At 49.9% G+C, this 57,671-nt stretch carries 48 protein-coding genes (2 of these 48 cut by a window edge); 17 read left to right on the forward strand and 31 right to left on the reverse strand.

All coding sequences use genetic code 11. The features are described from left to right. Window positions 1-721, reverse strand: the 5' portion of a protein-coding gene (locus tag VFA_RS17315) for a LysR substrate-binding domain-containing protein (protein WP_038152153.1). The gene continues 185 nt to the left of window position 1, outside the view; only the first 721 of its 906 coding nucleotides appear in the window; it begins with the start codon at window positions 719-721; its stop codon lies beyond the left edge, outside the window. Window positions 722-937: 216 nt separating this feature from the next. Here VFA_RS17315 and focA point away from each other — a divergent pair, with 216 nt between their 5' ends. Continuing rightward, window positions 938-2,389: a formate transporter FocA gene (focA, locus tag VFA_RS17320; protein WP_038152157.1), complete on the forward strand. Its 1,452-nt coding sequence runs from the start codon at window positions 938-940 to the stop codon at window positions 2,387-2,389. A gap of 90 nt (window positions 2,390-2,479) precedes the next feature. Here the strand turns inward: focA and VFA_RS17325 are convergent, their stop codons facing one another. The 3 genes from VFA_RS17325 to VFA_RS17335 form a co-directional block, all read right to left on the reverse strand. Then, on the reverse strand, window positions 2,480-3,049 hold the full coding sequence (locus VFA_RS17325; RefSeq protein ID WP_004728163.1) for a YceI family protein: 570 nt from the start codon (window positions 3,047-3,049) through the stop codon (window positions 2,480-2,482). Then, window positions 3,046-3,585: a cytochrome b gene (locus VFA_RS17330; RefSeq protein ID WP_004728164.1), complete on the reverse strand. Its 540-nt coding sequence runs from the start codon at window positions 3,583-3,585 to the stop codon at window positions 3,046-3,048. Before VFA_RS17330 ends, VFA_RS17325 begins: the two co-directional genes overlap by 4 nt. Window positions 3,586-3,747: 162 nt before the next feature. After that, a complete protein-coding gene (locus tag VFA_RS17335) occupies window positions 3,748-3,996 on the reverse strand; it encodes a DUF2164 domain-containing protein (RefSeq protein ID WP_004728165.1) in 249 nt (82 codons plus the stop codon). Window positions 3,997-4,193: 197 nt separating this feature from the next. Here VFA_RS17335 and VFA_RS17340 point away from each other — a divergent pair, with 197 nt between their 5' ends. From VFA_RS17340 to VFA_RS17350, 3 genes are all read left to right on the forward strand, one after another. Further along, a complete protein-coding gene (locus tag VFA_RS17340) occupies window positions 4,194-4,829 on the forward strand; it encodes a hypothetical protein (RefSeq protein ID WP_038152390.1) in 636 nt (211 codons plus the stop codon). 166 nt (window positions 4,830-4,995) lie between these two features. After that, window positions 4,996-5,784 (forward strand): lipase family protein, encoded by a 789-nt coding sequence (locus VFA_RS17345; RefSeq protein WP_004728167.1) that lies wholly within the window; start codon window positions 4,996-4,998, stop codon window positions 5,782-5,784. A 355-nt stretch (window positions 5,785-6,139) separates the two neighbouring features. Next, entirely contained in the window at window positions 6,140-6,949 is an 810-nt protein-coding gene (locus VFA_RS17350) for an EAL domain-containing protein (protein WP_004728168.1), read from the forward strand. 165 nt (window positions 6,950-7,114) lie between these two features. Here VFA_RS17350 and VFA_RS17355 read toward each other — a convergent pair whose 3' ends face one another. From VFA_RS17355 to VFA_RS17385, 7 genes are all read right to left on the reverse strand, one after another. Continuing rightward, window positions 7,115-9,067: a diguanylate cyclase gene (locus tag VFA_RS17355; protein WP_232281743.1), complete on the reverse strand. Its 1,953-nt coding sequence runs from the start codon at window positions 9,065-9,067 to the stop codon at window positions 7,115-7,117. A gap of 238 nt (window positions 9,068-9,305) precedes the next feature. After that, window positions 9,306-9,620 carry a cupin domain-containing protein gene (locus tag VFA_RS17360; protein ID WP_004728170.1) on the reverse strand — a complete coding sequence of 105 codons (315 nt, stop codon included), beginning with the start codon at window positions 9,618-9,620 and terminating at the stop codon, window positions 9,306-9,308. A gap of 155 nt (window positions 9,621-9,775) precedes the next feature. Next, a complete protein-coding gene (locus VFA_RS17365) occupies window positions 9,776-12,085 on the reverse strand; it encodes an FdhF/YdeP family oxidoreductase (RefSeq protein WP_004728172.1) in 2,310 nt (769 codons plus the stop codon). 10 nt (window positions 12,086-12,095) lie between these two features. Then, window positions 12,096-12,986 (reverse strand): formate dehydrogenase accessory sulfurtransferase FdhD, encoded by an 891-nt coding sequence (locus tag VFA_RS17370; RefSeq protein ID WP_004728173.1) that lies wholly within the window; start codon window positions 12,984-12,986, stop codon window positions 12,096-12,098. A gap of 325 nt (window positions 12,987-13,311) precedes the next feature. Beyond that, window positions 13,312-15,735 (reverse strand): sensor histidine kinase, encoded by a 2,424-nt coding sequence (locus VFA_RS17375; protein WP_004728174.1) that lies wholly within the window; start codon window positions 15,733-15,735, stop codon window positions 13,312-13,314. Window positions 15,736-15,770: 35 nt separating this feature from the next. Further along, on the reverse strand, window positions 15,771-16,883 hold the full coding sequence (locus tag VFA_RS17380; RefSeq protein ID WP_004728175.1) for a response regulator: 1,113 nt from the start codon (window positions 16,881-16,883) through the stop codon (window positions 15,771-15,773). Between the two features lie 270 nt (window positions 16,884-17,153). Further along, a complete protein-coding gene (locus tag VFA_RS17385; protein WP_004728176.1) occupies window positions 17,154-18,551 on the reverse strand; it encodes an SLC13 family permease in 1,398 nt (465 codons plus the stop codon). Window positions 18,552-18,642: 91 nt separating this feature from the next. Between VFA_RS17385 and VFA_RS17390 the strand changes: the two genes are divergently transcribed. After that, window positions 18,643-19,443 carry an AraC family transcriptional regulator gene (locus tag VFA_RS17390; protein ID WP_014257346.1) on the forward strand — a complete coding sequence of 267 codons (801 nt, stop codon included), beginning with the start codon at window positions 18,643-18,645 and terminating at the stop codon, window positions 19,441-19,443. Between the two features lie 119 nt (window positions 19,444-19,562). On the opposite strand, the gene VFA_RS17395 is transcribed toward VFA_RS17390, so the two are convergent. The 3 genes from VFA_RS17395 to VFA_RS17405 form a co-directional block, all read right to left on the reverse strand. Beyond that, a complete protein-coding gene (locus VFA_RS17395) occupies window positions 19,563-20,612 on the reverse strand; it encodes an NAD(P)-dependent alcohol dehydrogenase (RefSeq protein ID WP_004728178.1) in 1,050 nt (349 codons plus the stop codon). Between the two features lie 197 nt (window positions 20,613-20,809). Beyond that, window positions 20,810-21,550 carry an SDR family NAD(P)-dependent oxidoreductase gene (locus tag VFA_RS17400; RefSeq protein ID WP_004728179.1) on the reverse strand — a complete coding sequence of 247 codons (741 nt, stop codon included), beginning with the start codon at window positions 21,548-21,550 and terminating at the stop codon, window positions 20,810-20,812. A gap of 116 nt (window positions 21,551-21,666) precedes the next feature. Then, window positions 21,667-22,143, reverse strand: a complete 477-nt coding sequence (locus tag VFA_RS17405; protein ID WP_004728180.1) for a MarR family winged helix-turn-helix transcriptional regulator — start codon at window positions 22,141-22,143, stop codon at window positions 21,667-21,669. A 219-nt stretch (window positions 22,144-22,362) separates the two neighbouring features. Between VFA_RS17405 and ylqF the strand changes: the two genes are divergently transcribed. Further along, on the forward strand, window positions 22,363-23,307 hold the full coding sequence (gene ylqF, locus VFA_RS17410; RefSeq protein ID WP_038152161.1) for a ribosome biogenesis GTPase YlqF: 945 nt from the start codon (window positions 22,363-22,365) through the stop codon (window positions 23,305-23,307). 161 nt (window positions 23,308-23,468) lie between these two features. Here the strand turns inward: ylqF and VFA_RS17415 are convergent, their stop codons facing one another. Next, the gene (locus tag VFA_RS17415) at window positions 23,469-24,464 is read right to left on the reverse strand and encodes a CobW family GTP-binding protein (RefSeq protein WP_004728182.1); all 996 of its coding nucleotides are present in this window, start codon (window positions 24,462-24,464) and stop codon (window positions 23,469-23,471) included. A gap of 470 nt (window positions 24,465-24,934) precedes the next feature. Here VFA_RS17415 and clcA point away from each other — a divergent pair, with 470 nt between their 5' ends. The 3 genes from clcA (at window position 24,935) to cqsA (ending at window position 28,851) form a co-directional block, all read left to right on the forward strand. Beyond that, window positions 24,935-26,332, forward strand: coding sequence for a H(+)/Cl(-) exchange transporter ClcA (clcA, locus tag VFA_RS17420; protein ID WP_004728183.1), 1,398 nt, complete (start codon window positions 24,935-24,937; stop codon window positions 26,330-26,332). A 163-nt stretch (window positions 26,333-26,495) separates the two neighbouring features. Then, the gene (locus VFA_RS17425; RefSeq protein WP_455755251.1) at window positions 26,496-27,452 is read left to right on the forward strand and encodes a TDT family transporter; all 957 of its coding nucleotides are present in this window, start codon (window positions 26,496-26,498) and stop codon (window positions 27,450-27,452) included. A gap of 217 nt (window positions 27,453-27,669) precedes the next feature. After that, window positions 27,670-28,851 carry an alpha-hydroxyketone-type quorum-sensing autoinducer synthase gene (gene cqsA / locus VFA_RS17430; RefSeq protein WP_004728185.1) on the forward strand — a complete coding sequence of 394 codons (1,182 nt, stop codon included), beginning with the start codon at window positions 27,670-27,672 and terminating at the stop codon, window positions 28,849-28,851. 161 nt (window positions 28,852-29,012) lie between these two features. Here the strand turns inward: cqsA and VFA_RS17435 are convergent, their stop codons facing one another. The 4 genes from VFA_RS17435 to cra all read right to left on the reverse strand — a co-directional run bounded on the left by VFA_RS17435 (window position 29,013) and on the right by cra (window position 36,558). Next, complete coding sequence (locus tag VFA_RS17435; RefSeq protein ID WP_004728186.1) at window positions 29,013-31,064, reverse strand: ATP-binding response regulator; 2,052 nt, start codon at window positions 31,062-31,064, stop codon at window positions 29,013-29,015. A gap of 139 nt (window positions 31,065-31,203) precedes the next feature. After that, window positions 31,204-34,245, reverse strand: a complete 3,042-nt coding sequence (locus tag VFA_RS17440; protein ID WP_004728187.1) for an AAA family ATPase — start codon at window positions 34,243-34,245, stop codon at window positions 31,204-31,206. Window positions 34,246-34,248: 3 nt separating this feature from the next. Next, on the reverse strand, window positions 34,249-35,391 hold the full coding sequence (locus tag VFA_RS17445; protein WP_004728188.1) for an exonuclease SbcCD subunit D: 1,143 nt from the start codon (window positions 35,389-35,391) through the stop codon (window positions 34,249-34,251). A 186-nt stretch (window positions 35,392-35,577) separates the two neighbouring features. Beyond that, window positions 35,578-36,558, reverse strand: a complete 981-nt coding sequence (gene cra / locus VFA_RS17450; protein WP_004728189.1) for a catabolite repressor/activator — start codon at window positions 36,556-36,558, stop codon at window positions 35,578-35,580. 335 nt (window positions 36,559-36,893) lie between these two features. Between cra and fruB the strand changes: the two genes are divergently transcribed. The 3 genes from fruB to fruA are packed head-to-tail and all read left to right on the forward strand — an operon-like array spanning window position 36,894 to window position 40,752. Next, window positions 36,894-38,027, forward strand: a complete 1,134-nt coding sequence (gene fruB / locus VFA_RS17455) for a fused PTS fructose transporter subunit IIA/HPr protein (RefSeq protein WP_004728190.1) — start codon at window positions 36,894-36,896, stop codon at window positions 38,025-38,027. Window positions 38,028-38,037: 10 nt separating this feature from the next. Continuing rightward, entirely contained in the window at window positions 38,038-38,991 is a 954-nt protein-coding gene (gene pfkB, locus VFA_RS17460; protein WP_004728191.1) for a 1-phosphofructokinase, read from the forward strand. Between the two features lie 18 nt (window positions 38,992-39,009). Then, window positions 39,010-40,752 (forward strand): PTS fructose transporter subunit IIBC, encoded by a 1,743-nt coding sequence (gene fruA, locus VFA_RS17465; RefSeq protein ID WP_004728192.1) that lies wholly within the window; start codon window positions 39,010-39,012, stop codon window positions 40,750-40,752. A gap of 170 nt (window positions 40,753-40,922) precedes the next feature. On the opposite strand, the gene VFA_RS17470 is transcribed toward fruA, so the two are convergent. The 4 genes from VFA_RS17470 to nrdD all read right to left on the reverse strand — a co-directional run bounded on the left by VFA_RS17470 (window position 40,923) and on the right by nrdD (window position 45,447). Beyond that, window positions 40,923-41,573, reverse strand: coding sequence for an ATP-dependent zinc protease family protein (locus VFA_RS17470; RefSeq protein ID WP_004728193.1), 651 nt, complete (start codon window positions 41,571-41,573; stop codon window positions 40,923-40,925). Between the two features lie 30 nt (window positions 41,574-41,603). Further along, entirely contained in the window at window positions 41,604-42,785 is a 1,182-nt protein-coding gene (locus VFA_RS17475) for an amino acid aminotransferase (protein WP_004728194.1), read from the reverse strand. A gap of 72 nt (window positions 42,786-42,857) precedes the next feature. Beyond that, the gene (nrdG, locus tag VFA_RS17480; RefSeq protein ID WP_004728195.1) at window positions 42,858-43,325 is read right to left on the reverse strand and encodes an anaerobic ribonucleoside-triphosphate reductase-activating protein; all 468 of its coding nucleotides are present in this window, start codon (window positions 43,323-43,325) and stop codon (window positions 42,858-42,860) included. 1 nt (window position 43,326) lies between these two features. After that, window positions 43,327-45,447, reverse strand: coding sequence for an anaerobic ribonucleoside-triphosphate reductase (gene nrdD, locus VFA_RS17485; protein WP_004728196.1), 2,121 nt, complete (start codon window positions 45,445-45,447; stop codon window positions 43,327-43,329). Between the two features lie 293 nt (window positions 45,448-45,740). Between nrdD and VFA_RS17490 the strand changes: the two genes are divergently transcribed. Further along, a complete protein-coding gene (locus VFA_RS17490) occupies window positions 45,741-46,643 on the forward strand; it encodes an endonuclease/exonuclease/phosphatase family protein (RefSeq protein ID WP_332306320.1) in 903 nt (300 codons plus the stop codon). A 123-nt stretch (window positions 46,644-46,766) separates the two neighbouring features. On the opposite strand, the gene VFA_RS17495 is transcribed toward VFA_RS17490, so the two are convergent. The 5 genes from VFA_RS17495 to VFA_RS17515 form a co-directional block, all read right to left on the reverse strand. After that, a complete protein-coding gene (locus VFA_RS17495; RefSeq protein ID WP_004728198.1) occupies window positions 46,767-49,928 on the reverse strand; it encodes an efflux RND transporter permease subunit in 3,162 nt (1,053 codons plus the stop codon). A gap of 1 nt (window position 49,929) precedes the next feature. Then, window positions 49,930-50,934, reverse strand: coding sequence for an efflux RND transporter periplasmic adaptor subunit (locus VFA_RS17500; RefSeq protein WP_004728199.1), 1,005 nt, complete (start codon window positions 50,932-50,934; stop codon window positions 49,930-49,932). Window positions 50,935-51,081: 147 nt separating this feature from the next. Next, window positions 51,082-51,540 (reverse strand): YeeE/YedE family protein, encoded by a 459-nt coding sequence (locus VFA_RS17505; protein ID WP_004728200.1) that lies wholly within the window; start codon window positions 51,538-51,540, stop codon window positions 51,082-51,084. A gap of 21 nt (window positions 51,541-51,561) precedes the next feature. Continuing rightward, the gene (locus VFA_RS17510) at window positions 51,562-51,981 is read right to left on the reverse strand and encodes a YeeE/YedE family protein (protein ID WP_004728201.1); all 420 of its coding nucleotides are present in this window, start codon (window positions 51,979-51,981) and stop codon (window positions 51,562-51,564) included. Window positions 51,982-52,016: 35 nt separating this feature from the next. Then, window positions 52,017-52,319 carry an ArsR/SmtB family transcription factor gene (locus VFA_RS17515; RefSeq protein ID WP_004728202.1) on the reverse strand — a complete coding sequence of 101 codons (303 nt, stop codon included), beginning with the start codon at window positions 52,317-52,319 and terminating at the stop codon, window positions 52,017-52,019. Between the two features lie 154 nt (window positions 52,320-52,473). Between VFA_RS17515 and VFA_RS17520 the strand changes: the two genes are divergently transcribed. The 4 genes from VFA_RS17520 to VFA_RS17535 all read left to right on the forward strand — a co-directional run bounded on the left by VFA_RS17520 (window position 52,474) and on the right by VFA_RS17535 (window position 55,839). After that, a complete protein-coding gene (locus VFA_RS17520; protein ID WP_004728203.1) occupies window positions 52,474-52,659 on the forward strand; it encodes a YgaP family membrane protein in 186 nt (61 codons plus the stop codon). A 56-nt stretch (window positions 52,660-52,715) separates the two neighbouring features. Further along, the gene (locus tag VFA_RS17525) at window positions 52,716-54,419 is read left to right on the forward strand and encodes an FAD-dependent oxidoreductase (RefSeq protein ID WP_004728204.1); all 1,704 of its coding nucleotides are present in this window, start codon (window positions 52,716-52,718) and stop codon (window positions 54,417-54,419) included. Between the two features lie 314 nt (window positions 54,420-54,733). Then, window positions 54,734-55,231, forward strand: coding sequence for a GNAT family N-acetyltransferase (locus VFA_RS17530; protein WP_004728205.1), 498 nt, complete (start codon window positions 54,734-54,736; stop codon window positions 55,229-55,231). A gap of 122 nt (window positions 55,232-55,353) precedes the next feature. After that, entirely contained in the window at window positions 55,354-55,839 is a 486-nt protein-coding gene (locus VFA_RS17535; protein ID WP_172475451.1) for a GNAT family N-acetyltransferase, read from the forward strand. Window positions 55,840-55,869: 30 nt separating this feature from the next. Here VFA_RS17535 and VFA_RS17540 read toward each other — a convergent pair whose 3' ends face one another. The 3 genes from VFA_RS17540 to VFA_RS17550 form a co-directional block, all read right to left on the reverse strand. Continuing rightward, window positions 55,870-56,760, reverse strand: a complete 891-nt coding sequence (locus tag VFA_RS17540; protein ID WP_004728207.1) for an AraC family transcriptional regulator — start codon at window positions 56,758-56,760, stop codon at window positions 55,870-55,872. Then, complete coding sequence (locus tag VFA_RS17545) at window positions 56,747-57,436, reverse strand: flavodoxin family protein (RefSeq protein ID WP_050780282.1); 690 nt, start codon at window positions 57,434-57,436, stop codon at window positions 56,747-56,749. The genes VFA_RS17540 and VFA_RS17545 overlap by 14 nt, the downstream gene beginning before the upstream one ends. A 75-nt stretch (window positions 57,437-57,511) precedes the next feature. Then, window positions 57,512-57,671 carry the 3' end of an alpha/beta hydrolase gene (locus tag VFA_RS17550; protein ID WP_004728209.1) on the reverse strand. It continues 779 nt past the right edge of the window, so the window shows 160 of its 939 coding nt (coding positions 780-939); the start codon falls outside the window, past its right edge; its stop codon occupies window positions 57,512-57,514.

Consider the following 57,671-nt stretch of genomic DNA (forward strand, 5'->3'; position numbering starts at 1 on the left):
GGCAAGTCAGGTAAGACCCATTCGCTACCAACGTACGCAGTACAGGCACGTGCTCGTATTCACGCCACACATCCAAATCGGCAATCAATTTATGAATGGAGCTATCAAAGGTTTTGCGTGTGCCGGAGCCGTGTTCACGCAGCACCCATTTGGCTTGTTCTAATTGCGCCAAACTCACCACGTCACGCTTTGCAAACGGATGATGAGCCGATGCCACCACGGTCAAGTGATCGCGACACCACACTTCTTGGTGAATTCGGTTGTCGTCACAGCGACCTTCGATGATGCCCAAGTCATATTTGTAATCAAGGACGCCCTCAATCACCCCTTGGGTACTTTTGACACCAAGGTCGATTCGAATCTCTGGAAAGTCACTATCAATAATACTGATAAGGTCTGGAACAAGGTGTTCTGCGGGGGTTTGACTGGCGCCCAAACAGAGTTCACCACTGATGAGGTGCTGATCGTAAAAGCCCATTTCTATCTGTTGTGCATCCTGCAACAGCTTTTTGGCCTTTGGGCGCAGCCACATGCCCCAATGCGTTAACGCCATTTGCTTCCCCTGTCTTTCAAACAAAGGACGGCCAAGCATTTTTTCCAACTGGGCTAAAGACATGCTTGTCGCCGACTGGGTCAGAGCAAGCTTATCTGCTGCTGTACTGACGCTTCCACAATCGGCGACCGCATCAAAAACGGCTAATTGTTTTAGTGAATATCGCACTGCTTATCCTATGTGTTCTGTGAGTGAACAACTTGCTTATGAGCAAGCGGTTTCATTGTACTTGTTCATTTCGCTATATCAATACAATTGATAGGGATAAAAAAAATTATCAATTTTACCTGTGAATGTTCCGCTCGTAATCTGATCTCGAAACAGCACATAACGTGTTGTTTTCCATAAGGCGCTATTACATGAACATTCATTTGAGGAACAAATATGTCTGCAACAGGTGCTGAAAACCTAAACCATTTTTCGCCATACGAAATGATGGCAGAGGCGGAAAAGTTCGCACTCAGTAAGATAAAGAAGAACAGTAGCATGACGCTGAGTCTTGCCGTGATGGCAGGCGCGTTTATTGGTCTGGCTTTCTTATTTTATATCACCGTCACCACAGGCAGTGAATCTGCTGGCTGGGGACTGAGCCGCTTAGCGGGCGGGATTGCGTTCAGTATGGGATTGATACTGATTGTGATCTGCGGCGGTGAGCTGTTTACCAGTTCCGTCCTGTCGAGTATTTCCTGGGCTAACAAACAGATCAGCTTCGGCAAGATGCTCGCCATTTGGGGCAAAGTCTACATCGGCAACTTTATCGGTGCGATGTTTTTACTCGCTTTGGTCAGTGCGGCCGGTCTGTACCAGCTTGATCACGGCCAATGGGGACTGAATGCCCTCAACATTGCCCAACACAAACTGCACCACACCCTACTTCAAGCATTTGCGCTGGGCGTGCTGTGTAACCTACTCGTCTGTTTGGCGATTTGGCTGACCTTCAGTTCAGCCAACGCGATGACCAAAGCCGTCATGACCATTTTGCCGGTGGCGATGTTCGTCTCCAGTGGTTTTGAACACTGTGTCGCCAACATGTTTATGGTACCACTGGGCATTGCGATCCACGCATTCGCGCCAGAGTCGTTCTGGCAACAAACCGGCGTGACGGCTGCGCAATATGCGGATCTGAATGTCATGCAATTTATTACCGCCAATCTCATTCCAGTCACACTCGGCAACATCGTCGGCGGTGCCGTACTCGTTGGACTGGCGAATTGGGCCATCTATCGTCGTCCCCAATTAAAAATGGCCAATGTTCGTGCAATTACGGAAACAACAACTATCACGTCAGTGAAGGAAGCTACTATGAAAAACACTCTTAATGTCAAAGATATGATGAACACTCAACCTATCACGCTGAGCGTTGAGCAAACCACCGCGATGGCCATCGACACATTGGTCGAACACCGTTTGAATGCAGCGCCTGTTTTAGACGTCGAAGGTCGCTTGGTGGGCATGTTATCTGCACACGACATTATGGTGGACTTGTGGTGCCAAGATTACATTCCAGACGGCGAACAAAAGGTGGTCGATTTGATGACGCGTGACGTGATTGCCATTGATGTCAATGACAAGCTGGTTGATGTGGCCGAGTTCTTCTGTATCGACAAAGACCAATTGTTCCCAACCACCAGCATGGGAATCGCGACACGCTTTAACTCACTGTCGCTAGAAGAACGCGCGAAAAGCATGAAAGTCAGCAAACCGCACACATTGCCTGTGCTGGACAACGGCAAGTTTGTCGGCCTGCTGGAACGCAACCATGTTTTAGCTGCATTAAGACCCATTTACGGCGAGCGCCTCAGCGTGGTTGAAGAACAAGAACTCGCGCGTGCTTAATCAAAAAAATAACGCAGATGGCTAACTAAGACAAAGCCCCCGTATCTCGAGGAGACCACGGGGGCTTTCTTTATTGAGACGCGCTGAAGATTACTTCTTCACGCCTTCAATATACAGTTGCATGTCGGCGTAAGACGTTGGCCCCATCACCGCAATATTAAAGTCTTTCAACTCAAGACGCGTGGTACCGCTAAAGCCCGCGCGCTCGCCGCCCCACGGATCTTTACCTGCGCCAATGAATTCAGCGTCAATCGTGATTGGTTTCGTTTGGCCGTGCAGCGTTAAATCACCCAACACTTCCAATTTGCCGTCTCCTTTATCAATCACTTTCGTGCTGGTAAAGGTTGCCGTCGCATATTTTGATGCGTCGATAAAGTCTGCACTGCGAATGTGTTTGTCACGCTCTGCGTGGTTTGAGTCAAGGCTTGTCGTATCAACAGTGACGTTCACTTTCGATGCGGCAATATTCGCTGGGTCGTAAGAAAATTCACCGCTAAATGTGTTAAAGCGACCCATGGTGAAACTGTAGCCGAGGTGGCTAACTTTAAAGTTAACCGATGCGTGCGCACCTTTGGTGTCGATCACATAGTCCGCTGCGCTAGCGCCGAATGGCATTACCATTGCCAATGCTAAGCCCGATGCCAATAACGTCTTCTTCATTTTGATGCTCCTATCATTTTGCGTAGCGTATTATCTTGATTAATAAAGTGGTGCTTCAAAGCAGCCGCAGCATGCAGTACTGCAATGGCAATCAAGGTCCATGCAGCATACTCGTGGACCAAACCTGCTAAGTCGGATTGCCCTTCAAACAGCGCGCCAGCGCCAGGAACGGTAAACCAGTTAAACACGTCAATCCCACGGCCATCTTCTGTCGAGATCAGGTAACCTGACACAAACAGAATCATGAGGTCTAAGTAAATGAAACCATGAGCCAATTTTGCTGATACTTTTTCCCAGCTTGCCCCTTCCACCTTGGGTGACAACGTCACGAATTTCCACACGATGCGGAACAAGGTTAAGGCCAGTAATAAGATGCCAACCGATTTATGCCAATGCGGTGCCGTTTGGTACCATTGGCTGTAATACGATAAATCGACCATCCAGACACCGGCTGCGAACATGCCAATTACAACAATGGCAGACAACCAATGTACACACTGAGACGTTCGGTTGTAATGGGTGACTTCTGTACTCATGATATTTCTCTCACTGGTAGTCAGAACAACAATAATCAACCGCAAGAATATCGGTTCCTACATATTCGTAACAGAGTATTTACCAAGATTTACGCAGCGAATAGACGGCAGGATTGATGAAGACGTTCGAATAATTTGAAGACGTAGGTCAAAACAGGCGTTTTAAAATTCACTTTCTTTTTCAATTTGATAGAGCTCATCAGCGATATCAAGCATTTTGCGCTCCATCACCGACTGTGCATCTGCCAGCCCCTTATTGTAGTAAAATGGGCCGATCTTATTTGTAACAAAATCTAACAAGAACCACGCATCAAACTGTTCCAGTTCAACATCCAGTTCATCGGCACAAAATTGCTGTAACGCTAAAGCCAATGCTTCACGCTGTTGTTGTGTAAACGATACGTCACTCATGGCAGGTTTCCTTCTTATTAGGGCATTTTTTATTGCAAGTTATCCTGTTCTCCAAATTCACCATTGCGCATTTATTCGCCAACCCGCTCGTTGGATGAATGAGAACAGTGCAAAAGATCAAGAACTGGTGATTTGCTGCTCGTAGCAAGCAGCAACTGTGATAATCTTATCGAGCTTTCGTAATGGAGAACAACGCGTTGTTACTGGACATCCTCACTCAAAGTGTCAATGAATTCCAGGCGGATTGCTTAAAGCTGTGTGAAAAGCACTACCCGACGATTCATAATCAGGGCATGAGCGAACATCACCTTGGTTTGGCATTTGCCCGGCGTCTGGCACGCACACTGACCGAATTTGGCCATCGCTGTGAATACGCACCGATTGAATCTGTCTCTCAAACCGAACAGCCACATCACTATCGCATCAGTAGCGACGCAGGGACAGTTTGGGTGCTCACGCATCACATGGTCAGCGCGGGGAAAACTTGTCATGACAAATTGATGCGCGACATCACGCAGTGGAAGCAAGAATACGGGTATGCCATCCAACCCAACGATTTGCTGCTTCTGCTAACCGACCACTGGATCAGCCGCAGCCACAAAAGCCGCGAACTCCTGCATTGGTGGACCGGCCAACTCCCGGACGAAATCGATGATTACAACGCTCAAGGTATCACGCTGTACGAAAGCGAATCCCAACTGACGCAAGCTTTAGACACCTTTTTCCATATCAGCCCTTGTTATATAAAGTTTGGTCACCCACTTAAGCGTTCGAAGAATCAACAACTGGTCCGCAAGTACATTCAGTTGTACGCCGTGTTGCAATGGGCCTAACCCAATATAGCGTCGCAATCCTTACAACCCGATTGCGGCGCCATCTTATCTAGCCGTATCAATCTTATCCAACTCTATCAGTCCAACCCTATCAGGGCGATTTCGTCACATAAGGTTCATCTTTATCTCGCATAGTGGTCACCAAAGCCACTCATCCTGCATCCATGTGAAAAGCCTCAAGCGCTATCAATATGAACGCTATGCCGTTTTATGTAATTTGGCCTATCCGCGTGTGTTCAAACAAACCAATTATGGGTTTGATCCCAATGGGCAGCGGATCGTCTACAACCGATTCGGCAAAATCATGATGCGTGTGTTGTGGAGTAAACGCGACGATGAAGTGATTGTGGTGATCAAAGGCTCGCACTCTCTGGCGGATTGGGTGCTCAATTTAGCCCTGTGGAAGCGTTCGACGCCGCAACTTGGGTTGCCGTATCCAATTCATGCTGGGTTTCATTACTTAATTCATCAAGAAAGCTTGCCCGGTTACAACAGCGATACGCTGGGCTTGTGTGTCTTCGAACGCCTGCTGAGTTACGTTGAACCGCTGATCGCTCAGGGTAAACATGTGACGATCACCGGTCATTCATCCGGCGGTGCGATAGGCTGCGTTCTGGCCGATCTGCTGGAAACGCGCCACCCGAAATGCATCAAGCGCGTGGTGACCTTTGGCCAACCGGCGATTGGCGGGTATCGTTTTCATCAACGTTACCAGTTGTCACACCGAACCTACCGCGTGTGTTGCGATCTGGATGTTGTGACCTTTCTCCCCCCCATTCCACTCTATTATTGGCATGTGGGGAAACTACTCTGGTTACACAATGGCAAGATCTATGAAAACACCCCGACGTTTATTCGTTTGGGTCGATCGTTGGTATCGTGGCTGATTCGCCCATTTTCTTACCATTTGATGAGTCGTTACATTCGCAACAAAGATTTTTTTGATGAGCGCTAAACGCAAAGTTTGACGTCGGTCGACATTTTCCCGCAAGAAGAGACGCGCTTACATAGTAACGGGAGTGTCATGCCACAGATAAAATGTGACAAAACATTGAGAAGATAAATATGTGATGTCACTCGGGTAGATATAACCTCATGTAAATTAAAGTGTTATTTAAATCATGAGCATAACGTTGATCAAAAATAGATCAAAATGAACGCTTTAAGCTCGGAATCATGGATCGGCCCTGAATTTAAAAGTTTTTATCCGATTGACATCGAACCCAGTTCGTCAATATTATGGCTATTGTCAAAATAAACACGGCATGGACGCAAAAGCACCGTGATTAATCAAGGATTACAAAGATTGTATGATTCTCTCTGACCCACAGCAGTATCAGCAATACGTCACATTCGATCCGGATGGACAATACATTGCTCATTATAAAGGTCTAACGTTACGCAGCGTATTCCAACCCATTTTCGCACGTGAACAACGTGTGGTTGGCGTCGAAGCCCTCGTCCGCATTTATACGCATTACCACACGCAGATACGCCCCGATCGCTTCTTTCACTCTGAACTGTATGGCTTGATCGACAAACTCAATGTCGAATACCTGAGCCGCTTGATTCACCTGCGCAACTTCGCCCTCTCTCATTACCGTCATCTCAAACTGTTTCTCAATGTATTGCCGCTTAGTGGCCATGCCGTCAATCAACACCTCAGTGATAGTCTGCTGTCACACCGCTTAGATGAATTGTCGTTAACCCATGATCAAGTTGTGATGGAATTGGTGGAGCTAGAATCGGACGACGATGCACAGCTTAAAATCGCCACACGTTCACTTTCCGGCCAGGGATATGGCATTGCGATTGATGATTTCGGATGCCGCGCGTCCAACCAAGCGCGTGTCGAATTACTGCAACCGGATATCATTAAGTTTGATCGTCACTTGTTGACTGAATACATGCAAGGCAATACGCGTTTGCTGCTCAATGCGATTGACGTCGCCAAACAAGCGAATGCTCAAACCGTGGTGGAAGGCATCGAAACCGCACAGCAGTTGAGTGCGATGCAAGCGCTGGATATCACCATGTTTCAGGGCTATCACCTCGGCATGCCAGAAGCGATCGTGCCAACACAGACTCAAAGCGGCATGAAAATGGCGATGGGACAATAACAAACTATTCGATTTACAGAACGTTCGATTCACAAACCACACGATTGAGAAACGAGAGATCAGAATGCGGCTGATCTCTTGTTCGTTTAAGCACAGTGCTTTTTGCGCTATGTCCTTTTTGCGCGATGGCCCTTTTAAACGCTTATCCATTGAAAGGGGGATCATTTACAGCGTGGCGTGCTCTGGGATGGGTACGTCAGACACCACCACCACACCATTTTTACCATTGTGCTTGATGTCATACATCGCCGTATCGGCCGCGCGGAGCGCCGTTGCAAACGAATGAGGCGCAATGGTACAGAGCGAAACCCCAATACTGGCCTGAACATGAACCACTACATCCGAATGAAGCGCAATCGGCTCGGAGATAGCCGCCAGCAATTGTACGCCAATCTGTTCTAATTCGTGTTTAGAGCGTCCCGTTTGCCCAGCAAAGAGCGCGACAAACTCATCGCCGCCCAAACGCCCCAATCCAGCATGCTCAGGAAGTCGTGACCTCATGCGCTGCGCCAATGTTTGCAGCAACATGTCACCCGCTTCATGACCATACTGATCATTCACCGGCTTAAATTCATCAAGGTCAATCAAGACCACAATGGCGGTGTCGTCCGCACTGCTTGCCCGTGACTTGAGCGTTTCAAAGTAACGGTTGAGTCCGCGGCGGTTCAAAATCCCGGTCAGCGAATCAACGGTCACATGCATTTCGAGTTGGCTTTTGGCCTGCTCCAGTTCCGCCGTGCGCGCCGCGACGCGAGTCTCCAACACCTTTTCTTGCTCAATCAATGTGTTGACTAAATCGGCCTGGGCTTTTTCTTTCTGACGTTTGAGATCGTTAAACTTCGCCACCAAGGCAAACGACAACAACAACATCTCGACAGCCGAGCCAATTTGCATGCTGTATACCGTGAAGAAATTCGAGGGCAACAAACCGGCATTGCGTATTGAGAGCAGCGATGTGCCCACCAGCAGCAACGACCAAGCGAGCACGAAAATCTTCGCCGCTGGGATTTTCAAGCGCACCGCAGCAATCCCAACCGTGAGCAGGCTGATGGTGGTTAACACCGCTTGAATCGACATGATCTTGAACGCGAGCGGAATATCGGTAAACCATGTTGCGACCACGCAAGCGCCCCACACTGCAATGGCCGACAACACAAATTTGTCCCAACGCGGCGCATGCGTTGCTAGGTTCAAGAATCGGCGCGCAAACATCAATGCGAGCGTTGCGGCGATGCTGTAACCGGTCGGCACCACGCGATCTGACGCGTGTGTGATGTCCGGCCACAGCAACAATGGGCCAATGCCATTCATGCTGGATGCGGCCAGCGCAAAGGTGAAAACAAAGCTGGCGTAGAGCAAAAAGATTCGTTGACGCAAGCCAATAAACAGCAACAAGTTATAACTACCGAGCGCAATCAACATGCCGTAGTAAAGCGATAACACCACCAATGTGCGCGTGTCTGATTTGGCATACGCCTGCTGCGTCATCAAATTTACGCTCATCGCCAGCGCTGCGTGGCTTTCACCGCGCACATACAGCGTGACCGCTTCACCGGGATGGAACATGATCGGAAATGCCGGTTTACGGCTGGCGAGCGGCCATTGATTCACAGGAACATTGCGTCCAGAGTAATAGGTATCGATCCCTTGATTCGATACCACATAAAAACGCACGTCATCTAAATAGGCGTATTGAAACTCCAAAACTCGGTTTTGAATGTGCGTGATGTCGGACGTAACAGCCAGCTTTAACCACACCGCACTTTGGGTGTAGCCAAAATTCATCTCTTGCGTGTGTGCCGTATTTTGGAAATCGTCGCTGCGGGCGATGATGTCTTGTATCGTCAGCTGTGCCGATGTGTCGCGAAAGTACTCCGCTTTACCACTCAGCGGAATCACCGCATCACTGCGATCGGTTAACACCAAAGGCGATTGGGCAAACGCAGGTAACGGGCCAACCACAAAGAAAAGCAGCACAAGCCACATCAGGTGATTGAGCGTCATCCGCCCACGTTGCACGGATTGGGTAACTTGATGATGTAAGGACTTCGAATAGACGCGAGCTGACACCAACTCGTCTTGTTGGTGGGCGTGCTGTTGATGTGGTAACGGTGCCACGTAATATCTTCCGCTCTGATGATGATCGTTGTGTTTGAAGTGCGCAGTATACCGAACTTCCAAAATCATACCGAAGCGTTTTTATGATAATCTGGCATTTGGCGCATGATGTCGGCACGTTCGCTGCAAAAATCGTACACTTTTACGAACAGCATGCGTTAAACTAAACAATAACGCACATCAATACATCAAATTACGTCTTTTTGACGTGACATTGTCACGTTACGAGCATCATACGTCATGCGGGATAAAACACCGCCAACCAAAGTGTCACATCATCTGGGTCGGTGTAAGTGACGCGATGTCGAGTATGGGCTGGAATATTCAAGTAGTCGCCCACGTGCAAGGTCTGTGATTCGCCGTTGTCAAACTCAACCGTCCCGCAGCCTTGTAGCACCAACACCCATTCATGTTCCTCTTGATCGTACCAACCCTGTTTGGGGGATGTGTGCCCATGAGACAAGATACGTTCGATACGAAGGTTCGGCCGTTGTAGCAACGCCTTAAATTGCTCATCCGGGAGTGCCGTTGGAATTGCTTCAAATAGATTCATGTGCTCACCGTTCCTATGACATGGTCGTGCCACAACACATTGTGGCATTCTTTGTGATGTTTGTTGGTGACGTTTGTGGTGATGTTGATTTGTGACACTTATTAGTGACATTGTCACCTAAAAAAAAGCCCACTGAATCAGTGGGCTTGCGGCGATTATTGGGCGGTTGCGAGTAACGGCGCGACTTGGGTTGGCGTGATGACCACCGCAATCGACTTCGACGTCGGTGTATCACTCAAGTCCCCTTTGCTGCTGAGGGGAATCAGCGCATTGGCTTCTGGGAAATACGCGGCCACGTTTCCTTTTGGAATATCAAACGCCACCACTTTGAACCCGACAATTTGACGCTTCACGGCATCGGTCCACAACGTTTCAATATCAACCAAATCGCCCGCTTGCAAACCTTGCTGCTCAATATCTTTCGCATTCATGAACACCACATTGCGCTCGCCAAACACGCCACGATAACGATCATCAAAACCGTAGACCGTGGTGTTGTATTGGTCGTGAGAACGCATGGTTTGCAACACAAACACCGGTTTTCTGGTCATTTGTTCCGCTTCAACCGGAATAATCGATGTAGGTAGCGCGTTGTTGGTGAGCTGCGCTTTTCCACTCGCCGTTTTCCAGTTCAATTCGCGCGCTGAGTTGCCAAGGTAAAAACCACCGGGCCCCGCAATGCGCTGATTGAACTGATCGAACCCCGGAATGATCTGCTCGATCAAATCGCGAATGTTGTCATAGTTGTCCGCCATCGATTGCCAATCAACCGGATTGTTGTCGCCCAGCGTTGCTTTGGCCATGCCCGCAATGATCGCCGGCTCAGAACGCATCAGTTCACCGGTCATGTCGACGCGGCCTGATGACGCATGCACCATGGAGAACGAATCTTCAACCGTCACTTTCTGTGGCCCTGCGGCTTGAATATCGATATCAGTACGCCCCAAACACGGCAGAATCAGTGAATCTTTCCCCGGATTGACGTGGCTGCGATTGAGTTTAGTTGCGATATTCACGGTGAGCTCGCAATTGCGCATCGCGTTCGCCACCAGCGCGGTATCCGGCGCGGCAGCAACCAAGTTGCCCCCCAAGCCGATAAACACTTTGCTTTCACCGCGACTCATGGCCTGCAGTGCGTTCACAACGTTATGTCCGTGCGCTTTTGGCGGCGCAAAGCCAAGGGCTTTCTCAATATTTTCCAGCAGCGCAGCCGGCGGTTTTTCATTGATGCCCACCGTGCGGTCACCCTGCACGTTGGAGTGACCACGCACCGGACACAGACCAGCACCATCTTTACCTACCTGACCAAACAACAGTTGCAAGTTCACCAGTTCCTGAATGGTGGCCACCGAGTGTTTGTGCTGGGTAACGCCCATGGCCCAAGTAACAATCACGCGTTGAGCGTTTTGGTAAATATCGGCCGCTTGCGTCAGTTCTGCTTGGCTGAGACCCGATTGTTGTTCGATCTGTTCCCATGGCGTGGTACGTACAACATCCAGATACGCTTCCATGCCTTCGGTGTGTTGTGCGATGAATGCCAAATCAAATACAGATTCGCCGCGCGCTTGCGCTTTCTCGTGACGCGCCAACAGAATTTTGACCAGCCCCCGCACCGCCGCCATGTCGCCACCCAATTTGGGCATGAAATAATCACTGGTGGTGGGCGTTGAGCCATTGCTGAGCATTTCAAATGGATTCTGCGGGTTGGTAAAGCGCTCCAATCCGCGCTCTTTCAGGTTATTGAACGCCACCACACGCGCACCACGTTTGTAGGCTGAGGCCAAAGTTTCCAACATACGTGGGTGGTTCGTCCCCGGATTTTGGCCAAACAGGAAGATCGCATCAGCTTCTTCAAAATCATCAATCGTCACGGTGCCTTTACCAATCCCAATCGTGCGAGCTAACGCGACGCTGGTGGCTTCATGGCACATGTTGGAGCAATCTGGAAAGTTATTCGTCCCAAAGCGGCGAGCAAACAACTGATAGAGAAAAGCCGCTTCGTTGCTGGCGCGGCCAGAGGTGTAGAACTCCGCTTGATTCGGATGTTCGAGCTGATTGAGATGCTTGGCCACCAATGCAAACGCATCGTCCCAGCTGATCGGTTCGTAGTGATCCGTTTCGGCATTGTAGCGCATCGGTTCAGCCAAACGTCCTTGATATTCAAGGAAATAGTCGCTTTGCTTGTTCAGCCAGCTGACAGAATATTGCTCGAAAAATGCAGCGCCAACGCGGCGTGTGGTGGCTTCCCAGTTCACGGCTTTTGCGCCGTTTTCGCAGAAACGAAAACGCCCTGGAACATGTTTTTCACCCCAAGCACAGCCCGGACAATCAAACCCATGATCTTGGTTGGTTCTCAATAGGTTAGAGATATTTTTGGCAACGTTGTGACTTTTGAACAGATGATGCGCGGTACTTTTCAGTGCGCCCCAACCACCCGCTGACCCGGTATATTCTTTAATACTCATTTTATAATTCTCACTTTCTCACTGACTGCAACCGCGAATGACCGTGGTAAATATTGAACTGCTGACGTTTGGTAAAACCGATGAGTGTGATGTCAAATTGGCGCGCCATATCGACGGCCAGTTTTGAAGGTGCGCCAACGGCGACCACCACCGGAATACGGGCAATCGCCGCTTTTTGCATGAGCTCAAAGCTGACACGTCCACTGAGGATCAACACCCCTTGCGGATGCCAGCGTTGCTCTCCAATCACTCTCCCGATCAGCTTATCGACGGCGTTATGACGTCCAACATCTTCCGCCGCCGCAATCAATTGTCCCTCAGCAAAATAACCCGCGCCATGCACCGCGCCTGTGTCTGCAAACAGCGGTTGAAGGGACGCAAGCGTACTTGGCATTTGCATGATTTGGTCTGAAGTTAACCACGCTGATTCGCTATCGACATGAATATCCTGGTGCAGCGCCAGCGCCTTCACCGAGGTTAATCCACAGAGGCCACAACTCGATTGACTGACATAACGACGCTCTTGGGTTTGAATTCGCAACGCTTGTTGATAAGGCAGCGTAACAACCCAATGATTGGCCGCATGACGCGTTTCGTCATCAGCGAGGTTGAGATCGAGTATTTGGTCGAATGAATCAATGATTTGCTGTGACAACAACAAACCACGAATCAAATGCGCATCTTCACCCGGCGTACGCATGGTCATGCTCCACTCTTGAATGTGGCGACGATGTGTAACGGGATCGTGCCATTGCACACTGATCTGCAACGGTTCTTCGATGGCGAGCGCATCGCGTTCAAGCGTCAGTCCCATTTCGCAATCGAAACGTTGACGATGAACACGAACAACCCCCTCAGATTGAGCGCTCTGAGGGATCGAGGTGGTGGTTTCTTCTAACATGATTCTTATTATTGGCTGACTGACTTTCACGATAAGCATAGCAAGTCGCACCGTCGGCGATACTTCGATCCGATGCTTGTCGTGTAAAGTGGGAGCTGTGTTTACACACGTTGAGCGGAAAACTACTCCTCACTTTGCGTTTGGTCAACAAAACCATATTTTAGCCATGGTTTATTTAACCTACTTTTCGCAAACTTTCGATACATAGTTCTATCATTTCGACACCAATGATGTGCAATATGCACAACCAATCATAATGATAAAATAATATTCCATTAATGAAACGTCGCATTCAATTGCAACCATTCGGGGAGATGCGCCGCATTTATCCCGTCGTTTCGTTGATGCGCTCCAACAAAAACTCACGGAATTCCCGCGCGAGCTGCAAGGCGTGGTCAAAATCATACGCCGACACCGCCGTTTCCAGCTTCATACTGAGTTCGGGATTGGCTTTCTCGAAGCAAGACTTGTTTTGCATGAAGTCATACACCGCTTCAAGATCGTTCTCTGCGAGCAGTTCATACAAGTGTTGTAACTTGAACTCCAGCACGGAGAAATCCAGCTGGTCGCAACTTTGCTGACTCGGTTCGACCAACATCTCGTGCGCATCCTGCGCTTCTTCGCGTCGGCGAAGTGCTAAACGCTGCGTGGTATCGATGTTCAGATCGAGCGTCAACCAAAATGTGCTGCCGTCACCGAGTCGGCTCTCAACCCCGACTTCGCCCCCCATCAAATGCGCAATCCGTTTACAAATGGCGAGTCCCAATCCGGTACCGCCGTACTTACGCGTGGTTGATGCGTCTGCTTGTTGAAAGCTCTCAAACACTTTCATTTGATCGTCGGTGCTTAAGCCAATGCCGTTGTCTTCAACACTCAAGCGTAACGCGAACACCGATTCTGACGTCACCGCACCTTGAACGCGAATGGTCACATCCCCTTGTTCGGTAAACTTAATCGCATTGCTGACAAAATTGAGCATGATTTGTTTGATTCGGAAAGGATCGCCCAACAATGGCGGCAATGATTTGTCCAAATCCAGATGCAGTTTCACGCCATGTTTTTTGGCTTTGTACTCGAAAATGTCATGCACATCGTACACCAACGCGGCGAGATCAAACGGGATCTCTTCAATGTCTACTTTGCCCGCATCGATTTTCGACATATCCAAAATATCGTTGATCAGCGACAACAGATGTTTCCCCGATTTATCGATGGTGATCAGATGATTGCGCTGATCATCGCTTAAGTTCGATGTCATCAACAGATGCGACATGCCGAGAATCGAATTCATCGGCGTGCGAATTTCATGGCTAATATTGGAAATAAACTGACTTTTGGCCATGTTGGCATTCTCAGCTTGGAGCTTGGCGTCTTTTAGCGCGCCCGTCAGTTTGTCGAGCTTGTCGCCCATACGCATCACCGAATCTGCGGTGTCATCTAACTCTTTGAGTCGGAAACGGCGATGAGAGACGTTGAAATCTCCCAGACTGACCTTGTGCACCATGTCTTGAATCGTCGCCAACGGCTGCGCAATGGCTTGACTCATTTGCTTCGAAGACAGCCAAATGAACATCAAAAACAGCGCATAAAAGCCAATCAAACCGACGATCAGTACGTAACCAATGCGTTGGTATTTGTGTTCGAGCAACCGAGATTCTGCAAACATCTTGCTTTCATCCACAATCATCAACAGTTGCCATTTCGTTTCAGGAATCGTCGCCCACGCCACAAGTTTCTTCGCACCCTGTAATGTCATCTGGGTAATACCTTGCGCGTTCTGGCTCAGTTGTTGACTCAAGATGGCCGTGTCGGGACGTTTGTGCAGGTTAAATTGATCCGGCTTAAACACCTCTTGTGTGATGGCTTGTTGATAGTTGTGCTCTGTCAGCTCCTGCATGCCAAAATCCTGCTCGCCCTGTGGCGGCAGCGCCATCATGGTGCCCGTATTGCTTGCCAGCACCGCGTAGCCATTCCACGGCACCGACAAGTGTTGAATGCTTTCGACAATGGCGCTCACGGTGATGTCCAGCCCGACCACGCCTTCCAAAAAACCATGGTGATACACCGGCGCGATGGAGGATGCCATCCAGCCCAAACCGGCGGGATCAATATACACATCCGTCCACACCCCCGTTTTTTGAGGATTGTAGGGATAAGTCGCCAAGTAGTAGAAATTGTAATCCGGGATATTCATGTCAGGCGGGTACTGCGCCAAGGTCGAAAACCAAGGATAAATTCGATTGTAGGAATCCCAACTGTTGAAATAGACCGCGGCCACCAGATCGTTGTTCTCTTTGATCTGTTTCATCAACGGATCCAAATTCGCCAGTTGGTAAACCTTTGCCATCTGCTTGTTTGTCGTCAACCCCGAATAATAGGATGCCGCCCCGCCTTCATCGCGCAATGAATACAGTACACCGCTTTCGCTGAGTTGAAGGTTGGCTTTTTCAGTGTCGATTTCGCCGACAGGCGTAGCAAAAATGCGCTCTGTTTCGTGGCGGTATAATGCCGTTAGGCTGGCGATGTTTTTCAGCTTTTCACCGATGATTTCGGTTTCTCGCTGCGATGAAAGTTTGAGTTCGTTGTTCACTTGCTCGTTGATATAACGCATGTTATCGGCGCTGATAAAATGGTGGCTGAGCAGATAAACCGCGATCAATACCGACTCCACCAAAATCAGCGGAATGATCCCGGTTTTCACCATGGAACGCCAGACCCAAGCTTGTGTCGTGATGGTGTTTGATTTCATCGTTCTACCACGCTGCTTCCAGTGTATTTGATGCGCTAATTGGCATAGCGAAGCGCAACAGCGTACAACTCTTCATTGATCGCCATAAACACATCCACGATGTCCGGATCAAAATGAGTTCCACGCCCTTCCCAAATCAACTGCACCGCATCTCGATGGGTGAATGCTGGCTTATACACACGCCGACTGATAAGTGCATCGTACACATCAGCGATGGCCATCAAGCGCGCCGCAAGAGGAATATCGTTTCCTGCCAGTCCAAGCGGGTAGCCGCGCCCGTCCCAATGCTCATGATGTGCATACGCGATGTCTTTGGCATAACGCAGGAATTCGATCGATTTTCCCGTCACCAGTTCCGCTTTTTGAATCGCTTCATAGCCAATCGTGGTATGCGTTTTCATGATTTCAAACTCATCTTCGGTCAGCTTGCCTTGCTTGAGTAGAATGGTGTCGGAAATGCCAATTTTGCCGATGTCGTGTAACGGCGCGGATTTGTACAGCAGATCAATGGTGCGATCGTCGAGTTGCAAGGCGTAATGTGGATTGTTGCGCAGGTTTTCCGCCAACAGTTTGATGTAGGTTTGCGTCCGGCGAATGTGGTTGCCTGTTTCGTTATCGCGTGTCTCGGCCAACGAAACCATGGCATAAAACGCGACGTCTTGAATGGTATGCAGTTCCTCGCGTTGTCGAACCAATTCTTGCGTCCGACGCGCCACCTCGTTTTCCAGAGAGGCCTTTTCACCCCGCAGAATGTCATGGGCAAGTTTGAGTGACACATGTGCTCGCACCCGCGCTTTGACAATGTCGGGATGGATCGGCTTGGTGATGTAATCCACCGCGCCCAGTTTGAGCCCTTTGTATTCGTCGAGTTGTTCTGATTTGGCGGTGAGGAAAATGACAGGAATATGCGCCGTGGTCGGATTGGCCTTGAGTTGTTCACACACGGCAAAACCATCCATATCCGGCATCATAATATCGAGCAGAATGAGATCGGGGCTGGTGCTTTCAGCAATGCTGATCCCTTTCAAGCCACTGTTTGCACCTTTGATTTTGTATTCCTCCTTGAGCAGTTGATACATCAGCGTCAAGTTCTCAGGAATATCATCAATCACAAGCAACGTCGGTTTAGACGACGACACATCAAACATCTGGAGACTCCTCTTCACTGCGAACGAACCTTGTCGTCGCATCAACACACGGTTGATTTGCAATCGCACTTTCTAAACGTGCTGAGCCTGACTGTTGGTGTCGTAAACCCCAACAAACCATTCAGTTTCTTTTGATATTAGTCGCCGCGTGAATACAACGGAGTGATAAATGTCTATTTCTTATGAACAAACAAGAATTGGCGGCCGATTGGCGCGTTGCACGATATTCCGCGCCACGCTGAGCCAAAGATACCGCCAGATTCAGCGTGATTACTGCATCCAACCCAATACAATCCACCACACGTAATCGAGTGGCATCAATACCATGATGGTGATCGCCGCCAGAGGCAGGGTCACTTTCACCAGTTTAGACAAGGGTTCATGGGACAATTGCATCGCCACAATGAGTGGCCCCACCTGGTAGGGGAAAATGACGGTCGAAAACCCGATCACTTGCGTCATCAACACCGCAGGCACAGAAAATCCAGTGGCGTTCGCGAAATCAGCCGCCATCGGCGTCAGAACCGTTGGGACACCGGGGATGGTGGCAACCAAACCGGTTAATGTTGAAATCAGTGACAATGCCATAAAGCTCAGAAATGGCGTATTCGGATCCGATGGCAACATGTGGCTAAACAAAGCGCCCATTTCGGTGCCAAGCCCCGATGCATTCACCAACGCACCAAGCCCCAGCGCCGATGCCACAAACACCACAGTGCCAAAGTCGACCGAACTGTTGAACGCCTTGGGTTCAACCACGCCCCATTTTGGCAGTAATAAGATGATTGCCGTGACCAAGCCCACCCAAGCAGGGTTGACGCCATGAATGGTGTCGGTCATCCAGAACAACAGCGTAATGGCGAGCAAAATCGAGACTTTCTTTTGCATCGCTTGTGTCGATGCAAATCCATCACTTTGCGGTTCGGGAACCAAACATTTGGGATCGATCTCCGCGGGGAAAATGCGCACCACCAGCCAAACCAACACGATTGATTTCACAATCCCCAACACGGGGAAATGCAACAGCAGGTATTCGGTGTAACCAAAATGGATGTCAAACAGCGTTTCACTCGCCCCCGCCAAAATCATGTTGGGAATATTGGCCGGAAGCACCGCAAAGCTTGGCATATTACACGCAATCGCCAGCGATGTTGCGATGCCCAAACGCCCGTGGCTGCCTTTGGTAAATCCCACCGCATCAGCCAGAGCCATACCGATCGGAATAAGCACCACGGCTCGGCCAACAGACGATGGCATCACAAACCCCAACAGCGCCGATGTGAACACCAAACCACCAATCAACCGCGGGTAACTCGCCGTCAGATGCGGTGCGATAAACGACGCTAGGCGTTTCCCCAACCCGGAGACGGAGATGGCCGAACCAATCACAAAGCCTGAAATGATCAGCCAAACGGCGGTGGATCCGAACCCTGCGAACAGCAGCGTGGGTTCGATTAAGTGGAAGACCGTGGCCAGCGCGAAAAACAATAAACCGGTCAGAAATGGGGGAAACAGCCCGGTACTCCAGAACACCAAGGTCAACAGCACCACAGCCGCACTTTGAGAAAAATTGGCCGTTTGGCCCGCAAATGGATAAAACGCCAGCGCCGCCGCCAGCAGAATGGCCACCGCAATGATCACCGGTTTAGCACGCAATTGATTGGTCATAACGACTGACTCCACAGTCCAAGAAAGTTTGCATAAAACGTAAGCAGGGTTTTAAGATACCCGACATTGTGTGACGTTTTAAGGCGCTGATATGCCAAACCATATTCCTGATACGACAATGCAGTCCCCCAGCGACGTTGCCTTCACTTGTGATGCATCCCAACCGGTGCTAACGCACAGTCGAAGTATGCAGGCGGAATCAGGCATCGTGCCGCATTCACACCCGCGCGGTCAGCTATTGTGGGCCACCACTGGCATTCTTCGCGTCACCAGTGAACACGCCGTTTGGGTGGTGCCGTCTACGCACGCGGTGTGGATTCCCGGCGGCATGTTGCATCAGGTGAATAGCGAAACGGCGGCGCAAACGCGGAATATATACATCGACCCGTCGTTTGCGGTTCGCCAAAATGAAAAAGCGGTCGTCATGTTGAAAATGAGTGCGTTAATGCGGGAAATTGTGCTGACGTTGACGGAAAGCGCCAACCGGTTATCAAAAGAGCGAATTCAGCGATTAGGATTGGTGGCGTTGGATGAACTCGACGCGCTGGAACCATTGCAATTGTATATTTCGTCGGGAGAGGATCCGCGCCTGAAAAAACTCATCCGTCACATTGTGAATCATGCAGAGCAAAACGAGTCGCTGGCGGATTTGTCTCGCCAAGTTGGCGCAAGCGTTCGCACGATTGAACGTCTGTTTAAGGCAGAAACCGGGCTCACCTATCGTCAGTGGCGCAGCCGATTCAGGTTGATGAGTTCGCTCGAACATATTGTCAATGGTGCCAATACCACCACGGTCGCGCATCAACTGGGGTATCAAAGCGTGAGCAGTTTTATCTCGGCGTTCAAAGCGTTGTTTGGTTGCACACCGCAGGAATACGCCAAACAGCGTTAACGCGATGGCACATTTTCCGCCTCAAAAACCAAACGCGCCAATGCAAACAGCGAACAGGAATGCAAAAAAGCGAGCAGGAATGCTGCTCGCTTGTGTTTCACTTCATTTGCCTATTGGGCTTATTTCGCTGATAGCGATGCCATATCAATCACGAAACGGTGCGCTAAGTCACCGGATTCCAACTGTTTGAACGCATCATTAATTTGATCCATGCGGATCATTTCACATTCTGGGTAGACATCATGCTCTGCACAGAACTCCAGCAGCTCTTGTGTTTCAGCAATCCCACCAATCAATGAGCCAGCAATGCGGCGACGACCAAAGATCAGCGGTGTGGTCATCGGTTCAGCCAATGGGCCGACTTGACCCACGATGACCAGTGAGCCATCTAGATCGAGTAACGGCGTATAGATGTTCACGTCGTGTTTGGCTGGAATGGTATCGATAATCAGATCAAATGATGATGCGGCTTTCGCCATTGCATCGCTGTCGCTTGATGCCAGCAGCGATTTTGCACCCAGCGCTTTTGCTTGCGCTTCTTTGCTGTTACTGCGGCTAATTGCAGTCACGTCTGCACCCATCGCGACCGCCAGTTTCACGGCCATGTGGCCAAGGCCGCCGAGACCAATCACGCCCACGCGCGTGCCCGGTTGAACATCCCATGTGCGTAGTGGAGAATATGTCGTAATGCCCGCACAAAGAATGGGCGCAGTTCGCGCAATGTCTAGTTTTGCTGGAATACGCAAAACAAACTCTTCGCGAACAACAATGTGTTTTGAATAACCACCTTGGGTGGTTTCACCGGTATGACGATCAGGGCTGCCATACGTTGGTGTCATGCCATTGCGGCAGTATTGCTCTTCGCCATGGTGGCAGTGATCGCACTCTTGGCAGCTATCAACCATACAGCCGACCGCTACGCGATCGCCCACTTGATAGGTCGAAACGTCCTGACCCACCGCAGTCACAATACCCACGATTTCATGACCGGGAACCAATGGATAAGGTTGCGGGCCCCAGTCGCCGTTTACGGTGTGTAAATCGGAGTGACAAACACCGCAATGGGTAATTTCAATAGCGACATCGTTACTTCTGAGATCTCGACGTTCAAAATGATAAGGGGTAAGTTCTGCCTTTTCTGCATGCGCAGCGTAGCCAACGGTCTTCATAACACAATTTCCTTAACGTTTACTATCGATGGAAAATGGAACGGCATGCGAAGCATGCATGCCGTTTACTACCGTGTATTAATGTACCGTTCAAAACGCGGCGTTGCTTGCCCAATCGTCCATCATTCTTGCCCGATTTTCATGCGATCCAAGAAATGAGAGTATTTCATCACCAGGTGAAACAAGCCTCCTGCACATTATTGCAAGTAAGCCCCGCCACACACCGGATTGTAAGTGCCGGTAATGTGAGAACTTTCTTCACTCACGAGGTAGCGAACCGTATTGGCCACATCCTCTGGCTTGGCGATGCGCTGCGTGGGCGTAAACGCACGGATCATCTCTTTGAATTCTGCGGGTGCATCTTTGGTTGCATCGGTTTCCACCATGCCCGGCGCCACGATGTTCGATGTGATCCCAAACGGGCCCAGTTCTTGTGCGAGGTACTTGTTAAAGCTGTCTAGAGCCCCTTTGGCGGTGCCATGTGCAATAAACAGCGGCGCTGGCGCTTCAGATAACGTACTCGAAATGAACACCAAGCGACCATAGCCTTTGTCTTTCATGACTTTCGCTGCCCATTGCGCGGTTTGATACGCAGCATGCATTTCGTCATTTAACTTTTGCGAAAATTCTTGCCAGCTTTGTTCGATAAATGGCTTTGAGGTAAAACTCATGTTGGCGTTCGACACCAGCACATCCACACCGCCGTATTCCTGAACCAACGCAAACATCGCTTCAATTTGGCGATCATCACGAACATCTGCTTTTACCGTGTGCGCTTCGCCGCCCTCAGCGCGAATTTCCTCTGCCAACGCATCGGCCACAGCCGTGCTGTTGACGTAGTTAATGAACACACGAAATCCATCTTTCGCTAACATTTTAGCCGTCGCTGCACCAATGCCACGCGCGCCACCCGTAATCAATGCATTACGTTTTGTCATTGCCATTCCTCTTTACAACGATTGGTTTTGTTTAGCGATACCCCCTATCGATGTATCTGCACGGGTATCGGTTTGTATTTCTATCTGTCTCGATGGATATTTGTATCTCTGGCCAGTTAGTGGTTGAGCTGCCTTAATTGGCGCACAACCTGAGCAAGGTGCTGTTTCGTGCGCTCTAATTCAGCCTCTTCAATTCCCTGCTGCGCATCGGCAAGTACCGTGGCAGCAATCTCAGAACAGCGTTCAACCACAGCCAATGACTGTTGGGTTAAGCTGACGAACTTACTGCGACTGTCTGAGGGAGAACGCTGGCGCTCGATCCATCCGCGCTTCTCTAAGCCATCAATAGACCGGCTGACGCTGGATTTTTCCAGATACAACAACTCACTGATTTGGCTCTGCGTCATCGGCTCACTGTTTTTTGACTCGTGGTTTTTTAACGCATGGTTTTTTAAAACCAAGATGACGCCCCATTGCTCGGCAGTCATATCGATGCTGGCCTGCTTAAAGCGCTGCGTCAGTAACCGGTTAAACAAGCGGCTGGCTAACCCAGTCAGATGACCGAGTGATTGCTGATGGCGGTGTTGAGTCATGTGCTCTCCACATTCGATGATTTATTTAGTTGTATACACAACCATCATCCGCTCTGTCAAATGCTCTTGCTTCATTCTGTGGGCTGCCAGCGCGCCATTTCCCTCGCTGATTGGCTACACTGAACGATCTAGCGTACAATGCTTCCCATTTCGTATTCACGTCTAATTACTTGTGACATTTACTGGTACATTAGACCCAAAATAAGACTTATTTTTCAAATGGTTAACAACAATATCCAATGGTTTCCTGGCCACATGCACAAAGCGCGCAAGGAGATCGAAGAAGCGATTCCTCAGGTCGATGTGATCATCGAAGTACTCGATGCGCGCATTCCTTTCAGCAGCGAAAACCCCATGATTTCACAACTACGTGGCGAAAAACCCGTGGTGAAAGTGCTGAACAAACGCGACCTCGCCGATCCGGAACTGACCGAACTTTGGATTGAACACCTAGAAAAAGAGAAAGGTGTGAAAGCGATGGCGATCACCACGTCCAATGCTCAGGAAGTGCATAAGATCCTCGATTTGTGCCGCAAATTGGCGCCGCATCGCGAAGAGATTGGCAAAAATATTCGCACGATGATCATGGGCATTCCAAACGTGGGTAAATCGACCATAATCAACACGTTGGCGGGTCGTGTGATTGCCCAAACTGGCAACCAACCTGCGGTCACTCGTCGCCAACAACGCATCAACCTGCAAAACGGCATCGTGCTGTCTGACACACCGGGAATTCTGTGGCCAAAAGTTGAAAACCCACACAGTGGTTTTCGTTTAGCGGCAACAGGCGCGGTCAAAGATACGGCCATGGAATACGATGAAGTGGCGTTCTACACTGTGGAATATTTGGCGGCGCACTACCCTGAGAAACTCAAAGAACGCTACCAAATTGACGAGTCACCAGAATCTGATGTGGAATGGATGGAAGCCATCGGCCGCAAACGTGGCGCATTGCGTGCTGGCGCGCGTGTTGACCTGCACAAAGCATCTGAAATTCTGCTGCACGAACTTCGCCAAGGCATCATCGGTCAAATCACGCTGGAACTTCCTGAGATGATTACGCAAGAGCTGATCGAAGTTGAAATCGAAGAAGCACGTAAAGCCGAAGAGAAAGCGAAAATTAAAGAAGAGCGCCGTAAGCGCTACCTGCGTAACAAGCGTTAATCACGCAGCTTTATGTGCCCCTCATCGAGCGGTACATTATGGGATGAAAAAAGGGCGATGTGAAATCGCCCTTTCTGTTTGCTGTCGCCCTATTTGTTTGCTATCGCTCAGTTTGATTCCTAAAGCTCAATCTTGTTGCAGGCATTCAACCCTGTTGATGCTCAGCGTGACGATTTTTCAATGCCCGCCAGTTGCAGCAAAATGTCTTCCAGCTGTTGCCACGGCATAGGCTGTGAATCAATCACTTCAATGCGGGATTCAAAACCATCTAAGCTCATTTCATTCACCGACACCACGCGATTGGCGACGTTAAACGCATAACACCCACGCTCGGTGTTGACGACCGCTTTGATGCGCTCTGCCGTCAGATCACTGAACAGTGAAAACAGATCGTCAAATGGGAATTGGTATTCCGCGCCAAACAACCATCCACAACTGAAATAGCCTTGACCTTTGTTCTCACGACGTAGGTACGCTTGTTGTGGCGCCAATTGGAATTGCGGTTCCAATGCGGCATGGTGATGATGGTGCGATTCTACATGGCTCGATGCACCGTTTTCCAATCGCTCAATGTCGAGCACTTCTAAAGGCAGTTGTCCTTGCGTCACCAATTGATGGAACACTTTGGCGGGTGTTTGATCGGTGACCCAGTCGTTAAAAGCATCGATATCGTCGGCGCTGCAGGCATCGACCTTGTTGCCAATGACAACATCCGCACAGCCGAGTTGGTCGTTGAAATTCTGATTCGAGGTGTATTTTTCATCACGCAAATTGCGTGGGTCCACCAACGCAATCGTTGCTTTTAAATCCACATGGTCTTGATATTGCGCCGAGGTCAACGTCGCCACAACTTGTTTCGGGTGGCCAAGCCCGGTCGGTTCGATGATGAGACGATCCGGCTTTTGACGCAACAATGCGTTGATGCCCACCGACATTGGCACGCCCGCCGTACAGCACATGCAGCCGCCCGGCACTTCTTTGATCAATGCCCCTTGGTCAGACATCATGGCGCCATCAATGCCGATTTCGCCAAATTCATTGACCAACACCGCCCAGTTTTCATGCGACGGTTTATTCTTGAGCAGGTTGAGAATCGTTGTCGTTTTCCCCACACCGAGGAAACCCGTAATGATATTGGTAGGAACTTTTGTTGTCATTGGTCACTCCTTTTCACGGAGTATACCGAGGAAGATGTGTCAGAGTACACCCTGGAAATGCGGAGACGTCAAAACAGCAAAAGGCGCACTACAATGAGCGCGCCTCGATCCTCGTCACTCAATCGTGAGTCTGCGAGTCGGGATGTCTATAGATGCAAGCCGACTATGTACGAGGTTATTTGATTTGAATTATTTTTGATTCCATCCAAATTGTAGGTAAGGCATTCATATCCTCCATAAGAAATGTTCAAATCTGCCTTACCACTTAACTATGGTTCATTTCGCTCAGAAAACAAGTTTTCATAGCAACTTTTTAATGCAAATCACGAATTAGTCAGAACATTTAATAAATCAATCATATGTGAAATTCAATATTGCAACTTTGTCGCTATAGTTGGATGATGTGGCGCGTATAATTCTAGGCCATCCCCCCTATATCATCCCATATCGAATCCTGAGGCCCTTTTTACATGACCAAGAGAGAGAAATTTAAACACAGTTTACTCGCCAAAGTACCCAAAGACGCCATCAATCAATTTCTCTCTAAAGACAAAACCCCCATCTCAGTCCTCTTCATGGCTTTGATCGTCGGTATTCTGTCCGGTCTGGTTGGCACCTACTTTGAACACGCCGTACATCTGGTCTCAGAAACTCGTACTGAATGGCTGAAAAGCGAAATTGGCAATATGTTGCCCTTGTGGCTCGCTGCGTTTTTGATCAGTGCCGCGCTTGCTTTCATCGGTTATTTTTTAGTGCACCGGTTCGCGCCAGAAGCTGCTGGCTCCGGGATCCCGGAGATTGAAGGGGCAATGGACGGCATGCGTCCCGTGCGTTGGTGGCGTGTGCTGCCGGTCAAATTCTTTGGTGGGATGGGCGCGCTGGGTTCCGGTATGGTGCTTGGCCGTGAAGGGCCAACCGTGCAAATGGGTGGTGCCATCGGTCGTATGGTGACCGACATCTTCCGCATTAAGAACGAGGATACTCGTCACTCATTGCTTGCTTCTGGTGCAGCAGGTGGTCTATCGGCAGCTTTTAACGCCCCGCTGGCTGGCATCATGTTTGTGATTGAAGAGATGCGCCCCCAGTTTCGTTATTCCCTGATTTCCGTACGCGCCGTCATTATCTCTTCTGTTGCGGCAAACATTGTGTTTCGCTTGGTCAACAGCCAAGACGCTGTGATTTCAATGCCGCAATATCAAGCGCCCAGTTTGCCCACGTTAGCGCTGTTTTTGTTGCTTGGCGTGTTGTTTGGCATCTTCGGCGTGCTGTTCAACAGCATGATCACGCGCGCGCAAGACATCTTTGTGAAAATTCACCGCAACGACCGTAAACGTTACTTGATTACCGGTTCGCTGCTGGGCGGCTGTTTTGGCCTGACGCTGCTTTACATTCCTGAGCTGACTGGCGGTGGTATCTCATTGATTCCAACCATCACCAATGGGGGCTACAGCGCAAACATTCTATTATTGCTGTTTGTCGGCCGTGTCCTCACCACCCTGCTCTGTTTTGGTTCTGGTGCGCCGGGCGGCATCTTTGCGCCCATGTTGGCACTTGGCACCCTGTTTGGCTATGCGTTTGGTTTGATTGCCAAAAGCTTGTTGCCAGAATTGGACATCGAACCGGGTATGTTCGCAATCGCAGGTATGGGAGCCCTATTCGCCGCGACCGTTCGCGCCCCAATCACTGGCATTCTGCTGGTGATTGAGATGACCAACAACTACTACCTGATCCTACCGTTGATCATTACCAGCTTGGGTGCCGTGATTTTTGCGCAGATGTTTGGTGGCCAGCCAATTTACAGCCAGTTGTTACATCGAACACTGAAAAACGAAAAACTTCGACAGCAAGATTTACCCCAGCAGGAATAACTTTGTTTACTATTTTGTGACTGTAACGCACCGAATTGTTGAACAAAATTATCGAATTCTTGTTAGAATCGCCGCGGACTTAAGATTGAGTCCGCGGCGATTGTTTTTTCGACATTTAGAACCTTTTCGCCGCTGATAGACATCATTAAAAGGGAGTTTGATGTTGAACTGGAAAAGGCTGATTCAGGTACAAAATGTTCCTCCGTCGCAAGCTGCGCTGGCGCTCGGTGTCATTGGTCTGGGCCAAGCGTGGGCGCTCTATTTGCCGCAAGTCGGCCTTGTTTTGCGTCCTTACATGGTCATCGCCGGTGCCATTCTTCTTTTGCCTGTTCTCGCCCGTTATCTCACCAGTTATTCAACGTTCATCAACGACATTCGTCATCCGCTTTCGGGTAGCCTGATGGCACCGATGAGCATGGCACTCTTGATCCTGTGTGACTATTTGGCCGTCATCTCTCCGACCATCGCTTACCCCATCTGGGCGATTGCGCTGCTGCTGCACTTCACCATGATGATGCTGTTTTTCAGCTTTCAGTTACTCGATTTTAAAATGTCGAACATAGTACCCAGTTGGTTTCTCTATCCGGTCGGGCTGATCAGTAGTTCGTTGGCGGGCACCCAGTTTGGTCACACCGTATTTTCAGAAACCTTGGTAACCGTGTGCATCGGCATTTACTTTTTTATGTTACCGCTGGTGCTGTATCGTTTGGTGTTTGAAGGCATGTTACCTCGACGTGCTCGACCGACCTTGGCCATCATGGCCGCCCCCATCAACCTCACCCTTGCCAGCTACCTGGTGAACTTCCCCAACCCCGACCCGATTCTAACGGGCGCATTGGCAGGCATTGCCATCACCATGACCTTGCTCATCTACCTCTGCTACATCCGTCTGCTGAGACTCAAGTTTCAACCGTCCATCGCCGCGGTCACTTTTCCATCCGTGATCAGTGCCATTGCCATGCATCGATTGACCAGCTTTTTCCACGATCAGTTTCCTCACTGGCATTGGCTGCATCACTTTGGCTTATTCGAATTAAGCGTTGCAACAGGATTGGTTATTTGGGTTTCGTATGGTTACGTTAAAATGTACTGGCCAGAGATATTCCCAAAAGCGCAATAATAATTCTTCGTTAGATTTATTTACTATTAAAAAGCAATAGAAATAAATGTCTCAGTCTCGCCGAGCGTAATGTTTATGGAAAAATAGCAAATCCAATATAACTCAATTTGTCGTTGCTCCCAAAACAATCAATTTTGGCAGGTGAAATTTAATTTAAACGCATCAATATATCCTTTGTCAGCTGGCATTAATTTTTAATTAGAAGGATATTTTCACCATGAAATCTGATGCCAAAAATAATCGGTTACCTGACTCGATTCAGGACCGTTTGAATTTCTTCGTTCGCGATTTAATTGAAAGCAATCAAAACGGTAAACATCTGGTATTAGGAAAGCGCCCCTCCCAAGGTGATATTGTTTTACAAAGTAACGATTACCTCAGCCTTGCCAACCATCCATTGATCAAGGCGCGTTTAAAACAGGCCATTGATACCACGCACGACAGTGTGTTTATGTCGGCTATTTTCTTACAAGATGATCAAACCAAACCTAGCCTAGAGCACCAACTGGCTGAGTTTGTCAATTTCGACTCGTGTCTGTTGTCTCAATCCGGTTGGAATGCCAATACGTCGCTACTGCAGACCGTCTGCGCACCAGGCAGCAATGTCTATATCGACTTCTTTGCGCACATGTCGATGTGGGAAGGTGCGCGTTATGCCAATGCGAACATTCATCCGTTCATGCATAACAATTGTGACCATCTGCGCAAACAGATCCAACGTCATGGCCCTGGGCTCATTGTGGTCGATTCCATCTACAGCACCATTGGTACGCTTGCGCCACTGACTGAATTGGTTCATATCGCCAAAGAGACTCAGTGCGCCATATTGGTCGATGAATCGCATTCACTTGGCACCCATGGCGATAAAGGCGCTGGCTTACTGGCGGAATTGGGGCTCTCCGATCAGGTCGATTTTATGACCGCGAGTTTGGCAAAAACATTTGCGTATCGTGCGGGGGTTATTTGGGCAAATAACAACGCGAATCAATGTATTCCTTTTGTGGGCTATCCGGCGATATTCAGCTCGACGATATTACCGTATGAAATAGCCGCATTAGAAGCCACATTAGAGGTCATTAAATCGGCCAATGATCGTCGCAAGAATTTATTTCGCAATGCACAACTATTATCACAAGGATTAAATAAAATTGGTATTCACATTCGCAGCCAATCCCAAATTATCGCATTGGAAACAGGCGATGAAAAAAATACAGAAAAGGTCCGTGATTATTTAGAAGACAATGGCGTTTTCGGCGCCGTATTTTGTCGACCGGCCACCTCGAAAACGAAAAATATTATTCGCTTGTCATTAACCAGTGCCGTTACGGAACAACAGATCGACCGCATTTTGTCGGTGTGTCAAAGCGCGGTAAAACGGGGGGATATGATCTTTAAATAAATTGGCCCATCCAATGCTGAGGAGACTTTTCGCATCGGCGGCGTTTTGAATCGGTGACGTTTCGAATCGATAGGATTTCGAATCAACCCACAACACGACTGTCTTGCAAATGGTCTCTCTGCAACGGATGCCTATCTCTAGCTCTGAGCTTCGGCTCAGAGCTAGATCCAATTGGCCAGTTTGCCCAGCAGCTTGTCTTTATCGGCCGGTTTAACGATGTAATCGTTCATGCCAGATTGGTGAATTTTCTCAATTGTCAGCGGGCTGTTATCCCCGGTATGGCCAACAATCGGAATATGGCAGTACGGCTTATTGGAATCCCGAATCACGCGCGTCGCTTCAATGCCATCAATGATCGGCATTTCAATGTCCATCAAAATCAGGTCGAACTCGTTGTGCTCCATTGCATCCAACGCCTGTTGACCATCATTAGCCTGCACCACTTCATAGCCCTGCTTTTCAAGCAGCAACGCCGTGAATGTGCGCAGTGATTGGTTGTCATCTACCACCAGAATACGGCGTTCATATTTCGGTTGTTTGATCGGCACAACATTGTGATCCGGTGCAACGTCATCCACCTCAAACAGCAGTTGATCGAGTTCTTTGTCGGTATCGAGCAGCAGTTGACGAATGTCTAAAGGTACGACCCGCAAATGGCGCTCAATATTGATGGGGTATGCGCGTTGCTTGTCGTAAAGGTAAACAATTTTGGCTTCGGTAAAATGCAGCTTGGTTTCCAGCTCGACTAATGACTGCCACTGATCGCCGATCTGCTCTAAATCCAGCAGAATAATGTCGTATTCAAACTCGTACTCTTCACGCGTTAACGCCTCGCTCAGCGTTGCGTGATGTAGGCGAAATCCTTGGTAAAACGCTTTCTCGCTTAGATGTCGGCTCATCAGCCCTTGCGTACCAACATACAACACCGATTTATTTTTCATTAAATCCAGTTTGATGTGTGAGACGCGTTCAGAGTGATATTGAGGAAAACTTAACGTGAACTCCGTCCATTCCCCCAGCACGGAGGCACAACGGATGTTGCCGCCGAACGACTTCATCACCTTGCGACAAAACGGCAAACCCAAACCATAACTGCCATTTTTGCCAAAGGTATAGAAGTCCTTAAAGATGTCATCCAAGCGGTCTGGGGCGATGCCCACGCCGTTGTCTCGCACGATGATGAGGTTTTCTTGGCCCCGAGTGATGAGCGTCACTTCGATATGAAAATGTTCACTGTTCTGATAATAAAAGGCATTTTTCAATAAATTGTAGAGGGCAAACTTCAGCAAGGTTTCACTGCCGAAATAGTCAAAATCGTTGATGGCATTGAGCGTGACGGCCTGACGATCCAACGCACGTTTGTACGAGAAGGAATGCAGGGCATGGTCAACCACCTCTTTGGCCGACAAACGCTTGAATGTTGAGGTCGAGACGCGATTTTCATCGATAGACGTGAGTAACAGGTCGATGGTTTCGTTCCCGGTGTGGATCACTTCGTCAGCGTTGCCCAAAATTTCATGCAGCAAAGTCAAATCCTGTCCATCGATGTATGCACCTTGGGTTGGATTGGCCGGCTGTGCGGGCAAAATCGAACGCAGCACATCAACCGACGATTTCAACGCACTGAGCGGGTTACGCATTTCATGTGCAATCCCGGCGCCAAAGGATTTCGCGATCGACACCTTCGACTCATGCGAGCTTTGGTTTCTGAAATAGAACAGATTTCCGAACACGTAAGTGAACAGAAAAATCGGCACATAAGGCCACAAAATGACATGCTGTGGTTCGTAATGTTGCAGCCAATACACGGCGCCATACGCCGCCGCGACGGATAACGCAGCTTGCGCCAGCATCACTTTGGTCTCATGAACCAGCAGAATATGTAGGAAGATGGATGCCATGAATGACATTGCCCACACCGTAGACCAATCGTTCATCAGCATCATATAGGCAAAGAAGAACGGCAAACAGAAGCCGATCATAAACAGGTAATAGTAAGGTAAGTAGCGCTGCCACAACTTCGGCACTGCGTTTCGAAACACAATGCCGCCAAACAGGCACGAACAGAAACTACGCAGCAGCAGCGATTCATAGGGCTGCGGAAACACATGCGCCCACACATAGTAGTAAAACGGAAAACCAATAAACCCCATCCACCCCACTAACGTGAGGTTCGGTTCAGCATATTGGTATATTTTCTTTACGACTTCCATGTGCTCTTACCAAACTCGACTCTAATAATTATTCGTATGATTGCATATTAAGATGCAAAGCGTATGACGGTAAGTGACTTTTTTCATGCTTTCTCATAAACAAGTAGCACAAAGCAAACCACATGCCTACTACAACCAGTTAAGCCACCAATTTGATCGAACTGCCGCGACCGCTGGTTTCCACGTCCAACCTGAGTGCAATTTGTTCTTTCAACTCAGTTACATGCGAGATAATCCCAATCGTTCTACCGCCCTGTTGCAGATCAACCAACGTTTGAATCGCCAGATCGAGTGACTCCGGATCCAAGCTGCCAAAGCCTTCATCAATAAACAGCGTGTCGAGGCGAATACCCCCGCTGTACGACTGCACCACGTCCGACAGCCCCAAAGCAAGCGACAACGCAGCCATGAAGGATTCACCGCCGGATAGCGTTGCCACATCGCGCCACTTTCCGGTGTAACCATCTTCAACCATCAAATCGAGGCCAGACCCTGCATTCCCTTTGGCACGCTCTTCCTTACGTTTTAGCAAATAGCGGCCTTTACTCATTCGCTGCAAACGTTGAGAGGCTTGAATCAACACGTCATCAAGCAAGACACCGAGTACAAAACGGTGCAAACTCACTTTCGCGCCGGTGCGACCATTAGCAATGTCACTTAACGTGCCGTAAACCTGATACGCTTTATCCAGTTCTGCATTTTTCGCGTACAACTGGGCCAGCTTCTGCTCGACCTGATTGAGGCTGTCCATGCGAGAAAGATGCACTTTCAACGCGTTAAACGCGCTATTCACCGCATCCTGTTGCGCAGTAAGCGACGCTTCCAATTGCGCCATTTGTGGTGGCGTCTGGTCTGCCAGCGCTTGTGTCAGGCTGTCCAATTTGCCTTTCAACGTGGCCAAGCTTTCGTCGTAACGGCGCACTTGTTCATCCAACGCCGCCAATGCGGCTTCATCCAACCTTGCGGCCAGATACGCTTCAGGATCGGCAAACGCCGTTGCACTGAGCGCCTGTTGCCATTGCACTTGCGTGCGTTGCTGCTCTTTGTCCCACGCTTGGTGCTGCTCGTTTGCGCTGCTCAGCGCCGCCAGCGCCGACGCACGTTGGTTCTGCGCTGTATTGAGCGCCGCGCGAGTTTGCTGCTCCGCTTCCACCAACGCTTTGACTTGTTTTTGAACCTGGCTGTATCGCTGGCGCACTTCATCTACGGTCTTGAAATCGGATGTAATGTCGCGTTGCAGATCATCGACACGCGTTTGCGCTTCCGTCATCGATTTCTCTGCTGTTTGACGTGCGGCATGGTGCGAATCCAAGGTGAGCTTCGCAGTAGCAAGGTTTGCTTCCAATTGCTGCAATTGCTGTTCAATCTGCGCAGGATTGATCGCGGACAAACGCGCGATTTCATCCGTCAATTGTTGTTGCTGATGCTGCAGTTCCGCCAGTTCTGCAATCGACTTCTCTTGCAGCGTGGTTTCTAACTGCGTCACATCTTGTTTGAGATGATGGTGCTCTGCGGCCATGGCCTCGTGCTGCTTCAACGCTTGCGTTTCTGCATTTGCAGCCACTTGTTGACGCTCACGCGCCTGTTGGACTTGTTCTTTTGTGACAACGTCACCAGAAAACTGTGCCAGATTCGGATGTGAATGACTGCCACATACCGGGCAAGCATCGCCTTCCTGAAGAATTTTTGCGAGTTCCGCCGCTTGATTGGTGTGCCACACGTATTCGCACTGATCCGCTTGTTGTTTGGCCAAGCGCGTCTGCTCCGTCGCCTCACGATACGCCGTTTCAGCGCGCGCCAAGAGTTTGGCTTTCTCGCCCAGTTGTTGAATAAGCTGGTTCAGGCGTGTGCGTCGTTCAATGTGGTCATTGACCAGATTCAAACTGGCGCGCTTGCTGTCGAGTGACGCAAACTGCAGTTGCGCCGCTTCTTTCTCGCTGCGCTTTGTCACAATCTGTTCTTCAAGCGATTGCAGCGCTTGCTCCGCCTGTTGAAACGCTTGTTGAATCCCGGTTAACGTTGACGATGCCTGACTCAACTCTTTCTGCCACTTATCTAACTCAGCAAACTTTTTGCCTGTGATTTCAAGTTGATGAAGCTGCGTATTGAGCGCATCCACTTGCTCGGCGTTTTTCAGCGCAGCCTGATAAGCCACGTCCGCGTTCGCAACCTGTGTTTCCGCCAGAGCAACAGCGTTGGTTTTCTCCGCAACAGCGGTTTGCGCCAACGTAAACTGCTTTTCAGCACTGCGCAGTTCGTTAAACGGCGAATCGAGACGCGCCGCCTGCAGCGCCTGCTGTTTGCGAGCGCGAATCGCATCCATCTCACTTTGCTTTGCTAATTCAGCGTGCAACGTGGTATCGAGCGTCGCTTTCTGGCTGAATTTTTGTTGCAGATCTAATGCAGCCGTGTGTTGCTGCTTTAATGCGTCCAGAGCTTTTTGCGCAGTTTGATACGCTTCATCCGCCGCTTTCAGCACAGGGGCCAGCTTCGTCTTTTCTTCTTGCAGCGCTTCTTCCGAGCTGACCGAAACTACATCTAGCGCGCCTTTGATTTGATTATCGAATTCGTCTTTTTCTTTGCGAATGCCCGCCGCACGCTCAAACAAGGTGCGTTCAATTTGCGTATAAATGTGCGTTTGGAACAGCTGACCAAAGATCTGCTCACGCTCTTTTGAATTGGCAATCAACAGTTCACGGAATTTGCCTTGCGGAATCACCATCACTTGGCGGAACTGTTTCACGTCCAAACCAATCAGATCCACCATGGCTTTCGCGACCGGATTAGGACGATTCGCAATCAGCTTTTCTTCCCCATCCACCCACTCACACAATGTGGCACTGTGAGCTTTTTTGGTGGTGCCTTCTCCGCGTTTTTTCGGCACGTCTTGATCCGGGCTACGAGTCACGTTAAACACACGTCCGCCCAGTTCAAAGCTAAATTGAATTTCGGTGATCACCCCTTCGTCGGCGTAGTCACAGCGCATTTGGTCGCCCGTACGTTCGCTGCCAGTCGTCTCGCCATACAAAGCGTAACAAATGGCATCGAGAATTGAGCTTTTACCCGCGCCCGTTGGGCCATTGATCAAAAACAGCGGCGCGTGCCCCAGTTGGGTAAAGTCGACCACTTCTTGCGACGCAAACGGGCCGAATCCTTGCAAAGTCAGTTTAATCGGGCGCATAAATCAATGTTGCTCCGCTTGCTTGAGAGACTGAATCACGTCGGCCATGGCCGATTCTTGTTGCTCGGTGAGCGCTTCTTGCTTCGCTTCAAGGAAGAAATCGCGGAACATGTCCATTTCACCGCGTGCCAAACGTGCGCGGCCCATTTCCTGATCCACACCAATCAGCATGCCCGGTTTTTCGAGGTGCAAAACGTTGGGATACACCTTTCGCAACTTATCCATCGGATCCAAAATCGCGTGTTTGTCTTGCAAACGCACCAACAAGTAATCGTGATGGTGGGGGTCAGTTTTCCCTTGCGCCAGCAAGTCATCCAGTTCACCTTCGATGATGCGCATGTCATGTGGCGCATTCAGCGGAATCTGCTGCGCAGACACAAAACCGGCGTCGTTGAATTCCACCAATGTCATGCCTTTTTTCTGATGCTGCTCGGAGAAACTGTATTTCATCAACGAGCCAGAATAGCGGATATGCGCTTCACCTTTTTGCTGTGGCTGATGCAAATGCCCTAACGCCACGTAGTCAAAGCTCGAAAAATGTTCATGATTGACCCGATCGGAACCACCAATCGACAGCGGTCGCTCTGACTCGGATTCCATCGCCCCATCCACAAAGCAGTGACTGATTAATACGTGACGTTGTGACGGATTCAATGCCGCTTTGATTTGCTCGCACAGAAACTGATGCGCGTCATCATGGGTGGTGACGATGGTTTGATAATGATGACGAACCTGCTCTGGGTCGTTGTAAGGCATGCCATAAAACGCTACTTCACCCGCCTGCGGCGAGGATAAAACAACGGGCGTCATCATCTGTTCAAAATCGCTGATGATGTGCAAACCCGCATTTTTCATCTGTTTAGCAGCAAAACCAAGGCGCTTGGCACCATCGTGGTTACCCGGAATCACAATCATCGGAATCGACAATTCCGTACAAATGCGGCTGACCACGTCATCCAACAGTTCAATCGCAATGGTCGGCGGTACAGAACGGTCATACACATCCCCCGCCACAATGACGGCATCAACGGGATTATTTTCTAAATAATCAATTAATTGATTGAGGACGTAACGCTGATCTTCTAGAAGAGACACATTGTGAAATTGGCGACCTAAGTGCCAATCAGAGGTGTGAAGAAACTTCATTCCTAGCCTGTTGAACGAATATCTATGAGTAATTTGTGCTTATGATACTCGTTTTGACTGGAAATGCGATGCATGAAGGGAAAAGATTGAAGATAGATCGTCCCCTGCGGCACTAGGTGTCGCTGGGTTTCAATGCTCAAGGGGCATCAATGACTAAACATTCACGCCCAAGGTTGCGCGATGTGATCACGCGCGAACTTTTAAGCGACGCGGCACCAGTTCCACCCCCGTCTGATAACGTTTTGCAGAAGCGTTCAGCGCCAGCGCTAACGCACTGTCCGCAATAACCTCAAATTGCTGTGGCAGTGAGTTGATTTTAAGCGGCAGAAAATCAAGCAAGCGATTATCACCAAAGGTTGCTAAGCGGACGTTTTGCATTAATGCCGGATGCGCAAGCAGCACATCTAAAATCCCCTCAAGCAGCGTGTAAGATGTTGCCACCACCGCATCAGGTACATCACCCGCAGCCACCCATTGTTCAAACACGCGGCGGCCTTCGTTCCGGTTAAAGTGCTCCCCATAACCCACTTTCGCGGCGATTTGATTAACCTTTAACGCAGACTCAAACCCCAACTGACGTTCTTGGGAGATATTCAGTTCAGGAAGTGCGCCCACCAACCCGACCGTTTTGACGTTGGCATTGAGCAGTGAATTGGTCAGCTCAAATGCCGCGCCAAAATCTTCGCTAATCACACAGGCGAAGTATTCATCATCTAACGGACGGTCAATGGCGATCACCGGCGTCCCTGAGTTTTGCATTTTCAGATAGAACTCGCTGGCATTGGGCATCGTGCTGGCGACAAACAACGCATCGATTCGACGTGACACCAAGGCATCCGCGACACTCATTTCGGTTTCAGGGTCGTCATCGGAACATGCAATCAGAATCTGATAACCAGCTTTGCGCGAATTCTGCTCGAGCAATTTCGCGAGTTTGGCGTAACTGGTGTTTTCCAAGTCAGGAATGATCAAACCAAAGGAGCGACTGTTTCCTGCCCGCAACGCTGATGCGGCGTGATCGGGACGGTAATTGTGCGCATCCACCACCGCCATGACCTTTTGCTGTGTCTTTTCGCTAATTCGATATTTATGTGCCTTGCCGTTGATCACATAGCTTGCGGTCGTTTTCGACACACCAGCCAACTTAGCAATTTCATCTAGTGTCATATCCAGTACTCAGGTTATGTGCGGCGGATCATAGAAATAACCTTTCGATCCTTGATGGTGTTGAATTATACGCTGAATCGATTCAGTATTGAAGCTGAAAGGATTCAGCAAAATCTCAAATTGATAGCGATGTCGAGTTTTTGGAGCTTTTAGCTTTTTTAAACTACACCTATAACAGCAAATGATTTCGCCGGTTGGTGGTTTTGCTGAATTTTTTGAACTAAATGCTGAACCGATTCAGCAAGTATTATAAAGCAGGGTAACACCTGACACCGCAATTGCCATGCGGTGACAACAAAAAACGCCGTCACATGGCGTAATAAAAGGGGCCAAACATGCTGCAACTCTCTCAAAACGACATCCAACTGGCGCAAGCACAGTCAAACAAGTTGGATGCCATCCGCTCAATCGCTGCTGATCTCGCGGCCAAAGGTTTAGTCGAGGCAGGCTACGTCGAAGGCATGCTTAACCGCGAAGCACAAAACTCAACCTTTTTGGGCAATGGTATTGCCATCCCCCACGGCACAACCGACACCCGTGATCTCGTGAAAGAAACAGGCGTCGCTGTACACCACTTCCCTGCGGGGGTGGATTGGGGCGACGGCAACACGGTTTACGTGGCTATTGGCATCGCTGCAAAATCAGATGAACACTTGGGCATTCTGAAACAGTTGACCAAAGTTTTGTCTGCAGATGGTGTGGAAGAGAAGCTGAAACAAGCGAAAACCGAAAACGACATCATTGCCCTGCTGAACGGCGACGTGCAATTTGACGCTGATTTTGATGCCTCATTGATTCAATTGCTGTTCCCAGCAAGTGACATGGTGCAAATGAGCGCCGTGGCTGGCGGCCTGCTGAAAAACACCGGTTGTGCTGAAGCAGAATTCGTTGCGGATTTGGTCACCAAAGCGTCGACACATCTGGGTAAAGGCTTGTGGCTGGTTAGCAGCAATAAAGCAGTCAAACGCACCGGCATGTCTTTTGTTTCCACAGCGAACGATTGCGAATACGACGGCGTTGCGGTGAAAGCGCTGATTGCGTTTGCAGCATGTAACAGTGCGCACCAAGCGTTCCTCAACAAAATCTCAGACATCGTGTTTAAGCAACAGCAAGAAAAACTGCTGAGCGCCTCAGCTGAAGCGCTGGTTGCCCTATTCACACAGGATGAACAAGACGCCCCTGCGGCTGCCGGTGAAGGCAATGTGGCCGTCTTCAAAATCAAAAACTCGCACGGCCTTCATGCTCGCCCAGGCGCGATGTTGGTGGCTGAAGCGAAGAAATTCGAATCAAACATTAAAGTCTCTAACCTGGATGGTGACGGCAAAGCAGTGAACGCGAAGAGCTTGATGAAAGTGATCGCGCTCGGCGTAAAACACGGTCACCAACTGCAATTTATCGCAGAAGGCCCAGATGCAGCACAGGCGCTGGAATCGATTGGCGCAGCCATCAATTCTGGCCTCGGTGAGTAAGGAGCGCGACATGACAAATAAAGTCGTCACCATCACACTGAACCCAGCGCTGGATCTAACCGGTAGCCTAAGCACACTCAACGTTGGCTCCGTCAGCTTGGTCAAAGAAGGTAACCTTCATGCCGCGGGTAAAGGGGTGAACGTTGCCAAAGTGCTGAGCGATCTCGGTGCAGAAGTCACCGTGACCGGTTTCCTAGGCCGTGATAACCAAGAAATGTTCTGCCAACTGTTTGCTGACATGGGCGCGAATGACCAATTCGTTCGTATCAATGGCGCAACGCGCATCAACGTCAAACTGGTAGAAGCCAGTGGTGAAGTGAGTGACATCAACTTCCCCGGCATTCAAGTGTTGCCAGAAGACATTGCCGTGTTTGAACGCACACTGATGGCATTGGCCGAAGAGCACGAATACTTCGTCATGGCCGGTAGCTTGCCGTCTGGCGTGTCGCCTGAGTTGTGTGCCTCGTGGATTGAAAAACTGCACAGCATGGGCAAAAAAGTGTTGTTTGATAGCAGCCGCGATGCGTTGGCCGCAGGCCTCAACGCGCAACCTTGGTTGATTAAACCAAACGACGAAGAGCTTTCTCAATTCGTGGGGCGTGAACTGCATACCCCACAAGAATGCCGCAGCGCCGCCGAACATCTGGCCGACAAAGGCATTGAGAATATTGTGGTATCCATGGGTGCAGACGGCACCATGTGGTTCAACCAAGGCGTATGGCTTCATGCGAAGCCGCCTCGTATGTCTGTCGTCAGTACCGTAGGTGCGGGCGACACACTGGTGGCCGGTTTATGCTGGGGCCACATGCAAGCGATGAATAAAGAAGAACTGATCACGTTTGCCACTGCCCTCTCTGCCCTTGCGGTTACGCAGGTGGGTGTCGGTGTGCCAAACGCTGAACAATTAGTCACCCTACAACAACAAATCCAATTACAACCCGTTAGTGTTGCCGCTAACGACTAAGGACAGAAGGTCGCATCTATGAATATTGCCATTATTACTGCATGCCCGAGCGGCGTTGCAAATAGCATTATCGCTGCTGGTCTACTAGAACAGGCAGCCAAATCCCTGAACTGGACAGCCGCGGTGGAATGCCATTCATCCGTGCTGGAAGGACACACCCTCACTGACGCCGAAATTGCGGCAGCGGAACTGGTGATTGTCGCGGCAAACACGCCCGTCGACACCACACGCTTCGTGGGCAAAAATGTCTACCAAAGCGACATTTCAGCGTGCACCAGCGATCCTGTCGCGTACCTGAAAGCCGCAGCGGAGCAAGCCAGCGAGCTTTCTGCTTCGGCAGCAACCACGTTTGCAGCGCCAGCAGCGTCTGCGCCGGAAAGCGCCAAGAAGATCGTCGCCATCACCGCTTGTCCAACAGGTGTCGCGCATACGTTCATGGCGGCAGAAGCCTTGGAAGAAGAAGGTAAACGTCGCGGTTACCAAATTAAAGTGGAAACTCGCGGCTCAGTTGGGGCAAAAAACCAACTGACTGACCAAGAAATTGCCGATGCTGATTTGGTCATCATCGCAGCCGACATCGAAGTTCCTCTGGATCGTTTCAACGGTAAGAAAATGTACCGCACGAAAACAGGTCCTGCACTGAAGAAAACTGCTGAAGAGATGGACAAAGCGTTCGTACAAGCCACGGTTTATCAACACGCGGGTTCGGCCAATGCGTCTGCTGCAACTGAAGAGAAAAAAGGCGTCTATAAACACCTGATGACCGGCGTGTCACACATGCTACCTGTGGTGGTTGCTGGTGGTTTGATCATCGCACTCTCCTTCGTATTCGGTATCGAAGCGTTTAAAGAAGAAGGCACACTGGCTGCTGCGCTGATGTCCATCGGTGGTGGCTCTGCTTTCGCACTGATGATTCCGGTGCTTGCTGGTTACATTGCGTTCTCCATCGCTGACCGTCCGGGCCTTGCTCCGGGTTTGATCGGCGGTATGTTGGCAAGTTCAATTGGTTCTGGCTTCTTGGGCGGTATCGCAGCAGGTTTCATCGCGGGTTACTCTGCAAAATTCATTGCTGATAAAGTGCAACTTCCACAATCTATGGAAGCATTGAAACCTATCCTGATCATTCCGTTCCTCGCCAGTTTGGTCACAGGTTTGGTGATGATCTACGTTGTCGGTGGCCCGGTTGCTGGCATCATGTCTGCCATGACCGAGTTCCTCAACAACATGGGTTCAGCGAACGCGGTGTTGCTGGGTGTGATTCTTGGCGCCATGATGTGTTTCGACTTGGGTGGCCCAGTAAACAAAGCAGCATACACCTTTGGTGTGGGCTTGCTGGCATCACAAACTTACGCGCCAATGGCTGCCATCATGGCTGCTGGTATGGTGCCTGCGCTGGGTATGGGCTTGGCTACCTTCTTGGCTCGCGATAAGTTTGAACCAAGTGAACGTGAAGCGGGTAAAGCCTCTTTTGTTCTGGGTCTGTGCTTTATCTCTGAAGGCGCGATTCCATTTGCGGCGAAAGACCCAATGCGCGTGATTCCATCATGTATGGTGGGTGGTGCACTGACTGGTGCATTGTCTATGCTGTTCGGCGCCAAACTGATGGCACCACACGGCGGCCTGTTTGTACTGCTGATTCCAAATGCGATCAGCCCAGTCTTGATGTACTTGGTGGCGATTGCCGCAGGTACGGTAGTGACTGGTGTCGGTTACGCATTCCTGAAGTCTCGCGCTCAAGCCAAAGCCGCAGTGACTGCATAATTTTGATGAATTAAGCCAATTACCGATCTTGGCTAGCCAGTGAGTGATGCTCCTCTCACTGGCTTTTTTATTAGTGTCAATCCCCCACGCCGCCCCCTCACGTAAATGGCGGCCATGAAAAAGCCAGCATCTCTGCTGGCTTTTCTTTTTGCTTCGCGTGTATCGCTCGCTTATTTGTGTTTCGGCTGAACGTATTGACGGCCAACATCTACCACCGCAACATCTTTAAAGAAGCTACGTCCCAGCAAAACTGGGAAGGTTAAGTGCGTGCGGTCGGCCAGCGTGAATTCAGTTTTCTCTTTCAGGTCACCAATTTCAATCCATGCCATCACAATGGCGCGGCGCTGCGTGCTGTCGGAGCTCGACTGACGAATGTGCACCCAACGCTCAACGGGCAGGCTCACTTCTTCACTTTTAATGCCGTCATGCTCGATACGGAATTTCACCCAATCTTTACCATCGCGCTCAAATGGCGTGATATCGACGGCACTGATGGACGATGTGGTTGCGCCTGTATCAATGCGTGCACGAAAGGTTTCTTTCAACCCCGGAACATAGACCCACTCTTTTTCACCTAAAATGAGTTTACCATCCGATGTTTTCGTCGCTTTCAGCACCACGACTTCTTTCTTCACTGATTGGGTTTCTGATTTCTTACCGGCCTTATCCTTGGCGCTCTCGGTTGCTTCCTGCTTAGGTTGTTCAAATTGAGTCTGTTCCTTCTTCTCTGCATCCGCCGTACGCTCGGTTGGTGTTGTCACACACGCAACCAGACCGCCACTCAGCATCAAAGGAACCAGGAGTTTCCATTGTTGTTTCATTCATTCACCTAATCAAACTGCTAACTAACGTTATGAGACTTTAACTATCGCATCCGCCACATAAGGAATGTCTTTCTCCGTCAGACCTGCAATATTGATGCGGCCATCTGCCACACCGTAAATACCGAACTCTTCGCGTAAACGTGCCATCTGTTGTGGCGCGAAACCGAGGACAGTAAACATGCCCTTATGGCTTTCGATGAAGTCAAATTGTGACGTATTGTGTTGATTTCTCAACTCTTTACATAAGGTTTGACGAAGGCTTAACAAACGTTGTTGCATTTCACTCAGCTCTTGCTTCCAGATGGTTGTTAGCTGTTCGTTTTGTAACACCGTTTTGACAAGCGCCGCGCCGTGGTCCGGTGGCATGGTGTAAGTCGAGCGAGCCAGCGTCAACATTTTACCGCGCGCATTGGCGACATCGTTGGCCGTTTTGCCCAGCACGATCGCCACACCCGTGCGTTCACGATACAAACCAAAGTTCTTTGAACACGATGACGTCACCAACATCTCTTCGACATGGCTCGCCATGTGACGTAGCCCTTTTGCATCGTCGTCCAGACCATCACCAAATCCTTGATAAGCAATATCCACAAACGGAATGAACCCGTTTTTCTGCGACAGCGCGGTGATCGCTTGCCAAGCAGCAAAGTCGATATCTGCACCGGTTGGGTTGTGACAACAGCCGTGCAACAGCACCACATCTTTCGGGCCCGCGTGCGCAAGATCCGTCAACATGCGTTCAGTGTCGACCATCTTGGTCTCGCGACTGAAATAAGCGTAGTACTTCACTTTCAAGCCTGCCGCTTCCATCACCGGTTTGTGGTTCACATAACTCGGATCCGTGAGCCAGACCGTTGTTTCAGGCTGTGCCACACGCATGAGATCGCCCAACATACGCAGCGCACCACTCGCCCCTGGAGTTTGAATGGCAGTCACACGTTCTGTGACTAACGATTCCCCCAGCACAAGATTGAGCATGCTGCGGTTAAACTCTTCACAACCGGCGAGGCCAACGTAAGATTTGGTTTTCTGTGTGGATACGACGATGTCCTGTGCTTGTTGCACAGCGCGCATGATGGGCGTTTCGCCTTGGCTGTTTTTGTACACACCGATGCCGAGATCCACTTTTTCAGGACGAGGATCATTTCGGTAAGCAACGGACAAAGAGAGAATTGGATCTAAAGCTGGTGTTGGTAAGTGGGAAAACATGAAAGTCACAACCCTTTGAAATTCATCGTGACTTTCAGTAAACACTAGATAGGTAAAAACCTAAAGGTTTTTTTACAATTTGAAGTGGTGAATCACCTGATTGCTGCTGCCACGCCAGTGAAGGCTTGGGTCAGCCAGCTCTTTTTCGAACTTACCATCAATCAGTACGTCGATCAGGTCAACCAGCTCACGCTGTTCTGCACTCAATTCTGCCAACAGGTAACCCGTCCAGAGCCAGATATCTTTGCCCGGACACTCGCTTTTGACCCGCTTGACCAACTTCAACACCGATGCCACGTTTTGCGGATGCAGTGGATCGCCACCAGACAGCGACAAGCCACGACGTGGAATGCGGGTATCGTTGAGGTCATGGATGATTTGGTCTTCCAATGCTTGCGTAAATGGATGACCCGAATCCAACGACCAAGTACTTTGATTGTAACAACCGCGACACTGATGAACGCAGCCGGAAACGAACAGCGTACAGCGCGTTCCCAGCCCGTTAACCACATCAATCGGATAGTATTGATGATAATTCATATTACAGATGTTTCACTCGACGTTTCACTTCTTCTTGTTTGCCGACGTTGAATGGACGTGCATCTGGGCTACCCAAGTAACCACATACACGACGAATCACCGACACTTTGCTTGGCTCATGGTTGCCGCATTTCGGACACACAAAGCCTTTGCTGGTACAGTCGAATTCACCGGTGTAACCACACTCGTAGCACTCATCAATCGGCGTATTGGTGCCGTAATAAGGAACGCGGGTGTAGCTGTAATCCCAGACGTTTTCCAACGCTTCAACGTTACGTTGCATGTTCGGGAACTCACCGTAACAAATGAAACCACCACTTGAGATGTGTGGGTACGGCAATTCGAAATCGATCTTGTCGTATGGGTTCACTTTTTTCTCAACATCCAAGTGGAAGCTGTTGGTGTAGTAACCTTTATCGGTCACACCAGGAATCACACCGAACTCTTTGGTATCAATGCGGCAGAAGCGGCTGCACAAGTTTTCACTTGGTGTACCGTACAAGCTAAAGGCGTAGCCTGTTTCTTCTTTCCATGTGTCGACCGCTTCACGCAGTTTACGAATGATGTTCACCGCGTGTTCACGCAGTTCGCTGTCATCAAACACGTGTGTTCCTTGGCCAAACAACGCGTTCATGGTTTCATGCACACCGATGTAGCCCAATGAAATCGACGCACGACCGTTTTTGAAAATGTCCGCAATCGAGTCGTTCGCATTCAAGCGCACGCCACACGCACCTTCCATATAAAGGATTGGCGCCACACGGGCTTTGACATTTTCCAAGCGGTGGATACGGGTTTCCAATGCGCGACGTGCCAGTTTGAGTTTTTCATCCAACAACTCGTAAAACTTGTTGAGATCGCCTTTCGCACGAATCGCAATACGCGGTAGGTTCAAACTCACTACGCCCAAGTTGTTACGGCCTTCATGAACCAGTTCTCCGTTCTCTTCAAACGTGTTCAAGAAGCTACGGCAACCCATTGGCGTTTTGAATGAGCCAGTGACTTCGACCACTTTGTCGTAGTTCAGAATGTCTGGGTACATGCGTTTGGTTGCGCAATCTAGTGCCAATTGTTTGATGTCGTAGTTTGGATCGCCCGCTTTATGGTTCAGACCATCTTTGATGGCAAATACCAATTTAGGGAACACGGCCGTTTTACGGTTTTTGCCCAAGCCCGCAATGCGGTTTTTCAGGATCGAGGTTTGGATCAAACGCGATTCCCAGCTGGTGCCCAAACCAAAACCCAGTGTCACGAATGGCGTTTGACCGTTCGCGGTGTGCAGGGTGTTCACTTCGTATTCCAGTGATTGGAACGCGTCGTAACACTCTTTCTCGGTGCGCACTTTGGCAAACTCTTCCGGATCGCGAATATCCCACTCTTTCGCAATCGCCAGATGTTTTTGGTAGCTGGCAGAGACGTAAGGTGCCAGCACTTCATCAATGCGGTTGATGGTTGTGCCGCCGTAAATATGGCTCGCCACTTGTGCGATGATCTGCGCAGTGACGGCCGTTGCGGTCGAAATGGATTTAGGCGTGTCAATTTCCGCGTTACCCATTTTGAAGCCGTGTGTCAGCATGCCTTTTAGATCAATCAACATACAGTTGAACATCGGGAAGAACGGCGCGTAATCGAGATCGTGATAGTGCAGGTCGCCCTCTTCGTGCGCTTGAACGATGTCACGCGGCAGAATGCGAGTTTTCGCATAGTGCTTGGCCACGATACCCGCCAGAAGGTCACGTTGAGTCGGGATAACTTTACCGTCTTTGTTCGCGTTTTCGTTGAGCAGATCCGCATTGCTCTCTTGAATCAGGCCTTCGATCTCCTGCGTCAGTTTGCTCTGCTTCTCTCGTGCCACGTCGCGGTCATGTCGGTACTCGATGTATGAACGAGCTAATGCTTTGTACGGCCCTTGCATTAGCTCGTTCTCTACCAGTGTCTGAATTTCTGCGATTCGAACTTCTTCGTACTCTTTGAGTTTGAGTTCGACTGCCAATGCAACATTCAATGCGTAAATCGCAATTTCACTGTTGACTTCTTCCGCTGCACTTTCGACTGCAGCTTGGATACGATCTCGGTTAAACGGGGCTTTTGAGCCATCACGTTTGATTACGATAGGTTTCACCTTTTCTCCTTACCCCAGCATATTCACAGGATTATCCACAAATACACTATATAGGGCTTACCTTTATCCAAACGACACTATATGTTGTGTCGTATTAAACGAGATGACCCAATGGAAAGTATTGATTTAGATCAACGAATTTGGGGCTATGGACAAGAACAAATCGATCTTATAGCTTGAAGTCTCAAAGCGAAAAGAAACCCTGCAAACGCCATTTTTTGTGATAAAAATTATTGCTTTTTGTGGAACACTGTCCGCACCTGACCTCAACGAGATCGACGAGAAGAGCCATCATGAAAACGAACAAAATTGCCACAATTTTAGCGTCCGCCATACTGCTAATTTCCTCTCACTGTGTGTCCGCGCAAAGTTTGTCAATCAGTAGTTGGAATATTGAATGGTTGACGTTGAATGCGTCCGCACCTGTGGATAAAAGCAAACGCACCAGCGAAGATTTCGCCGCGCTGAGCAAACATTTCCGCACGGTCAATAGCGACGTGTTGGCGTTTCAAGAAGTCGACAGCATGCAGGCTATCCAGAACGTGGTGGGTTCGGCGTATCAAATCGTGCTCTCGGATCGCGCGCAGCCTGCGCACGCCCAGCATCAATTTAAAGACCTCAATCAGTACACCGGCTTTGCAATACGCAACACCGTGCCGTTTAGTGACCCAGCCGATGTCGATCTGTATGGCAAACGACATCACAAATTGCGCTTTGCAGCTTATATCGTGTTGTACCCAGACTCACCGCAGCCCGTGCATACGTTGTCAGTGCATTTAAAAGCGGGTTGTTCCGGGAAGTTTCGCGCTAACCAAACCAGTTGCCAAACATTGCTGACACAGGGCAAAGCACTCAATGCGTGGATCAAACAGCGGGAAGCCAAGCAGCAAGCGTATGTCATTCTGGGCGATTTCAACCACAACCTCGCCTACCGCGGGGATTGGTTATGGCAAACCATGACGCAAGGCACCCTCATTGAACCCACGCTTGCCAGCCGCCAAACACCCGCAACCTGTAAAGTGCGCTCGCGCCAGCAACCGAATCAACTACATCAATTTCGTTCGTTGATCGACCACATCATCATCAGCCCAACGCTTAAAGCAAGCGCCACACAACAAGTGAATTTCGAGAGCCAAGACGTGTTGCGTTACGCACTGAGTGACCATTGCCCATTGCGTAGTGAACTACAGTGGTAACCAGCGCTTACCGATTCAACGACATGAATCCAAGGCCACCTAAATCCAAGACAAAAAAAGCCCCACCGTTGACTGGCGGGGCAAGACACAAGTTACTTGAAACTTTCGTTGTGGCATTGAGCCTCATGATTGAGGTTCAATACGTTTTTTCATCACCACAAAGTATAGGACGGGAATCACCACCAAGGTTAATATTGTTGAGACAAATATCCCAAAAATCAAACTGATAGCCAATCCGTTGAAGATCGGGTCATCCAGAATGAACATTGCACCAATCATCGCCGCCAATGCGGTCAGCATAATCGGCTTTGCCCGCACAGCCGCCGATTGAATCACCGCTTCTGAAAACGCCACACCCTGCTCGACCTGTTGATGAATGAAATCCACCAGCAAAATCGAGTTACGCACGATGATCCCCGCTAAAGCGATCATGCCAATCATCGACGTTGCCGTGAACTGCGCGCCAAGCAGCGCATGCCCCGGCATCACACCAATGATAGTCAGCGGAATCGGCGCCATGATGATCAGCGGCACCACATAGGATTTAAACTGCGCCACCACCAACAGGTAGATCAGAATCATCCCCACCGCATAAGCGATGCCCATGTCACGGAATGTTTCATAGGTGATGGTCCATTCCCCATCCCACAAGACCGCGACGCCACTCAGGCCATCCGGTTGGTGAATGTAGTTCTGGTCGAGGTTCATCTGCCCCTCAAGCGCAGACCCAATGTTGAACATGCCGTACAGCGGGCTGTCAATGGCGCCGGTCATGTCGCCCACCACCATCACCATCGGCACCATGTTTTTGTGCACGATGTAATCTTCCATTCGCGTCTGCGTGACGCTGACCAGTTCAGATAGCGCGTAAGCCTGCCCGCTCTGGTTGGACACATTCATGTTCAGCAGTTGCACCAAGCGTATTTTGGCGGTTTCACTGGCTTGGATCTGCACCGGAATCGGGTATTTGTTGTGTTCACTGTGCAGGTAAGTCACCGGCTTTCCGCCAACGGCCGTGGCTAACGCATCCACAATCGATGCATACGGGACGCCCAAACGCGCCGCTTTGCTGCGGTCGAGCGTCACCTGCCATTTCTGATGCGATTCCGGCAGATACATATCAACGTCGACAATATCCGGTGTCGCTCGGAAAATTTCACGCACCTGACGTGCCGCCTGATTACGAATTTCCGGAGTTGGGCCATACACTTCGGCTAAGATTGGCGACCATACCGGCGGCCCCGGCGGCACTTCAACCACTTTCACCTTACCGCCAAACTTCAGAGCAACTTGGCTTAGCACAGGGCGAATGGCGCTGGCGATCGCATGGCTGTCGCGGTCACGATCCTTCCGTCCCACCAAATTGACTTGAATGTCGCCCTGATTGGCTTGCTCTCGCATAAAATAGTGACGAACCAGTCCATTAAAGTTGATCGGCGCCGCCGTCCCGGCATAAATTTGGTAACCCGTCACTTCGGGGACCTTGTTCAGTTCCTGTCCCATGTCGAACAACACGCGCTGGGTACGTTCAAGCGACGTCCCTTCCGGCATATCCAACACCACTTGAAACTCCGATTTGTTATCAAACGGCAGCATTTTCAGCACCACCGCCTCAAACACTGGCAGCAAGACCGAACCGACGATCAACGCGAACACCGCGAGCAGTAGCATCAAGCGGTTACGAGTTTGATGTTGGGCAGTCACAAACGGCGTCATAATGCGGTGGAATACGGAACTCGCCGCGGTTCCTTCATCTTTGTGGTGGGTGGGTTTGAGCAGATGCCCAGCCAACCAAGGGGATATGACAAATGCCACGGCCAGAGAAATGAGCATCCCCATCGACGCGTTAATCGGAATCGGGCTCATGTACGGCCCCATTAAGCCGCTGACAAACGCCATCGGCAGCAACGCCGCGATCACCGTGAGCGTGGCCAGAATGGTCGGCCCGCCCACTTCATCCACCGCAGGTGGAATTAATTCTGCCAGCTTGCGTTTGCCCATCGCCATATGTCGGTGAATGTTCTCCACCACCACGATCGCATCATCGACCAATATCCCAATGGAGAAAATCAACGCGAACAGCGACACGCGGTTGAGGGTAAACCCCCACGCCCATGACGCAAATAAGGTGATCATCAAAGTCACCATTACCGCCAGCCCCACCACAATGGCTTCGCGCCACCCCATGGTCAGCAACACCAGAATCACGACCGCAGTGGTGGCAAAGGCCAGCTTGCCGATTAGGGTGTTACTTTTATCGGCGGCGGTTTTTCCGTAATCACGCGTGATATCAACATGAATACCATGCGGGATCAGTTGGTTTTGCAATGCCGCGACGCGGGCTTCCACCGCTTTGGCCACATCGACCGCGTTTTCACCGCTCTTCTTAGCAATCGCCAGAGTGACGGCTGGATAGATCCCACTTTTGTCACTGGTCCAGACATTCTGGGTTGCAGTGTCAACGCCAAGTTCAATGGTCGCAATGTCTTCCAAATACACAGGAAATCCATTGTGCACCCCCACCACCAACTGTTTGACGTCCTCGACATGCGTTAAAAACTGACCAATTTGTAGCGGCAGGGTTTGGTTGTCACTGGTCAATGCGAGCATGGAAGAGCGACGATTGGCTGCGGGCAAGCTTTGATTGAGTTGATCGATGGTGATGCCAAAAGCGTTCATTTTGGCAGGATCCAGCCGCACATCGACGATGGTGTTGTGTCCACCCACGGTGTAAATATCGCGCGTGCCTTGAATGCGCTTGAGTTCGGTTTCTAACCCATGCGCAACTTGAGTCAGTTGCTGTTGATTCGATTGGCCAGTGCGATCCGACAAGGTAATCGTGACGATCGGAACATCTTCAATCCCTTTGGGTTTGATAATGGGTTCCCCGACGCCAACACCCGCAGGCATCCAGTCTTTATTGGAATAGAGTTGGTTGTAGATGCGCACCACGGCATCGTTGCGTGAAACACCTACTTTAAAGATCGCGACAATCATCGCGCCATCCGGCTGAGAAAAGGAATAGAGCTTATCGATACCTTGGATTTCAGAGATCACCTGTTCAGCCGGCGTCGTCACTAAACTCTCAACTTCGGCTGGCGTCGCGCCTGGGAAAGGAATATAGACATCAGCAAATGTCACATCGATTTGAGGCTCTTCCTCTTTGGGGGTGATGATGACTGCAAACAGCCCCATCAGTAAGCCAACCAACGCCAGTAAAGGCGTCATGGCCGAATTTTGAAAGGCCGCAGCAATGCGACCCGAAATACCGAGTCGTTTGTCCATCTCATTGCCCTTCTGCTGGAAGTAACGTGGTCGCAATGACATCACCGATTTCCAAACCCGACAGTACTTCCACCGCATCGCCGTAGGTTTGACCCAAACGAATCGGATTCAGGATTCGCGCCTCATTGACGATGCGATACACCGCGCTCAGTTCCGCACGGCGAATGACCGCAGCGCTGGGGATCAACAGCACGTCCCGGCTGCTGTACTGAAAATCAGTTTTGACCCACATTCCCGGCATCAACAATGGCGTGTTGTCTGGCAACGATAAACGAATGTTGAAATTGTGAGATTGAGGGTCAGCGTAACGAAATAAGCTGTAGTTTGTTGGTGTGACAACGTCACCAGAAGGTGACCGTACATAGAACTGCGCCACCGCTTGCACTTTATCCTGATAGCGCTGCGGAATGTCCGTTTCAATTCTGAGTTTTTCCAGTGAAAAACCACTCACCAACGGCGTTCCCGGCGCGACCGTTTCACCCAGTTCCACATGACGCTGCGTGACCACGCCGGCATACGGTGCTGTGATATTGGTGTACCCCAGCGACTCTTTGGCTTGAGCCACCGCAGCCTGAGCTGATTTGACGGATGCTGCTGCGCTGCGAGCACGCGCTTCAGCCGAATCCATTTGATCGCGCGAGATCGCACCTTTAGGAAACAACTGGCGATAACGGCTCACTTGAGCCTGCGCTTCGCGGTTTTGCGCCAACGCACTGGCCAATTGCGCCTGCGCGGCGTCCAACGATGCCGATTGCTGCACATCACTGATTTCAAGCAGTACTTGGCCTTGCGCCACGTGATCATTCACATCCACAAACACGCCGATCACGCGACCGGATGTTTGCGCCGCCACCGTACCTTGATTCACCGGCGCCACGATGCCATCCAACTGAATGACCTGCGGCAGACGTTCTGTCTTCACCGTGTAAAAGCCAGTCCCCTCGGTGGCATGCACCCCACTCACAAAGCTCAGTGCCACCAGAATAGACAAAGTTAACCCTTTCATCGTGTCAATCTCCTTTGACATTCAGCCCTTTAAAGCGAAGAGATGGCCTATCATCTCCCTCGCGAGATCACGTCATGATGTTCGCAATCATCCGTTGAATTACTTTGCGGCGAAAACAAGACACGATGGCGGGAAACGTTCGTGTGTTTACGCCGTTTGTGGGTGATGCTCTGGATGTTGTTTGGCTCGCAGTACCAGATTAGTCACGCCGAGGCCAACCATCATGCACGCAAAAAACACCCAAACGCCTGGATTGCCCAACGCCAAACTCGACACCGCAGGTCCTGGGCAAATGCCTGCCAATCCCCAACCCACCCCGAAAATTGCCGCGCCACTGAGTAGACGTGAATCGATCGCGGTGTTCGTCGCGAGACAAAATTTCTCGGCATTCACGGGTTTACGTTTCGGTTTAATCAAGAAAAAATACGCTGGCATAAACACCAATAACGCGCCACCCATCACAAACATTAAGCTCGGATCCCAATGCCCTGTCACATCAAGAAAGCCTGTGACTTTCGCAGGATCCGCCATACCTGAAATCACCATGCCCAAGCCAAATAATAGCCCAGCCACCAGCGACGTTAATCGAAACAAAGCCTGATTCATTCTGATTCCCCACCAACGCTTTTAAATAAGATGCAAACGAACAAATACCGTCATTGCGGCAACAACCATAAAGACACAGGTGGCGACTATTGAACGTTTTGACAATCGACCGATGCCGCAGATGCCATGTCCACTGGTGCAACCATTACCCAAACGTGTGCCGACGCCAACGAGCAAACCCGCCGCCGCTAACCACCACACATGGGAGTCAAACTGTGCTGGCATCTGCTTATCAAAGGCCATCACACCGAAGACGCCACCACTGATCATGCCGACCACAAACAACAACCGCCACGCAAAATCACGTGATTTCGGCGTCATTAACCCCGTTAAGATGCCGCTGATACCGGCAATTTTTCCGTTCATCAGTAACAAAATGGTTGCCGAAATCCCTAACAACACGCCGCCAAACAAAGATTCCCAAGGCATGGTGAACGTCATAATGTCCTCTTTTTATTTCTCTTAATTTGAAAGACTTAACCACAAAACACGGTTTGTAAGCTCTGAATCAACTGCGCCACGCGCGTATCGGCCAACGAATAGAACACCTGTTGCGATTCCTTGCGCGCTTCAATCAATCCATGCTTTCGTAATACCGTTAAATGTTGAGAAAACGCTGACTGGCTGAGTGCCGAGCTTTGTTGTAATTGCCCCACACCCACCTCGCCTTTTGTCAATTGACAGAGCACCATCAAACGTTCCGGATGCGCCAAAATTCTAAGTAGTTCAGATACTTCTTCCGCATTGGACTTCATTTGATCAATATTGACGGCTTCCATCACTTTCCCCTTCATAAACTTGTTTTTTAGATAATACTAATAAACGTAGTTTAGTCAAACCTTATTTAGTTATATCGAAATTAGCTCAATTAACATTAGACAATACTAATTTATGTAACTATAGTAAATCCAACATCCAACGGAGGGTATTCTCATGACCATTGAAAATGGCGTACGAATTGTCGCGGGCAGCATGGTTTTGCTGTCGCTACTGTTGACAGTGTTTGTTCATCCGAACTTTATCTGGCTCACCGTGTTTGTTGGTGTGAATCTCATTCAAAGTGCGTTTACCGGGATTTGCCCAGCAGCCTATTTTTTGAAGAAACTTGGGTTTAAATAGTCAGTTCACACTGAAATTCGATACATCAGTTGAGCTAGAAAAATTTGGAGTAATCTATGACTAAGATTGTGATTATCGGCGGTGTTGCCGGCGGAGCTTCTGCGGCAGCGCGTGCGCGTCGTTTGAGCGAAGATGCGCAAATCATTATGTTTGAACGGGGCCCTTTCGTCTCGTTTGCCAACTGCGGCTTGCCCTATCACATCGGTGGTGATATCAAAGAACGAGCCAATTTGCTACTGCAAACGCCAGAAAGCTTTTTGGCACGCTTTAATGTCGATGTCCGCGTCATGAATGACGTGGTTCGCATTAACCGTGCAGACAAAACCATCACCGTTCGCAACCTGCTGGATCAATCTGAGTACGAAGAAAGCTACGACTTTCTACTGCTGAGCCCGGGCGCTGGCCCGATTGTGCCGCCAATCCCAGGATTGGATAACCCACTCACCCACTCGCTACGCAACATTCCAGATATGGACCGTATTTTGGAAACCATTCAGATGAACCAACCCGACCATGCCACCGTCATCGGCGGCGGTTTTATTGGTTTGGAGATGATGGAAGCGTTCCACCAATTGGGCATCAAAACCACGCTGATTGAAATGGCCGATCAAGTGATGACTCCGGTTGACCGTGAAATGGCTGGCTTTGCCCACGCAGAAATTCGCGCTAAAGGCATCGACTTGCGTCTTGGAGTCGCGCTGCAAGCGGTCGAGTTCAAGCCAACCACCTCAATGCCAAGCATCGATTCTGGTGAGAATACCGAACATCAACACATGAGCGGTGAACTCGATCTGACGCTGAGCAATGGCGAAACACTGACCACCGATATTCTGATCATGGCAATTGGTGTGCGCCCAGAAACCAAACTCGCCGCTGAAGCTGGCCTGCAGATCGGTGCGCTGGGCGGGATTGAGACCAACGAATCCCTACAAACTAGCGATCCAAGCATTTATGCCGTGGGCGATGCGATTGAAGAAAAAGACTTTGTAACGGGTCAATCGACCTTAGTGCCACTGGCTGGCCCTGCCAACCGTCAAGGTCGTATGGCCGCAGACAACATGCTGGGTCGCAGCGAAACCTATCAAGGCACGCAAGGCACCGCGATCTGTAAGATCTTCGACTTGGCTGTGGCTTCTACCGGTAAAAACGAGAAGCAACTCAAACGTGCGGGTATCGCATACGAGAAAGTCTACGTTCATACTGCGAGCCACGCGAGCTACTACCCGGGGGCGGAAGTTGTGTCGTTCAAAATGCTGTTCGATCCAACATCAGGCAAGATTTTCGGCGCTCAGGCCGTGGGTAAAGATGGCATCGACAAACGCATCGACGTCATGGCGGTTGCGCAGCGTGCTGGCATGACCGTTGAACAGTTGCAACATCTTGAACTGACTTACGCGCCACCTTACGGCAGCGCAAAAGACGTGATCAACCAAGCCGCATTTGTCGCCACCAACCTCATGAAAGGTGATGCAAAAGCGATTCACTTTGATGAAATCGACAACCTTACCGATGAACAGCTGTTACTCGATGTGCGTAATCCGGGCGAACTGGACAACGTCGGTTATCTGCCGGGCGCCATCAACATTCCAGTCGACCAACTGCGTCAGCGCATGAACGAACTGCCAAAAGACAAAGAAATCATCATCTACTGTCAGGTCGGTTTGCGCGGCAATGTCGCCTATCGTCAGCTCGTCAACAACGGCTACAAAGCACGCAACTTGCTCGGTGGTTACCGCACTTACGCGTTTGCCAAAGCCTAACGTTTTCCGCTTTCTCGCAAACCAAACAGCCAGCATCAAGTGCTGGCTGTTTTGGTTTTCAGAACAATGCACCGATGTACAGTACTCCTAAATTCGCTCTGAACTTGTATCTGATATGCGAGTTCATGTATTGCCCGCAAAAGGCTTCGGCAATATCGCCTAAGTTTTTAACGCCTATGCGTCTCTCCGATCGGATAAAACCACTCACATTGTCAGACACATATCGATCGTCAAAGACGGATTTGTGTCTCTGGCACCATGGTTTAGTATATGAAGCACACCTTCACACGCGTAAATCAATTGGCATAAATAGCATGATCACCATTCGACACTACAAAGCCGCCGATGCGCGGGCGCTTTGGGCGCTTTTTTATCACACCGTTCGCAACATTAACGTGCGCGACTACACTCAAGCGCAAGTCGAGGCATGGGCGCCCGCTGAGTTTGACGCTGCCATTTGGCAGCAACGAATGCGAACCATTGATCCTTTTGTCGCGGAAATAGACGGCGACATTGTGGGCTATGCCGATCTGCAAGCCGACGGGCTGATTGATCATTTCTTTTGTCATCACCAGCATCAAGGCAAAGAGGTTGGCCGCAGCCTAATGGAACATATACTAAATATGGGTCGCCAGCGTGGCATCACTCAGTTTCATGCTGAAGTCAGCATCACCGCTCGCCCATTTTTTGAGCGTTTTGGATTCACCGTGGTTCACGAACAAACGGTTGAAGTTCGCGGGCAAACATTGCGCAACTTTGTGATGAAACGCTCCGCGAAAACCCCGTTGAATCGCGATACACAGCGGGTGTGAGCAGGCTTTTGAAGCGGGTTATCGACCACATTAAAACCAAAGCACAGCGCTTAACAAGGCGTTATTTCACCACTATATTTCGCAACGATATTTCAAAACAATATTTCAAAACGATTGCAATCATGGAGAGCAGTGTGACCATCAGGAAAGCGTCCAGAGCAGACTCAGGTAAAATACTCGAACTCATTGAGCAAAAAGCGGAATTCGACCGCAGTATGAAAGGATTTGACGGTAAAATTTCAACCAGCATCGCGAAGATAGAACGCACGCTATTTGGCGACTCTCCGTTTGCTCATGTCTTATTGATAGAACATGAGCGCGAGGTTGTGGGTTTTGCACTGTATCACTATCGCTATTCTTCGTTTAGTGGCCAGCCATCGATTTGGCTTGATGACCTGTTGATCGTAGGACGACATCGGTCCAATGGATATGGCCATGCACTCATGCAGGCGTTGAAGCGCGAAGCTCAGGCATCGCTGGCGTCTCACATTGCATGGACGGCCAGCCCGCACAACTCAAAAGCGCATGAGTTTTACACACGGTTGGGCGCGGAAATTGAGCGAATGGATGGCCAGCGCCCCTACTTTCGTTGGCCGTTATGTGGCTAACGAAACATGAAACCGCTCGCTCTCGCTGGGTTAAATTTGTCGCAGGCGCTGAATGTCTTTTTGGGGCGGTAATCCAAATAAACGACTGTATTCACGACTAAATTGAGAGGCACTCTCATAACCCACCAGATTACTGGCTTGAGTTGCGTCAAGACCATTTAATAGCATCTGCTCCCGCGCTTCTTGTAGCCTTAGGTTTTTCATGTATTGCAACGGACTGCTGCCAGTCAAGGCTTTAAAGTGCACTCGAAAGCTTGAAGCGCTCATGTGCGCCTGCCCCGCTAGCTCATTCATGCCGACGGTTTCGGTGAAGTTCTTCTTCATCCACGTCACGATTTTCAGAATGTGATTGCTGGGCGAACCAACAGATGCAATATGGCGCAGTTGCGTGCCATGCGGCCCATGAAGCAAGCGAATCACGAGTTCCTTTTTTATCAGTGGCACCAAACTCGCGAGATACTCAGGCTCTTGCTCCAACGCTAACAAACGGCTCATCGTCCGGTATATGCCATCGTCCATGTTCTGAATGGAAATCGATTGATACTCAAAGTGACGATCGGGCTTGTCGAGCTTTAGCTCCGTGCACGTTTGCATGATCAGGTCATAATCTAACTTCAGGACGATCGCCAAAAATGGCTGATGGCGCGTCGCCTCCGTCACATGCGACACGATCGGAGTGTCAAAGGTGGTCAACATTGACTGCCCGGCTTCGACAGGGACTTGCCTGTCATCAATCGCCAGTTGCTTGCTCCCTTGTAAAATCAGTGAAAATCCAAGGCTATAAATGCAATGCAACGGCGCTGTCGGCGTATTTCGAATATGCACTTCAAGCCCGGGAATATCGGTGACGTAACTGCCCTCTTTACTGCTGTAGGCGCGCACTTGCTCCACCAGCGCTTGATTGGCGTTATTGCTGTTCATCACGTTCACCTGCTCTGTCGTTGATTCTTTTCATATTGTATTTTTCATCGAATCGTTGGATTAACTCTTGCGAGGACATCTGGCTTCCCATTCTTCCCCGCTTCACGTATTGATGAGCAAAACTGATCGCGCCTTTCGAACGCACGAGTGCTTCAAATTCATCAATAAAATGCTGCTTAAATTGACTGTTAAACGTATTCACCAACACCACGTGCTTGTTGGTGAAATCGGTGTTGTTCGCAAATTGCCAGATCGGTGGCGCTGGGCTGTATAACCAGATGGGCGATCCCAGATACACGGTGTCATAGCGCGAAACATCGATATGATTCGGAGTGATGTCCGCGAAATCGTTCCGTGCATCGTTCAATGCGTTTATCCAGCCAACCATCCCAAGTTGATAGTCGTTTGCCACTAATTCATGGACATCCGCATCCAACGTTTCAGCAATATGATCGGCTAAAACGCCCGTGTTTCCTGAACGAGAAAAGACCACAACAGCCACGTTTCGAGGCTTTTCCGAAGCGCTATGATGTTTTAAATCATCGTGCTTTAACGCGTGATTTCTTAACACATGATTGGCCGCATCTTGTGCATTTTCAATACGCGTAACCACAAATGCAACCACGAACAAGATGAGAGCGAGCGCCAACAGTAACATCAGGAACAAACGGATCATCAGTGCCATCCCTTACGATTTCAAACAAAGTGAATGATGCGTTCTTCACTCTCGCGAAGAACGCATTGAAGTCATTTATTGGAGATATTTCGCCAAGAATGGTGCCACGCGTTCCATGGCCAAACCCACCGCTTCCGGATGGTCATACAGCTCGTAGTGCGACCAGTGTTCCAGATCCACTAATTGACGATCTTTCGAAGCCACCGCTCGACCATAAATTTCTTGCCCATCACGG

The organism is Vibrio furnissii CIP 102972, from assembly GCF_000176175.1.
GTDB classification, from domain to species: Bacteria; Pseudomonadota; Gammaproteobacteria; order Enterobacterales; family Vibrionaceae; genus Vibrio; species Vibrio furnissii.

Bases quoted from the DNA above. Each gene is read 5' to 3' on its own strand.
- focA (WP_038152157.1), top strand. From the start codon at position 938: ATGTCTGCAACAGGTGCTGAAAACCTAAACCATTTTTCGCCATACGAA.
- VFA_RS17325 (WP_004728163.1), bottom strand. From the start codon at position 3,049: ATGAAGAAGACGTTATTGGCATCGGGCTTAGCATTGGCAATGGTAATG.
- VFA_RS17330 (WP_004728164.1), bottom strand. From the start codon at position 3,585: ATGAGTACAGAAGTCACCCATTACAACCGAACGTCTCAGTGTGTACAT.
- VFA_RS17335 (WP_004728165.1), bottom strand. From the start codon at position 3,996: ATGAGTGACGTATCGTTTACACAACAACAGCGTGAAGCATTGGCTTTA.
- VFA_RS17350 (WP_004728168.1), top strand. From the start codon at position 6,140: ATGATTCTCTCTGACCCACAGCAGTATCAGCAATACGTCACATTCGAT.
- VFA_RS17360 (WP_004728170.1), bottom strand. From the start codon at position 9,620: ATGAATCTATTTGAAGCAATTCCAACGGCACTCCCGGATGAGCAATTT.
- VFA_RS17365 (WP_004728172.1), bottom strand. From the start codon at position 12,085: ATGAGTATTAAAGAATATACCGGGTCAGCGGGTGGTTGGGGCGCACTG.
- VFA_RS17370 (WP_004728173.1), bottom strand. From the start codon at position 12,986: ATGTTAGAAGAAACCACCACCTCGATCCCTCAGAGCGCTCAATCTGAG.
- VFA_RS17375 (WP_004728174.1), bottom strand. From the start codon at position 15,735: ATGAAATCAAACACCATCACGACACAAGCTTGGGTCTGGCGTTCCATG.
- VFA_RS17380 (WP_004728175.1), bottom strand. From the start codon at position 16,883: ATGTTTGATGTGTCGTCGTCTAAACCGACGTTGCTTGTGATTGATGAT.
- VFA_RS17385 (WP_004728176.1), bottom strand. From the start codon at position 18,551: ATGACCAATCAATTGCGTGCTAAACCGGTGATCATTGCGGTGGCCATT.
- VFA_RS17390 (WP_014257346.1), top strand. From the start codon at position 18,643: ATGCCAAACCATATTCCTGATACGACAATGCAGTCCCCCAGCGACGTT.
- VFA_RS17395 (WP_004728178.1), bottom strand. From the start codon at position 20,612: ATGAAGACCGTTGGCTACGCTGCGCATGCAGAAAAGGCAGAACTTACC.
- VFA_RS17400 (WP_004728179.1), bottom strand. From the start codon at position 21,550: ATGACAAAACGTAATGCATTGATTACGGGTGGCGCGCGTGGCATTGGT.
- VFA_RS17405 (WP_004728180.1), bottom strand. From the start codon at position 22,143: ATGACTCAACACCGCCATCAGCAATCACTCGGTCATCTGACTGGGTTA.
- ylqF (WP_038152161.1), top strand. From the start codon at position 22,363: ATGGTTAACAACAATATCCAATGGTTTCCTGGCCACATGCACAAAGCG.
- VFA_RS17415 (WP_004728182.1), bottom strand. From the start codon at position 24,464: ATGACAACAAAAGTTCCTACCAATATCATTACGGGTTTCCTCGGTGTG.
- clcA (WP_004728183.1), top strand. From the start codon at position 24,935: ATGACCAAGAGAGAGAAATTTAAACACAGTTTACTCGCCAAAGTACCC.
- cqsA (WP_004728185.1), top strand. From the start codon at position 27,670: ATGAAATCTGATGCCAAAAATAATCGGTTACCTGACTCGATTCAGGAC.
- VFA_RS17435 (WP_004728186.1), bottom strand. From the start codon at position 31,064: ATGGAAGTCGTAAAGAAAATATACCAATATGCTGAACCGAACCTCACG.
- VFA_RS17440 (WP_004728187.1), bottom strand. From the start codon at position 34,245: ATGCGCCCGATTAAACTGACTTTGCAAGGATTCGGCCCGTTTGCGTCG.
- VFA_RS17445 (WP_004728188.1), bottom strand. From the start codon at position 35,391: ATGAAGTTTCTTCACACCTCTGATTGGCACTTAGGTCGCCAATTTCAC.
- cra (WP_004728189.1), bottom strand. From the start codon at position 36,558: ATGACACTAGATGAAATTGCTAAGTTGGCTGGTGTGTCGAAAACGACC.
- fruB (WP_004728190.1), top strand. From the start codon at position 36,894: ATGCTGCAACTCTCTCAAAACGACATCCAACTGGCGCAAGCACAGTCA.
- pfkB (WP_004728191.1), top strand. From the start codon at position 38,038: ATGACAAATAAAGTCGTCACCATCACACTGAACCCAGCGCTGGATCTA.
- fruA (WP_004728192.1), top strand. From the start codon at position 39,010: ATGAATATTGCCATTATTACTGCATGCCCGAGCGGCGTTGCAAATAGC.
- VFA_RS17470 (WP_004728193.1), bottom strand. From the start codon at position 41,573: ATGAAACAACAATGGAAACTCCTGGTTCCTTTGATGCTGAGTGGCGGT.
- VFA_RS17475 (WP_004728194.1), bottom strand. From the start codon at position 42,785: ATGTTTTCCCACTTACCAACACCAGCTTTAGATCCAATTCTCTCTTTG.
- nrdG (WP_004728195.1), bottom strand. From the start codon at position 43,325: ATGAATTATCATCAATACTATCCGATTGATGTGGTTAACGGGCTGGGA.
- VFA_RS17490 (WP_332306320.1), top strand. From the start codon at position 45,741: ATGAAAACGAACAAAATTGCCACAATTTTAGCGTCCGCCATACTGCTA.
- VFA_RS17495 (WP_004728198.1), bottom strand. From the start codon at position 49,928: ATGGACAAACGACTCGGTATTTCGGGTCGCATTGCTGCGGCCTTTCAA.
- VFA_RS17500 (WP_004728199.1), bottom strand. From the start codon at position 50,934: ATGAAAGGGTTAACTTTGTCTATTCTGGTGGCACTGAGCTTTGTGAGT.
- VFA_RS17505 (WP_004728200.1), bottom strand. From the start codon at position 51,540: ATGAATCAGGCTTTGTTTCGATTAACGTCGCTGGTGGCTGGGCTATTA.
- VFA_RS17510 (WP_004728201.1), bottom strand. From the start codon at position 51,981: ATGACGTTCACCATGCCTTGGGAATCTTTGTTTGGCGGCGTGTTGTTA.
- VFA_RS17515 (WP_004728202.1), bottom strand. From the start codon at position 52,319: ATGGAAGCCGTCAATATTGATCAAATGAAGTCCAATGCGGAAGAAGTA.
- VFA_RS17520 (WP_004728203.1), top strand. From the start codon at position 52,474: ATGACCATTGAAAATGGCGTACGAATTGTCGCGGGCAGCATGGTTTTG.
- VFA_RS17525 (WP_004728204.1), top strand. From the start codon at position 52,716: ATGACTAAGATTGTGATTATCGGCGGTGTTGCCGGCGGAGCTTCTGCG.
- VFA_RS17530 (WP_004728205.1), top strand. From the start codon at position 54,734: ATGATCACCATTCGACACTACAAAGCCGCCGATGCGCGGGCGCTTTGG.
- VFA_RS17535 (WP_172475451.1), top strand. From the start codon at position 55,354: ATGGAGAGCAGTGTGACCATCAGGAAAGCGTCCAGAGCAGACTCAGGT.
- VFA_RS17540 (WP_004728207.1), bottom strand. From the start codon at position 56,760: ATGAACAGCAATAACGCCAATCAAGCGCTGGTGGAGCAAGTGCGCGCC.
- VFA_RS17545 (WP_050780282.1), bottom strand. From the start codon at position 57,436: ATGATCCGTTTGTTCCTGATGTTACTGTTGGCGCTCGCTCTCATCTTG.